Origin of the sequence: Streptomyces sp. ISL-66, from assembly GCF_018614135.1 — a bacterium.
Taxonomy (GTDB): Bacteria; Actinomycetota; Actinomycetes; order Streptomycetales; family Streptomycetaceae; genus Streptomyces.
In genome coordinates this window covers 57,168-97,538 of record NZ_JAGGOW010000072.1, presented here as the reverse complement: position 1 = coordinate 97,538, position 40,371 = coordinate 57,168, and the positions used below count along the sequence as shown (strand labels likewise).

The window sequence follows — 40,371 nt, the reverse complement described above, 5'->3', positions numbered from 1 at the left end:
GGGGCTTTTCTGCGTTTACGGGCAGGTGCGCGGCCTCCTGTAGGGTCAGGGGGCATCGTTCGACATTTCTACAGTCACAGTGGAGGCCCCCGGGTGGAGGTCCAGGAGACTCGGGTTCAGACCGACCGAATTTTCACCATTCCGAACATCCTGAGCATGGCTCGCCTCGTCGGCGTACCCGTGTTCCTGTGGCTGATCCTGGCCAAGCACGACGGTTGGGCGCTCGCCGTCCTCATGCTCAGTGGGATCAGCGACTACCTCGACGGGAAGCTCGCGCGGCGCTGGAATCAGATCAGTCGCCTCGGTCGACTGCTGGACCCGGCCGCGGACCGCCTCTACATCCTGTCCACCCTGTTCGGTCTCACCTACCGCGGGATTCTGCCGCTCTGGCTGACCGCGGCCCTTCTCGCGCGCGAGCTGATGCTGCTGGTCATGGTTTGGATCCTGCGCCGGCACGGCTATCCGCCGCCCCAGGTCAACTTCCTCGGGAAGGCCGCGACCTTCAACCTGATGTACGCGTTCCCCTTCCTGCTCGTCAGCGACGGGACGGGCTGGTTGGCCTGGACGGGGGCAGTTTTCGGATGGGCGTTCGCCGGATGGGGTACAACCCTCTATTGGTGGGCAGGAATCCTTTACGTGGTGCAAGTCCGCCGGCTCGTGAAGGCGGACATCACGGCCGATTGAGCTCGTTCGGCGCCTGACTGACGCGAAGATTTGCCCGGTCACCGTGCGCGACGGGTGATGTCGGCTAAGACGTAGTCTCTCAAGGAGGACTCTTCCGACATGAAGGCCGTCGTGATGGCCGGCGGCGAAGGCACACGCCTTCGCCCCATGACCTCAAGCATGCCCAAGCCGCTCCTGCCCGTGGCCAACCGGCCGATCATGGAGCACGTGCTCAGGCTGCTCAAGCGGCATGGACTCAACGAGACCGTGGTCACCGTGCAATTCCTGGCATCACTCGTCAGGAACTACTTCGGTGACGGCGAAGAGCTCGGTATGGAGCTCACCTATGCCAACGAGGAGAAGCCACTCGGCACAGCCGGCAGCGTGAAGAACGCCGAGGAGGCATTGAAGGACGACACCTTCCTCGTCATTTCCGGCGACGCGCTGACCGACTTCGACCTCACCGACCTGATCCGCTTCCACAAGGAGAAGGGCGGGCTCGTCACGGTATGCCTGACCCGGGTGCCCAACCCCCTGGAATTCGGCATCACCATCGTGGACGAGGAAGGCAAGGTCGAGCGCTTCCTGGAGAAGCCCACCTGGGGACAGGTGTTCTCGGACACCATCAACACCGGCATCTACGTGATGGAGCCGGAGATCTTCGACTACGTGGACGCGGACGTCTCGGTCGACTGGTCCGGTGACGTCTTCCCGCAGTTGATGAAGGAAGGCCGGCCGATCTACGGCTACGTCGCCGAGGGCTACTGGGAGGACGTGGGCACGCACGAGAGCTACGTCAAGGCCCAGGCCGACGTGCTCGAGGGCAAGGTCCAGGTCGACATGGACGGCTTCGAGATCTCGCCCGGGGTGTGGATCGCCGAAGGGGCCGAGGTGAGCCCGGAGGCGGTGCTGCGCGGGCCGCTGTACATCGGGGACTACGCCAAGGTCGAAGCCGGTGTGGAGATCCGCGAGCACACCGTCGTCGGATCGAACGTCGTCGTCAAGAGCGGCGCGTTCCTGCACAAGGCCGTCGTCCACGACAACGTGTACATCGGGCCGCACAGCAATCTCCGCGGCTGTGTCATCGGCAAGAACACCGACATCATGCGGGCCGCCCGGATCGAGGACGGGGCCGTCATCGGCGACGAGTGCCTCGTCGGCGAGGAATCGATCATCCAGGGGAACGTACGCGTCTACCCCTTCAAGACGATCGAGGCCGGTGCCTTCGTCAACACGTCGGTGATCTGGGAGTCCCGCGGGCAGGCGCATCTGTTCGGCGCCCGTGGGGTCACCGGCATCCTGAACGTGGAGATCACCCCCGAGCTGGTGGTCCGGCTCGCCGGCGCCTATGCCACGACCCTGAAGAAGGGGGCGACGGTCACCACCGCGCGTGACCACTCCCGGGGCGCGCGAGCGCTCAAGCGGGCCGTGATCTCGGCGCTCCAGGCCAGCGCCATCAATGTGCGCGACCTGGAGAACGTACCGCTCCCCGTGGCCCGGCAGCAGACCGCTCGCGGCAGCGCCGGCGGGATCGTGCTGCGGACCTCGCCGGGAATCCCCGACTCCGTCGACATCATGTTCCTCGACGAGCGCGGGGCGGACCTCTCGCTCCAGCAGCAGCGCAAGCTGGACCGGGTGTACGCGCGCCAGGAGTACCGGCGCGCCTTCCCCGGCGAGATCGGCGACCTGCAGTTCCCCGGAAGCGTCTTCGATGCCTACACCGGTTCGCTGCTGCGCCGGGTCGACATCACCGGGGTCGCGGACTCCGGGCTCAAGGTGGTCGTGGACGCCTCCAACGGCAGTGCAGGGCTCGTCCTGCCCAGCCTGCTGGGCCGGCTCGGGGTCGACGCCCTCACTGTCAATCCGGGGCTCGACGAATCCCGGCCGACGGAGACCGCCGAAACCCGGCGGGCCGGGCTGGTGCGGCTCGGGGAGATCGTGGCTTCATCGCGCGCCGCCTTCGGTGTCCGCTTCGACCCGGTGGGCGAGCGGATCTCCCTGGTGGACGAGCGCGGGCGGATCATCGAGGACGACCGGGCCCTGCTGGTGCTGCTCGACCTGGTGGCCGCCGAAAAGCGCAGCGGCAAGGTGGCGCTGCCGGTGACCACGACCCGGATCGCCGAGCAGGTGGCGGCGTACCACGGGACGCAGGTGGAGTGGACGACCACTTCGCCCGACGACCTGACCCGGGTGGGCCGCGCGGAGAACACCATCTTCGGCGGCGACGGCCGGGGCGGCTTCATCGTTCCGGAGTTCAGCAGCGTCTTCGACGGGTCGGCGGCCTTCGTGCAGTTGATCGGGCTGGTGGCACGGACGCAGCTCACGCTGAGCCAGATCGATGCCCGGATCCCCCGGGCGCACGTCCTCAAGCGGGACGTGCCGACCCCGTGGGCGGTCAAGGGGCTCGTCATGCGGCGGGTCGTGGAGGAGGCCGGGGACCGGCAGGTGGACACCACGGACGGGGTGCGGGTGGTCGAGGCCGACGGGCGGTGGGCGCTCGTGCTGCCGGACCCGGCGGAGGCGGTCACGCACCTGTGGGCCGAAGGCCCCGACGACGCGTCCGCGCAGGCGCTGCTGGACGGCTGGGCGGCGGTCGTGGACGGCGCGGGACACTGAGTTCCGGGTACGGAACGGTGTAGGTCCAAGGTCCGGTGGGACGGGCGGGGCGAAGGCCCGGCCCGTCCCACCCGACGGGCGCATTGGGTGTGTGCGGCGCCGACATGCGACGATGTGCGGCATGTCGCAGCCGCCCCACAACCGGAGTTCAGAGCCGCCCCCGGCCTTCGCCCCGGGGGATCCCCGGCCCGCGCGGCCGGACGCTTCCATGTCGCTGCTGACGCACGTGATGGATCACAGTCTCGACGAGGGCTACGCGGAAGCCTCCGCGCGCCGCGAGTCGGACGGTACGGCGGGACTGCCGCGTACGCTCAAGGCCAAGCTGGGGCTCGCCGCGGGGCTCGTCCTCGCCGCGATGGTCGTCACTCTGGGTGCCGCTCAGGCGCGGGTCGCCGCGCCCGTGCTGGCCAAGGAGCGTCAGGAACTGATCGACCGGGTCGACCGGGCGGACGCGCGCGCGGACGGCCTGGAGCGGGACATCGAGACGCTGCGGGGAGCCGTCGCCGACCGCCAGCGCGCCGCGCTCAAGCAACACGGCGGAGACCAGGGCGAGCTCGTGGCGCTGCTGTCCGGGGCCACGGAGGTGCGTGGACCCGGGATCAAGCTGATGGTGGACGACGCCAAGGGCGCGTCGACGGGCAACGGGACGAAGCCGCGCGAGAGCGCCGGATTCTCGGACACCGGGCGGCTCCGCGACCGGGACATGCAGAAGATCGTCAACGGCCTCTGGCAGTCCGGTGCGGAAGCGATCTCGATCAACGGCCAGCGGCTGACCTCCCTTTCGGCGATCCGGGCCGCGGGTGACGCGATACTGGTCGACAACAGGCCGCTGGTGCCGCCGTACGAAGTGCTGGCGATCGGTGACAAGAAGCGGCTGGGAACGACGTTCCAGGACTCCGCCGACGGCCAGTACCTGCACGTCCTGCAGGAGAGCTACGGGATCCGCTACGCCTTGTCCGCCGAGGACCAGGTGCGGCTGCCGGCCGCGTCGAGCCTGACCGTACGTACAGCCACAGCAGCAGAGCAGCAGAAGGGTGCATCGTGATCGCGGTACTGGGCCTCGTGGCCGGAGTGGTGGTCGGACTTCTGGTCCGGCCCGAAGTGCCGGCCGTGGTGGAGCCTTATCTGCCGATCGCCGTCGTCGCGGCGCTGGACGCGGTGTTCGGGGGTTTGCGCGCGATGCTGGACGGCATCTTCGTCGACAAGGTCTTCGTGGTGTCGTTCCTGTCGAACGTGGTGGTGGCCGCCCTGATCGTCTTCCTCGGCGACAAGCTGGGCGTCGGCTCGCAGCTGTCCACGGGTGTGGTCGTCGTTCTGGGCATCCGCATCTTCTCCAACGCCGCGGCCATCCGCCGGCACGTGTTCCGGGCGTGAGGCCGATGAGTACGAGCGACACCCCGCCCGAGGAACCGACGGGCGCGGAGCAGCAGTCGAAGCAAGTGCCGTCCGAGCCCGTGCAGAGCGGCCGGCAGCGGCTGGCGGCCGGGCTGTGGCCGCCGCGGGTGAGCCGGGCCCAACTGATCGTCGCCGTGCTGTTGTTCGTCCTGGGTCTCGGTCTGGCCATCCAGGTACGGTCGAACAGTGACTCCAGCGCGCTGCGCGGGGCCCGTCAGGAGGACCTCGTACGGATCCTCGACGAACTGGACGGGCGGACCAAGCGGCTGGAGGGCGAGAAGCAGACGCTCGAGGAACAGCGCAGGGAGCTGGAGAGCAGCTCCAACCAGGCCGAGGAGGCCCGGAAGCAGACCGTGGAAAAGGAACGCCAACTCGGGATCTTGGCCGGTACGGTGGCCGCCCAGGGGCCGGGGATCGTGCTGAAGATCTCGGATCCCAAGGGGCAGGTGCAGTCGGACAAGCTGCTGGACACCCTCCAGGAGCTGCGCGCGGCCGGGGCCGAGGCGATCCAGATCAACGGGGTGCGGATCGTCGCGGACTCGTACTTCTCGGACGAGGGCGGTGGCGTCGCGATCGACGGTAAGAAGATCACACAACCCTATGAATTCAGGGTGATCGGCAAGCCGCAGGACCTGGAGCCGGCGCTCAACATTCCGGGCGGCGTCGTCCAGTCGCTGGAGAAGGAGCAGGCGGTCGTCACCGTCACACGACCGGCCAAGATCGTCGTGGATGCCTTGCGGGCTGCGAAGCAGCCTGACTACGCTCGGTCGTCGGCGTCGTGAGGCGGCGGGGCGAGGAGCGGACCGGCTCACGCGGACGAATGCCTGCGGGGGGTCGACGCACCGAAGTCGCGGTGCGTGGTGGAAACTGTCTGATGGTTACGGACGTTGTCAGAATGTCCGGGTCGGCAGGTGTTGCATTCGGAGTTCGTCCTGCCCCACGGGCGGGTCTGTTTCGGTCAAGGGGAATCGCCCGTGAAGTTGTTTGAGAAGTTGTTCGGCAAGAAGAACCGCGAGGAAAGTGGTGCGGCCAGGCACCGTGCGGGACACGGAGACGTGGAAGGGCAGGGCGACCGGCCGCTCTTCCGTGACGAGGTCGTCGGCGCGGGTGATATTTCGGGCGCGCAGGGCGCGTCGGCTGTTGACCCTGCCGGTACCGGACGCATAGGTTTCGGTGAACCATCAACCTCAAGTACGGGTGGAGGGTTCGCACCCGACCCGTATGCCACCAACGCCTCCGCGGGGCAGCCGCGGCGCGAGGAGCCGTCCATGTCGGCCGAGCAGATTTGCAGCAGGTGCGGGCACCGCAGCGATGCGGCGAGCCGATTCTGCTCCAACTGCGGCGCGCCGTTGCGGGCGGGCCTGACGCCGGAGCGTGCCTCGGAGACCACGTCCACCATCTCGATCTCGGGCCTCGAGGCCTACGAGGCCGAGGTGTCGGGACAGACGCACGTGTCGTCCTCGCTGTCCCCCGAGGCCCAGGCCGCGGTGGAAGCACTGCCTCCGGGTTCCGCTCTGCTGATCGTGCGGCGCGGCCCCAACTCCGGCAGCCGCTTCCTCTTGGACGGCGAGCTCACGACGGCCGGCCGGCACCCGCAGAGCGACATCTTCCTGGATGACGTCACCGTCTCCCGTCGGCATGTCGAATTCCGCAGGAGCAACGACGGGGGCTTCACCGTTTCCGACGTCGGCAGCCTCAACGGCACGTACGTGAACCGTGAGCCGATCGACTCCGTCTCGCTCCACAACGGCGACGAAGTGCAGATCGGCAAGTACCGGCTGGTCTTCTACGCGAGCCTGCGGGGGCACTGACCCTTCAAGGGAAGGTCCCATGCTGCGAATCCCGGCAGGCGGTGCCGCCAAGAGCGGCACCGCCGGCACCGCCGCCTCGGCCAGGCGGCTGGTGAGCATCGGCACGGTGCTCACGATGCTGCGTGACGAGTTCCCCGAAGTGACGATCTCCAAGATCCGTTTCCTGGAAGCGGAGGGGCTCGTCGAGCCCAAGCGCACGCCTTCCGGATACCGCAAGTTCAGCACCGACGACGTGGAGCGCCTCGCGCGCGTCCTGCGGCTCCAGCGCGACCACTACCTTCCGTTGAAGGTCATCCGCGAGCAGCTCGACGCCCTCGATCGGGGCGAGCAGATCCGTATCCCGGCGCCCGCGGCGCACGGGGAGTCCGTCGATCCCGCGAGCCCCGTCGCCCTCTACGGCGAGGTGGGCCGGGAGCGTCCGACCGTGGCCCGGGTGGGCCGGGCCGAGCTGATCGCCGCTGCGGAGGTGGACGAGGTACAGCTCGTGGAGTGGGAGTCCTACGGGCTGCTCGCCGAGGCCCCGGGGGGTGGATTCGACGCCGAGGCCGTCACCGTCGCCCGTCTGGTGGCAGATCTCGGGCGATTCGGGCTGGAGCCGCGCCATCTGCGGGCGATGAAGGCCGCGGCCGACCGGGAGGCCGGTCTGATCGAGCAGGTCGTCTCCCCGCTGCGCCGCCACCGCAATCCGCAGACCAGGGCGCATGCGGAGGCCACCATGAAGGAGCTCGCGGGGCTTTCCGTGCGGCTGCACGAGGCCCTCGTACAAACGGCTCTCGGGGTGCGGCTGCACTGATTCGGGGGCCTCCGGAAGGGTTCCGGAGGGCTTCTGGGGGCAGCCTTGGGGGAGCCCGACTACCCAAACCGGCCGGGCAGGTCCTAGGGTTGCTGTGTGAACGAGCTCGACGTTGTGGGTGTCCGGGTGGAAATGCCCTCGAACCAACCGATCGTGCTCCTGCGTGAAGTGGGAGGCGACCGGTACCTCCCCATCTGGATCGGACCAGGGGAGGCGACCGCCATTGCCTTCGCGCAGCAGGGGATGGCCCCTGCGCGACCGCTGACGCACGACCTGTTCAAGGACGTGCTGGAGGCGGTCGGCGAGGAGCTCACCGAAGTCCGGATCACGGATCTGCGGGAGGGCGTTTTCTATGCGGAGCTCGTCTTCGCCAGCGGGGTCGAGGTGAGCGCGAGGCCGTCCGACGCCATAGCGCTCGCCCTGCGGACCGGCACGCCGATCTACGGCAGCGACGGCGTGCTGGACGACGCCGGAATCGCGATTCCGGACGAGCAGGAGGACGAGGTGGAGAAGTTCCGCGAGTTCCTCGACCAGATCTCGCCAGAGGACTTCGGTACCGGCCCGCAGTGAGGCGCGGGCCGCGTCGTCCTCCAGGGAATTACAGCCCATTCGAGTAGCCTTTCCCCGCAATGGGGTACGGGAAACCACTCTCAGGGTGATTATCACTCGGCGTGCCGAGTGTGGCGATCGTTGACGCACCCCTGGTGACTGCCTACCTTCGAGGTGGCAGGTCAAGGACGGAGGGTCGGCGTGAGAGTCACGGGCGACGGTATGACCGGGGGCATCCCCGCACGGAGTGACGGTGGGCCGTACCCGCTGCACGGTGGTGCGGTGGGGTCCGCGCGCCGTCAGCCGGAGCCCGCGCCGGTCGGTTCCATGGGGCCGGTGGTGCCCCAAGGTGGCGGACCGGCACCGGAGCAGGTGGGTTACCGCGGGCCGACGGCGTGCGCCGCGGCCGGGATCACCTACCGGCAGCTCGACTACTGGGCGCGGACGGGGCTGGTGGAGCCGAGCGTGCGGCCCGCGTACGGGTCGGGCACGCAGCGCCTGTACAGCTTCCGGGACGTGGTGGTCCTCAAGATCGTCAAGCGTTTCCTGGACACCGGGGTGGCGCTGCAGAACATCCGCACCGCCGTGCAGCACCTGCGTGACCGCGGCTTCTCCGACCTCGAGCGCATGACGCTGATGAGCGACGGCGCCACGGTGTACGAGTGCACCTCGCCGGAGCAGGTCGTCAGCCTGCTCCAGGGCGGTCAAGGAATCTTCGGCATCGCCGTGGGCGTGGTCTGGCGCGACGTCGAGAACACGCTGTCGCAGCTGCACGGCGAGCGCGTGGACACCGGTGAGACGGTGGTCGGGCACAACCCGGCCGACGAGCTGGCAGCGCGGCGGAACCGGGCCGTCTAGTGCGCCGCTCACGCGCCGCTCGCAGCTCTAGCCAGTGCTGTGAGCGGAACGAGCGGTCCGGGGGCGAGGGCGCCGGTACGGCCGGCACCGCTCGCCGTGACGGCGGGCGTGGCCGGGCCGCCCGGAGCCGATTGTCAGTGGCGTAGGGCAGCATCGGGGCTGTGAGAGCCGCGCCGACCATCCTGCATCTGGACATGGACGCCTTCTACGCCTCCGTGGAGCAGGCGTCGAAGCCGAGCCTGCGCGGCAAGGCCGTCATCGTCGGCGGGCTCGGGCCACGCGGGGTCGTGGCCACCTGCTCGTACGAGGCCAGGCGGTTCGGGGTCCATTCGGCCATGCCGACGGCCCAGGCGCGGCGGCTCTGCCCGAACGGCGCGTACCTGATCCCGCGCTTCAGCCTGTACCGGTCGGTGAGCGACATCGTCATGGCCCTCCTGCGGGAGTTGTCGCCGCTCGTCGAGCCGCTCAGCCTGGACGAGGCCTTCGTGGACCTGGAGGCGGGCGGCGTCGCCTTCGACGCGGCGGGCGCACGGGCCGCCGGGGAACGGCTGCGCGCGGACATCATGGCCGCGACCGGGCTCAGCGGATCGGTCGGACTGGCCGGGTCCAAGATGCTGGCCAAGGTGGCCTCCGAGGAGGCCAAACCGGCGGGGCTGCTGCTGATCGAGGTCGGCACGGAGCGGGCGCACCTCGCGCCGATGTCGGTACGGACGCTGCCGGGGGTGGGGCCGGCCACGGGCGAGCACCTGCGGCGGGCCGGGATCACCACGGTGGGGGAGCTGGCGGAAGCGGGCGAGGACGAGCTGGTCCGGATGGTGGGGCGCTCCCACGGGGTCGGGCTGTACCGGATGGCGCTGGGCCTGGACGAGCGGCCGGTGGTCGCCGAGCGCGACGCGAAGTCCGTGTCGGTCGAGGACACCTTCGACGTGGACCTGCACGACCGGGTGCGGATCCGGGGCGAGGTGCAGCGGCTCGCGGACCGGTGCGTGCACCGGCTGCGGGAGTCCGGGCACTCGGGGCGGACGATCGTGCTCAAGGTGCGGCGCTACGACTTCTCCACGCTCACCCGGTCCGAGACGCTGCGGGGCCCGACCGACGACCCGGCGGTGGTGCGGGAGGCGGCGGCGCGGCTGCTGGAGGCGGTGGACACCACGGGCGGCGTGCGGCTGCTCGGCGTGGGCGTGACGGGGCTGGCGGACTACACGCAGGAGGACCTCTTCGCCTTCGCGCTGGCCGCTCGGGGGGAGGGCGAGGCAGACACGACGGGAGAAGCAGGAGAGACGGGAGAGACGGGCACCGTTGGGCCGGACGGGGCCACGGGGGCCCGGGAGGCCACCGGGACGGCTGCGGTGATGGAGGCGGGCACGGAGGCGGGCACGGAGGCGGACACGGCCGCAGAGGCGGGGGATTCCGCGGAGGCCGGTGGGGCGGAGGGCTCGCCGCCGACCGGTGTAGCGGGGCCCGGGGGACAGGCCGCGACCGTGGAGGCGGGCACCGGCGGGGCGGTCGGCGGGGCCGGGGCGGCCTCCGGGAGGCTGTGGCATGCCGGGGCGGACGTGCGGCACGCCGTGTACGGGCCGGGGTGGGTCCAGGGGAGCGGTGTCGGGCGGGTGACCGTGCGGTTCGAGCGGCCCGGCTCGGAGCCGGGCCGGGTGCGGACCTTCCTGGTGGACGACCCCGCCCTGGAGCCGTCCGATCCGCTGCCGCTGGTCGGCATCCCGGCCGAACCCGGAGTGGGGCCCGGGCACGATCCGACGGGGACTGCGTAACTTCGGACCAGCCCTGGACCAGCCGCGGACTAGCTCTGACCGGCCCAGGGATCAGCCCAGGGATTAGCCCTCGTCCCCCGCGAGGTGGCCGAAGTCGCGCTGGAAGTCGCTGGGGAGGGCCACGTCGAGGCCGTAGTGGTGGTAGAGCTGCAGCTCCTGTTCGGGGGAGAGGTGCCGGCCGACGCCGAAGTCGGGGGCGTCCTTGATGAGGGAGCGCTCGAAGGGCACGTGCAGGGTGTCGCCCACCATCTCGCTGGGCTCCAGGGGGACGAAGGCGTCCCGGCTGAAGAGGCCGGTCCGTACGGCGGCCCATTCAGGGACGCCCGTGGCATCGTCGAGGTAGACCTCGTCGATGGTGCCGATCTTGGTGCCGTTGCGGTCGAACGCCTTGCGGCCGATCAGGCTGCGGGGATCGATGTCGGTCTGCACGGTCCGGTCCCTCCAGTTGGTCGCAACTCCTCCGTAATGACTACAAAAGTGCATTTCCGGAGAGGGGGCCACTCGAGGGAGGCTCCCGGATCCTCGCTGGTAGGCTGGGTGACGGCTGTTGACCCTGTGCGGGAGAGTCCTCCGAGTGAGCTCGACGGAGGCGCCGAAGGAGCAAATCCTCCCCGGAATCTCTCAGGCATACGTACCGCACGTAGGTGAGGCCACTCTGGAAAGCAGGGGCGGGTACCGGGCGCGCAGTGCCGGTTCCCCTCCTCACCGACGGTGAAAACCGGTCCTCGCGAGCGATCCTCGAGCGGCCCGGTGAAACTCTCAGGTTGTGATGACAGAGGGGGAGGCCGTCCGGGTGCCCGCGCCGAGGCACCCCTCGCAGGTCGTACGACCAGGAGGCCTCCGTACATGACCGCCAACCGCATTCCGCTCTCACAGCTGGAGCGAGGCATCCCCTTCGAGCAGCGCCACATCGGCCCGGATGCCGAGGCGCAGGCGAAGATGCTCGCCCAGGTGGGCTACGGCTCCCTGGACGAACTGACCGCCGCCGCGGTACCGGATGTGATCAAGACCACCGCCGCGCTGAACCTGCCCGAGGCGCGGACCGAGGCCGAGGTGCTGGCCGAGCTGCGCCGGCTCGCCGACCGCAACCAGGTCCTCTCCTCCATGATCGGTCTCGGCTACTACGGGACCTTCACGCCGCCGGTGATCCTGCGCAACGTCATGGAGAACCCGGCCTGGTACACGGCGTACACGCCGTACCAGCCCGAGATCTCGCAGGGCCGCCTCGAAGCCCTGCTGAACTTCCAGACGGTCGTCGCGGAGCTGACCGGCCTGCCGACCTCCGGTGCCTCCCTCCTCGACGAGGGCACCGCGGCCGCCGAGGCCATGACGCTGGCCCGCCGGGTGGGCAAGGCCAAGGGCAACGTCTTCCTGGTCGACGCCGACGCGCTGCCGCAGACCATCGCGGTGATCCAGACCCGCGCCGAGCCGATCGGCATCGAGATCGTCGTCGCCGACCTGTCCGCGGGCGTCCCGGCCGAGGTCGCCGAGCGCGGCGTCTACGGTGTCCTGGTCCAGTACCCGGGCGCCTCCGGCGCCGTGCGGGACATCAAGCCGGTCATCGACCAGGCGCACGAGCTCGGCGCGATCGTCGCCGTCTCCGCCGACCTGCTCGCCCTGACCCTGCTGACCTCCCCGGGCGAGCTGGGCGCGGACATCGCGGTCGGCACCACCCAGCGCTTCGGCGTCCCCATGGGCTTCGGCGGACCGCACGCCGGGTACATGGCCGTCCAGGCCAAGCACGCCCGCTCGCTGCCCGGCCGCCTCGTCGGCGTCTCCGTGGACGCGGACGGGAACAAGGCCTACCGCCTGGCCCTGCAGACCCGTGAGCAGCACATCCGCCGCGAGAAGGCCACCAGCAACATCTGCACCGCGCAGGTGCTGCTCGCCGTCATGGCCGGCATGTACGCCGTCTACCACGGCCCGGACGGCCTGCGGACGATCGCCCGCCGCACCCACCGCTACGCCGCCCTGCTCGCCGCGGGCCTGACGGCCGGCGGCGTCGAGATCGTGCACGGCGCCTACTTCGACACCGTCACCGCCCGGGTCCCCGGCCGGGCCGCCGAGGTCGTGGCCGCCGCCCGCGAGGGCGGGGTCAACCTGTACCAGGTGGACGCCGACCTGGTCTCCGCGTCCTGCGACGAGACCACCCTGCGCGCCGACGTCGAAGCCGTCTGGGCGGCCTTCGGGGTCGACGCCGACGTGGAGGCGCTCGACGCCACCACGGCCGACGCGCTGCCGGAGGGGCTGCTGCGCGAGGACGCGTACCTGACCCACCCGGTCTTCCACCAGCACCGCTCCGAGACCGCGATGCTGCGCTACCTGCGCAAGCTCGCGGACAAGGACTACGCGCTGGACCGCGGCATGATCCCGCTGGGCTCCTGCACCATGAAGCTCAACGCGACCACCGAGATGGAGCCGGTCACTTGGCCCGAGTTCGGTCAGCTGCACCCGTTCGCCCCGGTGGAGCAGGCGCAGGGGTACCTCACGCTCATCACCGAGCTGGAGGAACGTCTCTGCGAGGTCACCGGCTACGACAAGGTCTCCATCCAGCCGAACGCCGGCTCCCAGGGTGAGCTCGCCGGCCTGCTGGCCGTCCGCGCCTACCACCGGGCGAACGGCGACGAGCAGCGCACCGTCTGCCTGATCCCGTCCTCCGCGCACGGCACCAACGCCGCGAGCGCCGTGATGGCCGGCATGAAGGTCGTCGTCGTCAAGACGGCCGACGACGGCGAGGTGGACGCGGCCGACCTGCGCGCCAAGATCGAGCAGTACCGCGACGAGCTCGCCGTGCTGATGATCACCTACCCCTCCACGCACGGTGTGTTCGAGGAGCCCGTTGCCGACATCTGCGCGCAGGTGCACGACGCCGGCGGCCAGGTCTACGTGGACGGCGCCAACCTCAACGCCCTGGTGGGCCTGGCCAAGCCGGGTCACTTCGGCGGCGACGTCTCGCACCTGAACCTGCACAAGACCTTCTGCATCCCGCACGGCGGCGGCGGTCCGGGCGTCGGCCCGGTCGGTGTCCGGGCGCACCTGGCCCCGTACCTGCCGAACCACCCGTTGCAGCCGGCCGCCGGTCCCGAGACGGGTGTCGGCCCGATCTCGGCGGCGCCGTGGGGCTCGGCCGGCATCCTGCCGATCTCCTGGTCGTACGTGCGCCTCATGGGCGGCGAGGGCCTCAAGCGCGCCACCCAGGTCGCGGTGCTCGGCGCCAACTACATCGCCAAGCGCCTGGAGCCGCACTACCCGGTGCTGTACACCGGTCCGGGCAACTTGGTCGCGCACGAGTGCATCATCGACATGCGTCCGCTGTCGAAGGCGACGGGCGTGAGCATCGACGACATCGCCAAGCGCCTGATCGACTACGGGTTTCACGCGCCGACCATGTCCTTCCCGGTCGCCGGGACGCTCATGATCGAGCCGACGGAGTCCGAGGACCTCGCCGAGATCGACCGCTTCTGCGACGCGATGATCGCGATCCGCGGCGAGGTCGAGCGGGTCGCGGCGGGCGAGTGGCCGGTGGACGACAACCCGCTGGCCAACTCCCCGCACACGGCGGCGGCGCTGGGCGGCGAGTGGAACCACCCGTACACCCGCGACGAGGCCGTCTTCCCGGGCGGGGTATCGGCCGCGGAGAAGTACTGGCCGCCGGTGCGCCGCATCGACGGTGCCTTCGGTGACCGGAACCTGGTGTGTTCCTGCCCGCCGCTGGACGAGTACGACAACTAGGACCAACCGGTTCCAGCGATCTGGGCAAGACGAAGGGGCCGGTCCGGGAGTCGTACTCCTGGGCCGGCCCCTTCGGGTACCGACTGTCGGCGGACGGGCCTCGGTTAGGCCGCCTTCATCACGTGCGCCGCCGCGAGTGCGCGGTGGGGGGCGATGATCTGGCCGTCCGGCAGCAGCTCACCGGTGTCCTCGAAGAGCAGGACGCCGTTGCACAGCAGGCTCCAGCCCTGCTCCGGGTGCACGGCCACGGGGTGTGCGGCCTCCCGGTCGGCGGAGTCGGCGGTCGGGCATGCTGGCTTGTGCTGGCACATGGATGCGTTCTTTCGCTGCGGTGTGGTCTGTGTGCTGCGGCTCGATGCGTTGTTCATGGCCGCCCCCCCGTATCAACGACTTGGCTTGGTCAGGGCCCCCAGTGTTCCCCTACGACAGGGTGTCCGCAGGGATTTCCCGGCAGCTGTCCTCATAGATTGATGACGCATCACCCGTGCGGGCGGTTCAGGTCAACTCCCCTGTCATTTCGGATGGTTCGCAGGGGGCCCGAGTGGGCTAGGCCGAATGGGCCGGACGGGTGGGCACCCGCTTGGTCCTCGGGCCCCCTCAGGCGGCCGGGGCCGCCATCGAAGGCGGGACCGGTGGCGCCGGAGGCGTGAGCCGGTGGGTCAGCACGGGCAGCAGTTCGGACACGGTGTGCGGCCGGTAGGCGGCGATGCCCGGTGGGGCGGGCGCCAGCGGGATCAGCAGATCGGCCGCGGCCGGCAGCCCGGCGGAGGCGTCGGCCCTCACCGATCCGTGCAGCCACAGCGTCAGCATGTACAGCTCCGGCACGGACAGCAGGCGCGGCTGGTAGTTCTTGCCGAGCGACTCGGCCTGGCGCAGCGCGCGTTCGGTGGCGGCGACGTAGGGGCCCTCGAAGAAGTGGGAGAAGGCCCACCCGTCCGGGGTCAGCCGGGTATCGGCCGCGGCGACGTAGCGGTCTCCGCTGCGGATCAGGAACCGCCAGCCGGTCAGCCTCGTACGCGGCGGCCTGTCGCCGGAGGTCAGGCCCGAGATGTTCAGTCGGTCCAGGACGTGGACGGGCAGCGGCAGTTCGGCGGTCATCGGACCCTGGAGGGCCCGCAGGGCCGGGGTGTGCGCCTCATTGACGGCGGTGGGAGAACCGAGGGCCGCGAGGACGCTGCGCAGGGCGGGCGCGGGAGCCGGAGGGACATGCAGCGGCATGGTGGGTCGCCTCTCACTTGGGAGACCGGTGGATCGGGGGCGAGGTACGGGTGCGGGACGGCGCTGTCGCATTCTGGGGCCAGAGGGGGGCTGAGGGGCAATGGCCGCGCGCCAACTCTCTGCCTCGTTTGCGGAGTTTATACGACATGTGTTCACGCAGTGTTTCGGCTAGCTGTCCCGCCTATTGCCTGCAAGGCGCTTACCGGTCCCTCTGACATGGCATTCATGCCGCGTGCGCGCAAACGTGCCCCGCTGACCTCGGAGGTTACCGGACGGGGGCTCGGCTGGAAAGCATCGGTTATCCGGAACCGGCAAAACCGACGCGGTATTTGCGTACGAGGGCTTGCCAGGTGAATGTGCCAAAGCGCCTGTCGGCCAAACCGGCGCGCGCTCCTCGCCAGACACGCCCCTTCCGCGTTATCGATCACTGCGTCGGGGCATCATCGAGCGTAACGCGCGCCTGGGCCGACGGATCTCTTCCAATCCGGCCAGGCCCACTCGAGGAGGGACGCTCCGATGGGGGAGAAGGTCGTGGCGGGCGGATTCGACCTGTCCGATCGGCAACGGTACCGACGGAAGCTCCACGAGTGTCTGGAGGGACTGGAGCGGCTCCTGGCGGAGAAGAGGTTCGATCGCCCGAAGAACATGATGGGGCTGGAGATCGAGCTGAATCTCGCGGGTCCCGACGGTTTGCCGAGAATGGTGAATGCGCAGGTTCTGGAGCGCATAGCGAGCCCCGATTTCCAGACGGAACTGGGAATGTTCAACCTGGAGGTGAACGTACTCCCGCACCGGCTCGGCGGCCGGGTATTCGACCAGCTCGCCGAGGAACTGAGCGCGGGGCTCGGCTATGCCCACCGGCAGGCCGTGGAGATCGACGCCGGGGTGGTGATGATCGGAATTCTGCCGACCATCTCCCGCGCCGACCTGGTCACCGCCAACCTCTCGGCGGTGGACCGCTACTCGCTGCTGAACGAGCAGATCCTGACGATGCGCGGCGAGGACTTCACGCTCGACATCGACGGGGTGGAGCGGCTGACCTGGACTTCCGGGTCGATCGTGCCGGAGGCCGCCTGCACCTCCGTACAGCTGCACCTGCAAGTGACGCCGGCCCGGTTCGCGGACGTGTGGAACGCGGCGCAGGCGGTGGCCGCCGTACAGATAGCCGTCGGCGCCAACTCGCCTTTCCTGTTCGGGCGCGAGCTGTGGCGGGAGTCGCGGCCGCCGCTCTTCCAACAGGCCACCGACACCCGTCCGCCCGAGCTCCAGGCCCAGGGGGTGCGGCCGCGCACCTGGTTCGGCGAGCGGTGGGTGGATTCGGCGTACGAGCTCTTCGCCGAGAACGTCCGCTACTTCCCGGCCCTGCTGCCGATCTGCGACGAGGAGGAGCCGCTGAGGGTGCTCGCCGAGGGCGGGGTGCCGAGCCTGCAGGAGCTGGTGCTGCACAACGGCACCGTCTACCGGTGGAACCGGCCCGTCTACGGGGTCGCCGACGGGGTGCCGCACCTGCGCGTGGAGAACCGGGTGCTGCCCGCCGGACCGACGGTGGCCGACGTCGTCGCCAACGCCGCCTTCTACTACGGGCTCGTACGGACCCTCGCGGACGAGCCGCGCCCGGTGTGGAGCCGGCTGCCCTTCGCGGAGGCGGAGGCCAATTTCGACGCCGCCTGCCGCTACGGCATCGACGCCCGCCTGCGCTGGCCCCGCCGGGGCCGGGGCGGGGGACTGGCGAGCGGGCCGGCGGTGCGGCTGGTCCTCGACGAGCTGCTGCCGATGGCGGCCGCCGGGCTGGACGCGTGGGGCATCGAGCCCGCCGACCGGGACCACTACCTCGGCATCATCGAGGAGCGGTGCCGGCGCCGGACCAACGGAGCCACCTGGCAGGTGGACACCTACCACCGGGCGCGCGCGGCCGGGCTGGAGCGGGACGCGGCGCTCGCCGCGACCACGCGCCGCTACAGCGAACTGATGCACAAGGGCGAACCGGTGCACACCTGGCCGGTCGGGCTCGCCGAGGAGGAGGTGGGCGCCGCGGTGGCGGCCGAGGGTTGAGCGAGGGGCGTGTCCGTCTTCTGTGTCCGTCTTCCGTCCGGTGATCCGGTTCCGCCGCCGACGAGGCAGTATGGGGTGATCGAACGGGATGCCCCAGCGAGATGTCGCGGTGGGCGGCGCGACGGGAGACGGGCGTGCGGACGGAGCCGGAAGCGGTGGTCGGGGAGCCCGGCGAGGGCCCGGGCGTGGACGGGCGGCGGGCGCTCCTGCGCACCGAGACGCTGCTCGTGCTCGCGCTGTCCCTGGGCGCGAGCGGCGTCTCGGCGCTGATCAGCTTCATCGGCTCGCTGACCAAGCCGGGCGGACTGAAGGACCAGGCCGCCACGCTCAACGGCTCGTACGCGCCCGGCCGGCCCTGGCTGGACCTGGCCTGGCAGCTCTTCGGGATCGCGAGCGCGCTGGTACCCGTACTGCTCGTCGCGCACCTGCTGACCCGGGAGGGCGCGCCCGGCCTGAAGGTACTGGGCTTCGACCGTACCCGGCCCGTGGGGGACCTGGGCCGGGGCGCGCTCGTCGCGGCCGGCATCGGGAGCGCCGGACTGGCCTTCTACCTGGCGGCTCGGACCACCGGATTCAACCTGACGGTGGTGCCGGAGGCGCTGCCCGACGTGTGGTGGAAGTTCCCCGTGCTGATCCTCTCCGCGGTGCAGAACTCCGTGGTCGAGGAGGTCATCGTGCTGGCCTACCTGCTGCGCAGGCTCGACCGGCTGGGCTGGTCGCCGATGGCCGCGCTGGTCGCCAGCTCCGTGCTGCGCGGTTCGTACCACCTCTACCAGGGCATCGGCGGTTTCATCGGCAACGTGGTGATGGGCGTGGTGTTCGTGCTCGCCTACCGGCGCTGGGGCCGGGTCGGCCCGCTCGTCGTCGCGCACGCGCTGCTCGACATCGTGGCCTTCGGCGGGTACGCCCTGCTGGCGGGCAAGGTGGGCTGGCTGCCTACCCCGTAGGCCTGCGTCGGTGCCGCTGGTGCCGCTGGTGCCGCTGGTGCCGCTGTCTCGTGAGTCCTGTCGGCTCCGTCGGCGCTGTCAGCGCCGTCAGTGTCAGTCCCGTCAGGAGGAACGCGGGGCGGCGAGCAGTTCGCCGTCGATGACGGTGACGGCGCTGCCCGTCAGCAGCGTACGGTCGCCCGCGAGCCGGACCGCGACCAGCCCGGTGCGCGCTCCGCCCTGGAGGCCGACGAGCTCCGTGCGGCCCAGGCGCGCGGCCCAGAAGGGGGCCAGCGCGGTGTGGGCGCTGCCCGTGACCGGGTCCTCGTCGATGCCGATGGCCGGGAAGAAGGCGCGGGAGTGGAAGTCGTAGCCGCGGGAGGGGTCTTCGGCGGCGGCTGTGACGATGATCCCGCGGTGGGCGTAGCCGCGCAGGGCGGTCAGATCGGGCGTGAGCGAGCGCACGGCCCGCTCGTCCGCCAGTTCCACGACCAGGTCGCCGACGTGCTCAGAGGTGTCGTGGGCCGACTTGATCTCGGCGTCCAGGGCACGGCGCACCTCGGCGGGGGGCTCGACCTCGGTCAGGGAGGAGGTCGGGAAGTCCAGGGTGATCCGCCCGTCCTGGGCTGCCTCGGCGGTGAGGATGCCGCACCGCGCGGTGAAGCGGATCAGCCCGCTCGCGAGGCCGCTCGTGGCCAGGACGTGAGCGGTGGCGAGGGTAGCGTGACCGCACATGTCGACCTCGCTCGCCGGGGTGAACCAGCGCAGCGCCCAGTCGGCCTCGCCGCCGGGAGGCAGGGGGTGGGCGAAGGCGGTCTCGGAGAGGTTGACCTCGGCGGCGACCTGCTGGAGCCAGGCGTCCGGGGGGAAGCCGCCCTCGAGGAGCACAACTCCGGCGGGGTTGCCCCCGAAGGGGCGGGCGGTGAAGGCGTCCACGATTCTGATGCGCATGCGACCGACCCTAGGGAGCCGCCGGACGCGCCCGCAAAGGCCAATCCGGGATGACTGGACTGGACTGGACCGGACTGGACTGGACTGGGCCGGACTGGGCCGGACCGGCGCGGGGCGATGGCCCGCCCCGGAGCGGGCCGGTCCCCGGTTTCAGCCTCGGCCAGGAAGCGGGCCCGGCCTACGCCTGAATGCCGGGTCGGGCAGGGCGGGTTGGGGCATGCTGGGGGTGTGCTCACGCGCTCTACTCGGTGGCAGGGGGCCGGCCGGTGTTACGCATTCACTTCACGACGGAAGACCTTGCCCGGACACGGGTGGCCGCAACGATCGGCGTCGCAGCGGAGGTCTACTACAGCCTGGAGCTGCTGAGGGAGAACCGGGAGCTGCCTCACTTCCGCTCGTGGCGGTCAGCGGTCGCGGGCCGGATGGGAGCGGACACGCGCCCCCTGACGTCCCTGGTTCCGGTGCGCGGTCCCGGGCTTGATCTGCTGGCCCTGATGGGCGATGCGCCCTCTCTGGACCACGCCGTGGACAACCTGCTGCACGCCCCGGTGTCCCGGCTGCGACGCGAGTTCGAGGGTCTCGACTTCCACCCCGGACACCTACCGTGGGCCAGACGGGTGTCCGAGGGCGACCGTGACGCACGGCGGGAGCTCGCCGAGGCCGTGCGCGCCTGCCATCGGCTGACCGTGGAGCCCTACTGGCATCGAGGGCGGTCGGAACTGGTCGCACTGTCCACCCGTTGCGCGACCCTGATGCTGGAGGGAGGCATCGATCTGCTGCTGCGTTCGATCTGCGCACCACTGGTCCGCTGGCGTCCGCCGGTGCTCGAAGCCCCCTACCCGCGCCGAGTCGAGGTGCGTCTTCAGGGAAGGGGACTGATCATCACGCCCACGATCTTCTCGAAGCGTCCGGTGAACTTCCTGTGGGACCCGCTCGATACCGCCCAGCCACCCCGACTGACCGTGCCGGCTCTCCGTCGACCGCTGACCGGCACCGGACCGGCGGAGGCGGACGGCTCCGCCGTGCGGAACCTGGAGTCCCTGCTCGGCCGCACGCGAGCTGCCGCCCTCCGTGCGACAGTCGAAGGCTGCACGACGAGCGAACTGGCCCGCCGCCTCAACGTCACGGCCGCAGCGGCCAGTCAGCACGCGACAGTGCTGCGGAACACGGACCTCATCACCACCAGCCGCCGAGGCGGGTCCGTGCTGCACCTCATCACCCCCCTCGGGCTGGCCCTGCTGCGGACCGGTGTCCCGACGGAACCGTGAGGCCTTTAAGCCGTGACTTAAAAGGTGGGCCGCAGGCGGCCGACCCGCCCAGGATGTGAAGCGGCAACCGGCCCATCCCGTCCTGGAGACCGCATGAAGACTCATCTCGCCGCCGCCCTCGGTTCCGTCGTGCTGACCGCGGGCGCCTTGCTGGGCGCTCCCGCCGCCGGCGCACAGACCGCGACCGCGACCACCTATCCCACCAGCGACTTCAACATCAATTACGGCGCCACGTGGACCAGGGGAACCGTCACTTGGTACAACCGGTCGGTCCGAGTCGTCGGGCAGCACAGGTCCGCGGTGGGGGACAGTTCGGTCACGTGCCGGACCACGTGGGTCTACACCCTCCAAGGGGACCGTGCCGTGATCGGCTCGGGCGGCGGCTACCCGATCGCCTGCGGCAACATCACGGCCTACGACTTCGTCGTTCCTGCGGACCAGCCCGGCGGTGCCGCGTACGTCAGGGTCTGTCTCGATGACGGGAACCTCACGGACCTCACGTGCCAGCGCATCGCCAGGCCGCTCTAGCCCGCGCGCCGAGGCCAGCTGGAAAACCCGGTCCGAGCATCCCGTCCTGGAGACCGCATGAAGACTCATCTCGCCGCCGCCCTCGGTTCCGTCGTGCTGACCGCGGGCGCCTTGCTGGGCGCTCCGGCCGCCGGCGCGCAGACCGCCGCCTACCCGACCACCGCCGTCGACGTCACATTCGATGACAGCTACCTCCGCGGCACCGTGACTTGGTACAACCGGTCGGTCGCTTTCAACGGAACGTTCCGGGCCGTCGGCTGCCACAGGGCGTGGTTCGGCGCGCACGGCGCCTCTGGCAACGAGCTCGGCACCTGGAGCACCGGCACTCAGTGCGACGTGACGTACCCGATCAATATCGCAATCCCTGCGGATGCGCCCGGCGGGGCCGCGTACGTCAGGGTCTGTATTGACGATGCGAAAACCAATTCGTTCAAGTGCATCAGGTACACCCGTCCCTGACCCGTCCCTGACCCGTCCGACCTCTCCGTGGTGGGGCGGGCCCGCGCCTGGCAGGTGTGAGGGATGCCCGTGGGCACGGCCAGGGCGTGGTCTAGGCGACCACGGCCGCCAGTTTGCGCAGTGACTCGTTCAGGGCGGCGGTGGCGGAGTCTTTGAGTTTGCCCGCCATCAGGGACACCGCGGCGCCCGAGAATTCACCGTCGATGCGGACCGTGGTGGCCCCGCCGTCGGGGATCAGGGTGTAGCGGGTCAGTACGGCCACGCCCATCGGGCCCTTGCCGGTGATGGCGATGACGCGTTCTTCCTCCAGTTCGGAGACCGTCCAGAGGATCTCGGCAGGGAAGCCCATCATCTTCATGTTCTCGGCGAAGGTGGAGCCGATGGCGAGGGTCTCGGGACCGCCCTTGGGGAAGTTGGTGTGGGTCATGCTCCACTGGCCGTACGCGTCCCAGTCGGTCAGCTGGGACCAGAGCTTCGCGGCGGACGCCTCGATGCGTGATTCCGCGGTGACTTCAGCCATGCGACCACCCCTTCTCGTCAGGTACGTGCGGCGGAAGGTAGTCCCGGTGGACGCAACATTCAAGACTGACGACCTGTCAGATATTGGGGGCGGGCCGGCGGCGGCCGCGGCCGCCGCCGGGTGCGTCTCAACAGGCGTCACGCCCGTGTCGCTCCTGACCGGCCCTGTCATGATGTCCGAATGCAAGCGTCAGGGAAATACGCCGGACTGAGCCTCGCCCTCGTTTCGGCGATCGCGTTCGGTGGTTCGGGTGTGGCGGCGAAGCCGCTGATCGAAGCGGGTCTGGACCCGCTCCACATGGTCTGGCTCAGGGTGGCCGGGGCGGCCCTCGTGCTGTCCCCGCTGGCCTGGCGTCATCGCGATCTCGTACGCCGCAAACCCCTGCTGCTCGCCGGCTTCGGACTCGTCGCCGTGGCGGGGGTCCAGGCCTTCTACTTCGCTTCCCTGTCCCGGATCCCGGTCGGCGTGGCGCTGCTGCTGGAGTACCTGGGCCCGGCGCTGCTGCTCGGATGGATCCGCTTCGTGCAGCGCAAGCCCGTGACCCGGTCCGCCGCGGCCGGCGCGGCCGTGGCCGTCGTGGGGCTCGCCTGCGTGGTGCAGATCTGGGCCGGGCTGAGCCTCGACCTGCTCGGGGTGCTGCTCGGCCTCGCGGCCGCTTGCTGCCAGGCCTTCTACTTCGTCCTCGCCGACCAGGGCAGCGACGGGGACGACCTGCCCGACCCGATGGGCATGATCGCGTACGGCATGATCGTCGGCACCCTCGTGATGACCGCCATCGCCCGGCCGTGGCGGATGGACTGGGGGGTGCTGGGCGGCGACGCGGAGGTCGGTGACCTGATGGTGCCGGCTCCGGTGCTGCTCGCCTGGGTCGTGCTGATCGCGACCGTCTTCGCGTACCTGACCGGTGTGATCTCCGTACGCAAGCTGTCGCCGCAGGTCGCGGGCGTGGTGGCCTGCCTCGAGGCGGTCGTGGCGACCGTACTGGCCTGGGTGCTGCTCGGCGAGCACCTGGCGACCTGGCAGATCGTCGGCGGCGCGCTCGTCCTGGGCGGGGCCTTCATCGCGCAGACGTCCCGGCCGGCCGCGCTCGGGGTCGCGGAGCCGGTGGCCGCCCTGGACCGCGATCCGAGCAAGGTCTAGGATCGCGATCATGCTGATCGTGCTGTCGACCGTGCTTCCGCCTCCCGCCGCCTAGCGCGGGCGGCCGCCACCACGCAAGAGACTGCGGTCCGGGACGTGTCCCGGGCGGACCCGCGCTGCCCGCGAAGAGATGACCTGCTTCCCTCATCCTTCCCTCACGCATGCGCGGAGACCCCTCGTGTCGAACTCGTCGTACCCATCGAACCCCGTGTCCGCCACCGGGCGCAGCCTGCTGTACCTCGTCATCGCCGGAGCCGCCTGGGGAACCGCCGGGGCGGCCGCCTCGCTGATCTTCCTGGCCAGTGACCTCGGCCCCATCGCCCTGTCGTTCTGGCGGTGCGCGGGCGGGCTGGCGGTGCTGCTCGCGGTGCTCGCCGTACGCCGCCCCCGGACCGCGCCGTCGGCCGGGCCGGGGCCCTCCGTGGGATCGCTGATCGGGACCGGGCTCCTGTTCACCCTCTTCCAGTCCGCGTACTTCGCCGCCGTGCGCGAGACCGGCCTCGCCGTCGGCACGGTGGTCACCCTCGGCGCCGGGCCCGTGCTCATCGCGCTCGGCGCCCGCTACTGGATGGGGGAGCGGCTCGGCCGGGGCGGTGCGGCCGCCGTCGTCGGAGCGCTGGCGGGGCTGGCCGTGCTCGTGCTGGGCAGCGGCGCGGGAGAGGTGCGGCCGCTCGGGGTCGGCTGGGCGCTGCTGTCGGCCGCCGGGTACGGGGCGATGACCCTGCGGGCCAGGCTGCTCGGGCAGCGCGGGGTGCACGGGGACCCGCTGGTCACCACGGCCTGGTCGGTCGGCGTGGGCACGGTGTGCCTGTTGCCGCTCGCGGCCGTGGAGGGGCTCCTGCCGCACGCCGGCGAACCGGTGCGGGTGCTGTGGCTGCTCGCGTACATGGCCACCGTGCCGACCGTGCTGGCGTACGCGCTCTACTTCAGCGGGGCTGCCGTGGTGCGGGCCGCGACGGTGTCCGTGATCATGCTGATCGAGCCGGTCAGCGCGGCGGCGATCGCCGTCCTGCTGCTCGGGGAGCGGCTGACCTTCGCGGTGGTGCTGGGCACCGTACTGCTGCTGACGGCGGTGGGGGCGCTGATCGCGGCCGAGCCGCGGCGTCCCGCGCAGGAGCCGGGCGGGACGGCGGAGCCGGAGGAGGTCGAGGAGGCGCCGGAGGTGGTGGCGGCGCCGTAGGCCGCTTCGGGCGGGCCGCCGGTGCGGCCCGCCCGGCGGTCTCAGAGAGCGGCGATGTAGGCCGGGGTGGCCATGCCGGGCGTCAGGTCGGCGGCCGGGATCGGGGTCCCGTACGCCGGCGCGACCGGGACCACGCCCGACCAGAACGGCAGCCCCAGGTCCTCGAGGTCGTCGTTCGGGCCGCCCGTACGGAGCTTCGCGGACACCTCGTTCAGGTCGAGGCGGATCACGGCCGTGGCGGCGAGCTCCTTGTTGTTCGCCGGCCGGGAGTCGGCGGAGCGGCCCGGTACGACGTGGTCGACGAGGGCGTCGAGCGCCATCCGGCACTCATCCGGGTCGGTCACCTCGTAGGCGATTCCGTGCACGACCACCGAGCGGTAGTTGATCGAGTGGTGGAAGGCCGAGCGGGCCAGGACCAGGCCGTCCACGTGGGTCACGGTCAGGCAGACCGGCAGCCCCGGATCGGCCTTGCCGGCCGCGAGGAGCGGACGCGAGCCGGTGGAGCCGTGGATGTAGAGGGTCTCGCCGACCCGGCCGAAGAGGGTCGGCAGGACCACCGGGGCGCCGTCGCGGACGAAGCCGAGGTGGCAGAGGTAGGCCTGGTCGAGTATCGAGTGCACGGTCTCGCGGTCGTAACGGGCGCGGTCGCGGGACCGGGTGGGGACGGTGCGGTCGGTGGGTGCGTACCCGGCGGGCGTCTCGGCGGGAGATTCCCCGGCCCCCTCCGCGGCCGAATCCGTGATCGTCTCGGTGATCGTCTCCGGGGCGGGCGTGGCGTTCATGCTGCGGACTCCGTTGTATTAGTGCATACTGGGGTTTGTGCTAGAAGAGTATCGGATCGTTGGGCGTCGCGCATCGGACATCGCGGCCAGTGTCGAAGAGGGCGTCGCCTCGGGCGCGCTCGCGCCGGGGGCGCTGTTGCCGCCGATGCGGGAGCTCGCCGGAGTGCTGGGGGTCAACCCGAACACCGTGGCCGCGGCGTACCGCACGCTGCGCGAACGCGGGGTCATCGAGACCGACGGGCGCCGCGGCAGCCGGGTCCGGGCCCGGCCGGCGACCGCGCCCCGCGACGAGCTGCGGATGGCCGTTCCGGCGGGGGTCCGCGACCTCACCTCCGGCAACCCGGACGTACGGCTGCTGCCCACGCTGGACGATGCCCTGGCGGGCGCCGCGCGCCGGTACGCACGGGAGCCGACGCTCTACGGGCAGGACCCGGTGGTCCCCGAGCTGGCGCGGCTCGCGAGGGCAGACTTCGACGCGGACGGGGTGCCGGCCGGGGCGGTGGCGGTGACCTCGGGGGCGCTGGACGGCATCGAGCGGGTACTGGCCGCGCACCTGCGGCCCGGCGACGCGGTGGCGGTCGAGGATCCGGGCTGGGGGAGCGTCCTGGACCTGGTTCCGGCGCTCGGCCTGCGGGTGCTGCCGGTGGCCGTGGACGACGAGGGGCCGCTGCCCGAGGCGGTGGCGCGGGCCCTGGCGGCCGGCGCGCGGGCGCTGCTGGTGACGGCCCGCGCGCAGAATCCGACCGGTGCGGCGGTGAGCGCGCGGCGGGCGGCGGACCTGCGGTCGGTGCTGGCCGGGCACCCCGAAGTACTGGTCGTCGACGACGACCACGGGCACGGCATCGTGGGGCTGCCGCTGAACGTACTGGGCGGGGTGACCCGGCACTGGGCGCTGATCCGCTCCACGGCGAAGGCCTACGCGCCCGACCTGCGGCTCGCCCTGGTGACCGGCGACGACGTGACGCTCGACCGGCTGCGCGGGCGGCAGCGGCTGGGCCCCGGATGGGTCAGCCGGCTGCTGCAGTACACGGTGGTGGAGCTGTGGAACGCGGGCGCGGTCGACCGGGTGGCGGTCGCGCGGTCCTACGGGGAGCGGCGCGACGGCCTGGTCGCGGCGCTGGCGGAGCGCGGGGTGCGGGCGCACGGGCGGAGCGGGATGAACGTGTGGGTGCCCGTCGCCGACGAGACCGCGGTGGTGACGAGGCTGCTGGGCGCGGGCTGGGCGGTGGCTCCGGGAAGCCGGTTCCGGGTGGAATCCGGCCCGGGCGTGCGGATGACGGTCTCCGAGCTGTCCCTCCCGGAGGTGGCGGGACTGGCGGACGCGGTGGCCGCCGCGGTCCGGCCGGCGGCCGGGGGCCGCTTCGACTGACGCGGGTCGAGGCGGCGTCGTCTTTCGCGGGGCAGGGCAGCTTCTCCCGCGCGGCCGGCCCGGGGCTGGTCCGGGGGCTAGCGGCGGCGGGCCTGGGTGAGGGCCGCGCCGGCCAGGACGACGGCCGCGCCCACCGGGGTGTTCCAGTGGAGCTGCTCGCCCAGCAGGAGGACGCCCGCCGTCGTGGCGATGACCGGGATGAAGTAGGTGACCATCTGCGCGGTGGTCGGGCCGATCTCCGCCACGAGCCCGTACTGCATCTGCAGCGCCAGGCCCGTTCCCAGAGTGCCGAGCGCGATCACCGACAGGGTCGGCCACAGCGGGAACGAGCCGGGGGCCGAGGTGAACAGGGAGCTGGCCGCGGCCAGTTGGGCGGTGGCGACCAGCAGCTGCGCACCGGTGAGGGCGACCGGGGAGCTCGGGGTGGAGGCCAGCGTCCGGCGGACGTAGATCCAGCCGACGGGGTAGCAGAGCGAGGCCAGCAGGGCGAGCGCGGTGCCCTTGGCGTCGACGCCCGAGAAGCCCTGCCAGGCTCCGAGGACGGTGAGCACCCCGAGGAAGCCCAGGCCCAGGCCCGCGAAGCGGCGGCGCGTCGGGCGGTCCTCGGAGAGGGCGATCATCGAGAGGGCCATCCCCCACAGCGGGGAGGTGGCGTTGCAGATGCCCGCCAGGCTGGAGGGGATGCTCAGCTCCGCGTACGCGAAGAGCGAGAAGGGGACGGTGTTGAGCAGCAGCGCCGCCACCGTCAGGTGGGCCCAGGTGCGCAGACTCCGGGGGAGCGGTTCGCGGCGGACCAGGAGCACGGTGAGCAGGGCGAGCGCGCCGAAGAAGACCCGCCCCAGGGCGACGTGGAAGGGCGCGTACGCCTCCGTGCCCACCTTGATCAGGAGGAAGCTGAAGCCCCAGACCACGGAGAGGACGGCGAACCGCAGGCGCCAGTCCAGGCGCCCGGCGCCGGGGGTCCCGAGCGGCGGCGGAGCCGTCGGCGCGAGGGTCCCGGAGGTGGCCGGCGGCAGGGCCGGTGAGGAGGCCGGGCGGGAGGTGGCGGGTGCGCTCATGACAGCCACTCTGGCTGGTTCAACCTCTTAGGACAAGCGAGACTTGTTGGCCTCGAAGACGTAGCATCGCTTACATGTTGAACTTGGAGCGCCTGCGCACCCTCGACGCCCTCGCCCGCCACGGCTCCGTGAGCGGGGCCGCCGACGGTCTCCACGTCACCACCTCAGCCGTGTCCCAGCAGATGGCGAAGCTGGAGCGCGAGGTCGGCCAGCCGTTGCTGGCCAAGAACGGCCGCGGGGTCCGGCTCACCGACGCCGGCCGGCTGCTCGCCGACCACGCGGCCCGGATCATCTCCCAGGTCGAGCTCGCCCAGGCCGACGTCGAGGCCCGGCGCGGCTGCGCGGTCGGCGAACTGCGGATCGGCGCCTTCCCGACCGCCATGCGCGGACTGCTGCCCCGGACGCTGGCCGGCCTGCGCGTCGAGCATCCCCGGCTGCGGCCCCGGGTCCGCGAGCAGGAGCCGGCGGAGAGCATGGCCGCCGTCGTGCGCGGTGACCTCGATCTGGCCCTGGCGATCGACTGGCACAACAAGCGGATGCCGGTGCCGGCGGAGCTCACCCGGACGCACCTGCTCGACGACTCCGCGGACATCGCCGTGCCGGCCGGCCACCCGCTCGCCGGGCGCGCGGAGGTCTCGCTCGCCGAGCTGCGCGACGAGGACTGGATCTCCTGGAACGAGGGGCAGTTCTGCCACGAGTGGCTGGTCTACACCCTGCGCGGAGCGGGCATCGAGCCCCGCATCGCGCACATCGCCGAGGAGCACCACACCCAACTGGCCTTCGTCGAAGCCGGACTCGGGGTGTGCGTGACTCCCCGGCTCGGCCGCGGACCCGTACCTGCCGGCGTGCGGCTGCTACCGGTGAGCGACACCGTACGCCGCCACGTGTACGCGGTCTGGCGGACGGACGCCGACCGGCGGCCGTCGGTCCGCGCCGCCGTCGAGGCCCTGCGGGGGGCCGTGGCCGGGCTCCGGAGCCCCGGACCTTCCTGAAAGCCGCAGGTTTCCCGATTTCCCGATTCCCGGATCGATGGAGCCCCAGAGCCCCGGAGCCCCAGAGCCCCAGAGCCCCGGAGCCCCGGAGCCCCGGAGCCTCAAAGTCCCAGAGCCCTAGATCTTGCGGAAGTCCCACGACACGACCGACTCCGGGGTCAGCCGGATCCAGGCGTGCCGTCCGTCGTGGGGCATCTCTTCGATGCCGAAGTTCTTGACCGGGAAGATGCGCTCCGCCTCCGCCAGTTCCGCGCACGGTTCGCCCGTGCGCGGGACCTCGCCCACGAAGACGGCGCTGCCGGACAGTTCGACCCCGCGCAGCTCGTCGTAGCCCTCGCCCGCGTCGACGACCACCGAGATCCGGGGGTCCTCGCGGAGATCGGACCAGCGCCGGCTGCGGGTGATCGAGTACAGCCACATCGAGGTGCCGTCCCAGGCGAACCAGAGCGCGCCCACGTGCGGGCGGCCGTCGGGGGAGACCGTGGCCACCCGGCAGGTGCGCTGCTCGCGCAGGAAGGCGTCCACCTCCTTGTCGGTCATCATGATGCGGCGGCCCCGCCGCTGCGGCTTGTCGGCGGCTGCTCCCGTTCCGTCCGTGCCCGTTCCATCCGTGCCCGTTCCGTCCGTCTGTTCCTCGTCCATCCGCCCCTCGCCCCTTCACATCTGACTGTGTGTCAGGAATCATGCGTGCTCTTCCGTCGCCACGCCAGGGGGAGCCATGGCCGAACTGGATCCAGCCACCACCGCCTTGCTCACCGTCGAGTGCCAGAGCGGCGTCGTCGGCGAGGAGAGCGCCCTGCCCGAACTCGCCAAGGGGGCCCGGGACTCCGGGATGCTGGACCGGGTCGCCGCGCTCGTCGAAGCGGCGCGCGGGGCCGGGGTCCAAGTGCTGCACGCCATCGCCGAGCGGCGCCCGGACGGACTCGCCGCCAATACGAACGCGCGGCTGTTCCGGGCCGCCGGCAGGCTGCCGGTCCGCCAGCTGTCCGGCAGTGCGGCCGTGGAGGTCGCCGCCCCCATCACCGTCGCCGAGCAGGACCTGGTGCTGCGCCGCCTGCACGGGCTCTCCCCAATGGCCGGAACCGATCTGGACGCCCTGCTGCGCAACCTCGGCATCCGCACCCTCGTCGTCACCGGGGTCTCCTCGAACATCGCGATCCCGAACACCGTCTTCGACGCCGTGAACCTCGGCTACCAGGTCGTCGTACCCTCCGACGCCATCGCAGGCGTGCCCGCCGCCTGTACCGCCGAGGTGATCCGCAACTCCCTCTCCCTGGTCGCCGCGATCACCACGGCCCAAGCGCTCATCGATCAGTGGGCTCCCGCGCGCTGACCCCCGTAAGGCGGTCCGGTGCCGTTCCACGAACCGACCCGAACGAACCGATCCGAACGAACCGAACCGGTCCGCCGCCGGCCGCGCCGGCCCGTGCCCGTGCCTGTGAGGAGCTCTCAGGTCCCTCTCAGGCCTTCGCGCCGCCTGGGCGGATGCGCTTGTCCTCCTGCGGCTGGCGCGCGCGGCTGACGGGACCGAAGACGTCCCGGTCGTTGAGGAAGCCCTCGAGCGCGAAGGTGGCGGCCCCCAGGGTGACCGGGTTGTGCGGCAGCGCGCTTCGCCGCAGGGTCGCGGCCCGGTGCGGCACGCGCAGGGCGTGGTGGGTGACCGCCTCGTAGGTGGCCCGCAGGAGCCGCTCGCCGAGCAGGTCGACCACCTGGTTGCCGAGCACGAGCACCTGAGGGTTGACGAGGTTGATCAGGTTGGCCACGGCCGCGCCCAGGCAGCGGCCGGTGCGGTCGATCACCTCGGCGGCCACCGGGTCGTCCTGCGCCGCGGCGCGCGCGAGGGCCTCGACCGAGGCCGCGTCGTCCGCCAGTGCCGTCCGTTCGTCGCCGGGCGCCAGTTCGCGCCAGGTCTCGACGATCCCGCGGGTGCTGACGTACGCCTCCACGCAGCCCCGGTTGCCGCACGTGCACAGCCTGCCGTCCAGGGCGATGCAGGTGTGGCCCCACTCACCCGCGCTGTTGGTGAAGCCGCGGTACAGCTGTCCGCCGACGGCGATCCCGGCGCCCACACCGGCCCGCAGCGTGACCACGACCAGGTCGTCGACCTCGCGCCCCGCACCGAACCACATCTCGGCGACCGTGCTGGCCCGCAGTGGGTTGTCGAGCCACAGCGGGAGGCCGAGCCGCCCGTCGAGCAGGGACCGCAGCGGTACCTCGTGCCACGACCAGTACGGGGAGAACGACGAGACGCCGCCTTCGCGTTCGACCATGCCCGGCACGCTGACGCCGGCACCGAGCACCCGCTCCCGGGGCACCCCCGACCCCTTCAGCAGTTCGTCCACGCAGGCGGCGATCTGCTCGACCACCTCGGCGGGTTGGACATCGCCTTGCGGCAGGGGGCGTTCGACGGAGTGCCGGACGTGCAACGCCAGGTCGAACAGCTCCGCGTGGACGGAGGTTTCGGCGATGTCGATGCCGATGAGCGCGCCCCGGTCCGCGTTGACGGTCAGACGGGCGCGGGGCCGCCCCCCGCCGGAGTCCTCGTGGCCGGCCTGTACGAGGACACCGGCATCGAGCAGCTCGGCCGTCAGGTTCGCGACGGTGGCGAAGGACAGGCCGGTGGCCGCGGCGATGTCCTGCCGGCTCATCGCGCCCGGGCCCGCGTAGACGCGCCGCAAGACCTCGAACCGGTTGAGTCGGCGAATGTCCTGCGACGTGCGCGTGATCATCACTCGTGCCCTTCGTCGCCAGTGGTGGCCGGATTCCCGCCGGACTCCCCGTGGTCCTCTGCGGCCCCCCGTCCCCGCATCTTATTCAAAGGGTTGGAAGAACCAGCCCAGGGGTATTTACAACCGTTAGACGAAGCCGTAGTTTTTCGTCTCGTCGATCGAGGAGGACAGATGCTGCGACTCGGGGCCGTGCCCTGCTCACCCCCGCCCGGACGCCTTTCGGAAGGACCCGTCTGGGACGAACGCCGGGAAGAACTGCTCTGGGTGGACATCCCCGCAGGGCTGATCCACCGCGCCGCCCTCACCGCACGGCGCGCGGATTCCGGGCTGCCGGACCTCGCCCCCACCGGCACCCTGCGCCTGGACCGCCCGGTCGGCGCCGTCGTCCCGTGCGCGTCGGGCGCGCTGCTCGCCGCCGCGGGCGCCTCGTTCCTTCGCCTCGAAGACGGCCGCCCGCCCGTCGAGGTGGCCGTGCTCGACCTGCCGGGTGACGGCGTACGGCGACGCCTGAACGATGCCGCCTGCGACCCGGGAGGCCGGCTCCTCGCCGGGACGATGGCGTACGACGAGACGCCGGGCGCGGGCGCGCTCCACAGGCTGGACCGCGACGGCCCGGTCGTCACGCTGCTCGACTCCGTGACCATCTCCAACGGGCTGGGCTGGAGCCCGGACGGACGACTCCTCTACTACGCCGACAGCCCGACCGGACGCGTCGACGTCTTCGACTACGACCCCGAGTCCGGCACGCCGACCGGCCGGCGTCCGTTCGCGGTCCTCTCCCGCGGCGTCCCCGACGGCCTGGCCGTGGACGCCGACGGACGTGTCTGGGTCGCCGTGTGGGGAGGCGGCGAGGTCCGGGCCTACGCGCCCGACGGCACCCTCCACGCACGGGTGGAGGTACCGGCCTCGCACGTGACGAGCTGCGCCTTCGCCGGGCCGGACCTCGACGTCCTGGTGATCACCACGGCCGCCGAGGGCCTCGACGAGGAACGGCGGCGCGCCGAACCCGACGCGGGACGCCTCTTCGTCTGCCGTCCGGGTGTCACGGGGCTCCGCTCCACACCGTACGACGACACCTCCACCGCTCCCGCGGCGGTACGGCCGGCCCCGGCCGCCGGCCACTGACCGACCCGGCGCACCTGCGCACCGCCGCATCCTGCGCACTCCGTACACCCGTACACCCTGTGCACCCGTACCCCGCGCATCCTGCGCGCCCCGCACCGTCCGAACCGTGAGGAAGCACCCGACCATGACCACCCCGCACGCGGGTCTGCGCGCCGCCCTGGACGCCGTCCCCGTCATCGCGATCCTGCGCTCCCACTCCGCCGAGCGCTTCGCCGAAGTGACCGACACCCTGCGGACCGCGGGGATCCGCGCTGCCGAATTCACCCTCACCACGCCCGGTGCGCTCGACGCGCTGCGCGAGTACGCGGCCGACGCCCCGCCGGGGCTCGCGCTGGGCGCCGGGACGGTGATCACGCCCGCCGACGCCCAGCGGGCGGTCGAAGCCGGAGCCACCTACCTGATCACCCCGACGACCTGCACCGACGTCATCGCGGAGGCGATCCGGCTGGAGGTCCCGGTCCTCGCCGGCGCGTACTCCCCGACCGAGATCCTCACCGCCTGGCGGGCGGGCGCCACCATGGTCAAGCTCTTCCCCGCCGCCACCGGCGGACCGGAGTACCTCCGGGCGGTGCGGGCCCCGCTCCCCGACATCCCGCTGGTCCCGACCGGGGGCATCGGCCTCGCCGACGCTCCCGGTTACCTCGCCGCGGGCGCCGCCGCGCTCGGGGTCGGCGGCCCGTTGGTCGGCGACGCCTGCGAAGGCGGCGACCTCGCCGCCCTGAGCGAGCGCGCGTCCGCGTTCCTGCACGGGATCGGCCGATGACGGCCGCCGCCCCTACTCCCAAGGCCCCCACAAGTCCCACGGCCCCCGCCCTCGTCACCCTCGGCGAGGCCATGGCGGTGGTCGCCGCCACGGAACCGGGACCACTCGCCACGCATGCGCCCCTGCGCCTGGGCTACGCGGGCGCCGAGGCGACCGTCGCCATCGGTGTCAGCCGCCTGGGGCACACGGCGTCCTGGACGGGTCGCGTCGGACAGGACGCGGCGGGGGCCATGATCCTCGCCGGGCTGCGGGCCGAAGGCGTCGACGTCTCGCGCAGTCTGACCGACCCCGAGGCCCCCACCGGCCTGATGCTCCGCGAGCGCCGGACCGCCGACCGCCTCCGTGTCACCTACTACCGCGCGGGGCTCGCCGGTTCCCGGTTGTCACCCGACGACGTGGACGAGCAGCTGTTCGCTCAGGCCCGGGTGCTCCACATCACCGGCATCACCCCCGCGCTGAGCGGCACCGCCCGCGCCGCGGTCGAGCGCGCGCTCACGATCGCCCGCGCGGCCGGTGTGATGGTCTCCTTCGACGTCAACCACCGCGACCGGCTGTGGAGCCGCAGCGATGCCGCGACCACGCTCGCCGGCATCCTCCCGTACGCCGACATCGTGTTCGCCGGGCCGGAGGAGGCGTCCCTCTTCGTGGCGCAGGACGAGCCGCGGCGCATGGCGCGGGCCCTCACCCGGCTCGGCCCCGGGCAGGCCGTCCTCAAACTCGGCGCCGAGGGAGCGCTCGCGGCGGTCGGGGACGAGATCTTCGTCCAGCCGGCGATCCCCGTGACCGCCGTGGACCCCATCGGTGCGGGCGACGCCTTCGTCGCCGGGTACCTCGCGGGAGTCCTCGACGGCGCCACCACGGCCGAACGTCTCCGGCTCGCCGCCCTGTGCGGATCCTTCTGCGTCTCCGTCCGCGGCGACTGGGAGGGCCTTCCGCGCCGGGACGAACTCGGCCTGCTCGCCGCCCAGGACGTGAGCCGCTAGAGCCTCCCGGTCCACCGGTCCACCGGTCCACCGGTCCACCGGTCCACCGGTCCACCGGTCCACCGGTGCGCCGGCCCGCCGTCCCCCGCATCCGAACCCACCCCCACCCCACAGGAACACACCCATGAACCGTTTCTCCGGACAGACAGCCGTCGTCACCGGCGCGGCCTCCGGCATCGGCGCCGCCAGCGCCGTACGCCTCGCCGCCGAAGGCGCGGCCGTCGTCGTCTCCGACATCGCCGACGGGCCCGGAGAGGCCGTTGCCGCTGCCATCCGTGGCGACGGCGGCCAGGCCGTCTACGTACGCTGCGACGTCTCCTCCGAAGCGGACTGGACCGCCCTGCGCGAGCAGGTCCACGCCCACTTCGGTCCCGTGAGCATCCTCCACAGCAACGCCTTCATCCACACGCCCGCCGCCGCCCACGAACTCTCCGTCGCCACCTGGGACCGCGAGATGGCCGTCAACCTGCGGGCCCTCTACCTCGCCACCCGCACCTTCCTCGACGACCTGCGCACCGAGCGCGGCAGCCTCGTCGCCACCTCCAGCGTGCACGCCGACTTCGGACTGCCCGGATACCCGGCCTACGCCGCCGCCAAGGGCGGCATGTGCGCCCTGGTGCGCCAGTTCGCCGTCGAGTACGGGCCGGAGGTGCGTTTCAACTCCGTCCTCCCCGGCCCGATCCTCACCGACGTGTGGAACGACGTGGACGAGGAGGGGCGACGGCTCTCCGCCGCCGCCACCGCGCTGGGCCGGCTCGGCCGGCCGGAGGAAGTGGCGTCCGCCGTCGCCTTCCTCGCGTCCGCCGACGCCGCCTACATCACCGGAACGAACCTTGTCGTCGACGGCGGCTGGTCCGTGAAGAAGGAGTCGAAGTGAAGATCACCTCCCTGCGCACCCACCTGGTCGCGCCCCGCTGGTGCTTCCTGCGCATCGACACGGACGAGGGCATCACCGGCTGGGGCGAGCCGGTGGTCGAGGGCCGTGCCCACACCGTCGCCGCGGCCGTCGACGAACTGGCCGACTACCTGATCGGCAAGGACCCGATGCGGATAGAGGACCACTGGCAGGTCCTCACCAAGGGCGGCTTCTACCGCGGCGGCCCCGTCCTCTCCAGCGCGGTCGCCGGCATCGACCAGGCCCTCTGGGACATCACGGGCAAGGCCCTCGGCGTCCCCGTGTGGCAGCTCCTCGGCGGCAACGTCCGTGACCGCGCCCGCATGTACAGCTGGATCGGCGGCGATCGGCCGGACGACGTCGTCCAGGAAGCCCTGGAACGCCAGGGGCAGGGCTTCACCGCGATCAAGATGAACGCCTCGGCGCAACTGCGGCTCATCGACACGCCCGAGGCCGTGCACGGCATCGTGGAGCGTGTCGCGTCCGTCCGCCAGGCCGTCGGTGACCGTTTCGACATCGCGGTCGACTTCCACGGTCGGCTCACCGCGCCCATGGCCCGCCGGGTCCTGCCGCTCCTGGAGCCGTACCTGCCGTTCTTCGTCGAGGAGCCGGTCGTTCCCGAGATGAGCGACCACATCGGCGACATCGTCCGCTCCACCAGCATCCCCATCGCCACCGGTGAACGCCTCTACTCCCGCTGGGACTTCAAAAAGGTCCTCGCGCAGGGGATCGCCGTCGCCCAGCCGGACCTCTCGCACGCGGGCGGCATCTCCGAGGTCCGCCGGATCGCCGCCATGGCCGAGGCGTACGACGTTTCGCTCGCCCCGCACTGCCCGCTCGGCCCGATCGCACTCGCGGCCTGCCTCCAGGTCGGCTTCGCCGCGCCCAACCTGCTGATCCAGGAACAGAGCCTCGGCATCCACTACAACACCGGCTCCGACCTCCTCGACTACCTCGTAGACCCCTCGGTCTTCCGGTACGAGGACGGACACGTCGCCCTGCCGACGGGCCCGGGCCTCGGGATCGAGGTCGATGCGAAGGCGGTCGAGCGGGCCGCCGAGACCGGCCACCGCTGGCGCAACCCGGCGTGGCGCCGCGACGACGGCTCCCTCGCCGAGTGGTAGGAGAACGGACGACGGGAGGGGGCGGGCTCACGAGAGCCCGCCCCCTCCCGGGGTTCGCCGGACGAGGAATCAGCGGTGGGAGAGCCAGCCCGCGGCCGGCAGGAGCTTGCTGTCGTAGTCGAACAGGGCCTGGTTCTCCCATCCGTTGCCGGAGCCCGGATCGGCCGGGTCCCAGCCGTTGCCGGTGACGGCGGTCCAGGTCGGCTCCCAGTACACGACACCGAGGCCGCGGCCGCCGGGCACCGCCTCGACGACGTTCATCACGTCCCGCAGCCACGCGGACTGCCCGGCCGTGCTCGCCGGGTAGCCGGTGACCAGTTCGGCCGTGGTGTCGATGATGTTCTCGTGGGCGTCCTCGCTGTCCAGCCGGAAGGGGTAGGCGGTCTCGACGACGAGGACCTTCTTGCCGTAACGGGAGGAGATGTCGTCCAGGTTGGCCTGCAGCGAGGACAGCGCGCCGTGCCAGTACCCGTAGAAGGACAGCGCGATGACGTCGTAACTCACGCCCTGCGCCGTCGCGTTGTCGAACCACCAGCGGTACAGCGAGTTGTCGCCGCCGTGCGCGAGATGCAGCGCCACCTGGGTGGAGGAGGAGACCGCCTTGGCGGCCGAGGCGCCCGACTTCAACAGCCCGGCGAGCTGGGGCCAGTTGGTCGTCGACCCCTCGGGCCAGAGCATGCCGGTGTTGGTCTCGTTGCCGATCTGCACCATGTCGGCCGTGGTGCCCTGCGCCTTCAGGGCGTTCAGTACGTCGTAGGTGTGCTGGTAGACGTCCGTCGTGAGCTGCGCGTACGAGTGTCCCGACCAGGCGGCGGGCTTGGTCTGGGCGCCGGGGTCGGCCCAGATGTCGGAGTAGTGGAAGTCGACGAGGAGCTTCATGCCCTGGGCCTTGATCCGCTTGGCCGTCGCCAGGACGCGGGCCTTGTCGTTGTAGCCGTCGGCCGGGTTCACCCACACCTTGAGCCGGCCGTAGTTGGCGCCGGCGGACTTCAGGACCGTCAGGGCGTCACCGGTGGCGCCGCCGCTCGTGCGGTAGACGCCGCCGAGGTCCTCGCTCTTCTTCAGCGAGGAGACGTCGACCCCCTTGACCGCGAGCCCGGTCGAACCGGCAGTGAAGGTCAGATCGTCGACGTTGAGCCAATTGCCGGCCTTGGCATCCGAGTTGACGCTGACCGTGCACTGGCCGCCGGTCACCGTCACCGAGGTCACGAGGCGTATCCAGGCCCCGTTGGAGGTGGGCGGCAGATCGGTGCGCTGCTCGGCGGAGCCGCAGTTGCGCAGGGCCAGGTAGGCGGAGTTCTGGCCGCCGCCGGAGCGCACCCAGGCGCTGAGCGTATAGCTGCCGGCGCTCAGCCCGGACAGGTACTGGTAGGTCTCCACCTTGTACGCGGACGCCGACCAGTGGGTGAGCCGGTATCCGCCGCTGTGGCCGCCGGACTCGGTGAACGAGGCGGCGCTCTGGCCGGTCGCCGAATACGTGGTCCAGCCCGCCGGGGTGGCGGCGGCGGTGCCGTCGGCCTCGAAGCCGGTGTTGGCCAGGGTGGCTGCCGCCTGCGCCGGCTGGGCGGACAGCAGGGCCAGGAGCAGGGCGCCGAGTGCGGTGACGGCGGCGGCTCGCTGCCGGGTTCCTCTCGGCCGCGTTCTCCGCGGCGGGTTCGGCCCTCTCAGCAGGTTCCGCAGGGGTGTGCTTCGTACGGCGTGCATCGTCGATGTCCCTTCGACGGCGGCGGATGGGGGCGCCCGCGGGGCGGCCGTGAGGTGGCCGCCCCGCGGGGGATTCGGGGGATGCGGTCAGGCATCCAGTCGTACGACGCGGACCGCACCGGCCGGGACGGTGAGCTTCCCGTTGACCGGCGCGCCGCCCAGGAGCTCGGTGCCGGAACCCTCCAGCGGCACCTCGGCCTCCCGGTCGCAATGGTTGAGGGCGAAGAGGTACCGGCCGCCGTCACCGGAGCGGCGGACGACCTCCACGTCACGGGGGAGCGCGCCGCGCGCGCCGATCCCGGCGTCCTCGCAGGCGGCGGCGATGATCGTGTCCAGGGAGGCCGCGTCGAGCCGGGTGGAGACGTACCACGCGGTGCCCCGGCCCAGCCGGTGGCGGGTGACGGCGGGCCCGCCCGCGGCCGGTCCGTCGGTGTACGTCCACACGGTCTCGGCCCCGCGGGGCACGACGAACTCGGTCCACACGTCGGCGCTGAGCGAGGCTCCGCCCGGCCCGTCGATCCGGACGGTCTCGCCGTCGAGCAGCGGCGACCACTCCTCGACGGTCAGGCCGAGGACCTCGCGCAGGGCGCCCGGATAGGGCCCGGGGTGCACGGCGTCGTGCTCGTCGACGATCCCGGAGAAGTACGAGACGACGAGCGTGCCGCCGTTCTCCACGTACGCGCGCAGGTTGCGCCCGGCCGCCTCGGTGGCGAGGTAGAGCGCGGGAACGACCACCAGCGGGTAGGCGGACAGATCGGCCTCGGGGTGGGCGAAGTCGACCGTCAGGTGCCCGTCGTACAGCGACTCGTAGAAACTGTCGGCGCGCTCGCGCGCCTGGTGGGCCTCGCTCGGGCGCCACTCCAGGCTCTGCGCCCACCAGGACTGCCAGTCCCACACCATGGCGACGTCGGGAACGGTGCGTGTGCCGCGCACCTCGGCCAGCGCGCCGATGTCACCGCCCAGGCGGACCACCTCGCGCCAGACGCGGGTGTCGGTGCCCCCGTGCGGGAGCATCGAGGAGTGGAACTTCTCGGCGCCGCGCCGGGATTGACGCCACTGGAAGAACATCGCGCCTTCGGAGCCGCGGGCGACGTGGGCGAGTGAATTGCGGGCCATCTCGCCGGGGCGCTTGGCCGGGTTGCGGGGCTGCCAGCTGACGCCGCTGGTGGAGTGTTCGAGGAGCAGCCAGGGGGCGCCGCCCGCGACGGAGCGGGTGAGGTCGGCGGCCATGGCGAGGTTGACGTGGGTGCGCCGGCCGTCGGTGATGAGGTAGTGGTCGTTGGTGACGAGGTCGACCTCGCGGCCCCAGGCCCAGTAGTCGATCGCATCGCACTGGCTGAGCGCGGTCATGAAGTTGGTGGTGACGGGGGTGCCGGGCGCGAGCCGGTGCAGGATGTCCCGTTCCCTCATGAAGTTCTCGCGCAGGGTGGCATCGGCGAAGCGCCGGTGGTCGAGCTGCTGCGCCGGATTGCCGACGGTGGGCGTGGCGCTCGGCAGGCCGATCTGCTCGTACGCGGTGTAGCGCTGGCCCCAGAACGCGGTGCCCCAGGCCTCGTTGACCGCCTCGAGGGATCCGTACGCGTCCTGGAGCCAGCGGCGGAAGTGGGCGGCGCAGCCGCGGCAGTAGCAGGCGCTGATGGGGACCCCGTACTCGTTGTGGACGTGCCAGAGCGCGAGCGCGGGGTGGCTGCCGTAGCGGCGGGCGAGTTCGGTGGTGATGCGGGCGGCGGCCTCGCGATAGGCGGGGGAGCTGGGGCAGATCGCCCCGCGCGACCCGTAGGAGTAGCGCACGCCCTCGCGGCTGACCGGCAGCGCCTCGGGGTGGGCGCGGTAGAACCAGGCGGGCGGCGCCACGGTGGGCGTCCCCAGGTCGACCCGGACGCCGTTCTCGTGCAGCAGGTCGAGCAGCCGGTCGAGCCAGCCGAAGTCGTATCGGCCGGGCTCCGGTTCCAGCAGGGCCCAGGAGAAGATGCCGACGCTCACCAGGGTGACGCCGGCCTCCCGCATCAGCCGGACGTCCTCCTGCCAGACGCTTTCCGGCCACTGTTCGGGGTTGTAGTCCCCGCCGAAGGCAAGTCGGTGCAGGCCCGTGGGAGTGGTCTGCGGCATGAGTCTCTCCTGGAGTGTCAGCATCTGAAAGCCAGTCGGCTGGGAGCCTCAACTGGGAACGTGCACACATCTGATCTCGATGTTGCAACGCAAGATAACCGCAGAGGAACAAGCATTGACAAGTGTCCGGAACGTTTCTCTACTGTGAACGATCACAGATGCATGGTCGGCCTCCCCGTCTGAGGGTGAGGCCCTTTCGGTCAGGGAGAAGTACCCCATGCCCCACGCGACGTACCGCGGCCTCGCCGCCGCCATCGCCGTCCTCCTCGGTCCGCCAACGATTCCGGCCTCTTCGCCGGTCTCGCCCAGC

Annotated in this window: 37 protein-coding genes, 1 pseudogene and 1 riboswitch (1 of these 39 cut by a window edge); of the genes and pseudogenes, 27 read left to right on the top strand and 11 right to left on the bottom strand. The window is 71.5% G+C overall.

The annotated features are described in order from the left end of the window. Positions 1-93 precede the first annotated feature (93 nt). From J7E97_RS15265 to J7E97_RS15220, 10 genes are all read left to right on the top strand, one after another. Positions 94-684: a CDP-alcohol phosphatidyltransferase family protein gene (locus J7E97_RS15265; protein ID WP_215027295.1), complete on the top strand. Its 591-nt coding sequence runs from the start codon at positions 94-96 to the stop codon at positions 682-684. Between the two features lie 99 nt (positions 685-783). Beyond that, entirely contained in the window at positions 784-3,279 is a 2,496-nt protein-coding gene (locus tag J7E97_RS15260) for a mannose-1-phosphate guanyltransferase (RefSeq protein ID WP_215027293.1), read from the top strand. A gap of 112 nt (positions 3,280-3,391) precedes the next feature. Further along, positions 3,392-4,324, top strand: coding sequence for a DUF881 domain-containing protein (locus tag J7E97_RS15255; RefSeq protein ID WP_215027292.1), 933 nt, complete (start codon positions 3,392-3,394; stop codon positions 4,322-4,324). Next, a complete protein-coding gene (locus J7E97_RS15250; protein WP_030158423.1) occupies positions 4,321-4,653 on the top strand; it encodes a small basic family protein in 333 nt (110 codons plus the stop codon). Before J7E97_RS15255 ends, J7E97_RS15250 begins: the two co-directional genes overlap by 4 nt. Before the next feature lie 5 nt (positions 4,654-4,658). After that, positions 4,659-5,456 (top strand): DUF881 domain-containing protein, encoded by a 798-nt coding sequence (locus J7E97_RS15245; RefSeq protein WP_215027290.1) that lies wholly within the window; start codon positions 4,659-4,661, stop codon positions 5,454-5,456. 486 nt (positions 5,457-5,942) lie between these two features. Continuing rightward, the gene (locus J7E97_RS36630) at positions 5,943-6,485 is read left to right on the top strand and encodes an FHA domain-containing protein (protein WP_285428215.1); all 543 of its coding nucleotides are present in this window, start codon (positions 5,943-5,945) and stop codon (positions 6,483-6,485) included. A 19-nt stretch (positions 6,486-6,504) separates the two neighbouring features. Then, entirely contained in the window at positions 6,505-7,278 is a 774-nt protein-coding gene (locus J7E97_RS15235; RefSeq protein WP_215027288.1) for a MerR family transcriptional regulator, read from the top strand. A 96-nt stretch (positions 7,279-7,374) separates the two neighbouring features. Continuing rightward, positions 7,375-7,848 carry a bifunctional nuclease family protein gene (locus tag J7E97_RS15230; protein WP_007262890.1) on the top strand — a complete coding sequence of 158 codons (474 nt, stop codon included), beginning with the start codon at positions 7,375-7,377 and terminating at the stop codon, positions 7,846-7,848. Between the two features lie 180 nt (positions 7,849-8,028). Then, entirely contained in the window at positions 8,029-8,685 is a 657-nt protein-coding gene (locus J7E97_RS15225; protein WP_215027286.1) for a MerR family transcriptional regulator, read from the top strand. A gap of 161 nt (positions 8,686-8,846) precedes the next feature. Then, positions 8,847-10,454, top strand: coding sequence for a DNA polymerase IV (locus tag J7E97_RS15220; protein WP_215027285.1), 1,608 nt, complete (start codon positions 8,847-8,849; stop codon positions 10,452-10,454). Positions 10,455-10,517: 63 nt separating this feature from the next. On the opposite strand, the gene J7E97_RS15215 is transcribed toward J7E97_RS15220, so the two are convergent. After that, complete coding sequence (locus J7E97_RS15215; protein WP_215027283.1) at positions 10,518-10,883, bottom strand: PRC-barrel domain-containing protein; 366 nt, start codon at positions 10,881-10,883, stop codon at positions 10,518-10,520. A gap of 119 nt (positions 10,884-11,002) precedes the next feature. Next, positions 11,003-11,101, top strand: a riboswitch (glycine riboswitch). 199 nt (positions 11,102-11,300) lie between these two features. Here J7E97_RS15215 and gcvP point away from each other — a divergent pair. Then, positions 11,301-14,186 carry an aminomethyl-transferring glycine dehydrogenase gene (gene gcvP / locus J7E97_RS15210; protein WP_215027281.1) on the top strand — a complete coding sequence of 962 codons (2,886 nt, stop codon included), beginning with the start codon at positions 11,301-11,303 and terminating at the stop codon, positions 14,184-14,186. Between the two features lie 104 nt (positions 14,187-14,290). Here the strand turns inward: gcvP and J7E97_RS15205 are convergent, their stop codons facing one another. After that, positions 14,291-14,497, bottom strand: a complete 207-nt coding sequence (locus J7E97_RS15205; RefSeq protein ID WP_285428213.1) for a DUF5999 family protein — start codon at positions 14,495-14,497, stop codon at positions 14,291-14,293. Positions 14,498-14,783: 286 nt separating this feature from the next. Then, positions 14,784-15,404, bottom strand: a complete 621-nt coding sequence (locus tag J7E97_RS15200; RefSeq protein WP_215027277.1) for a hypothetical protein — start codon at positions 15,402-15,404, stop codon at positions 14,784-14,786. A gap of 516 nt (positions 15,405-15,920) precedes the next feature. On the opposite strand from J7E97_RS15200, the gene J7E97_RS15195 reads away from it, so the two are divergent. Further along, positions 15,921-17,456, top strand: a complete 1,536-nt coding sequence (locus J7E97_RS15195) for a glutamate-cysteine ligase family protein (protein ID WP_215027275.1) — start codon at positions 15,921-15,923, stop codon at positions 17,454-17,456. A gap of 101 nt (positions 17,457-17,557) precedes the next feature. Next, a complete protein-coding gene (locus J7E97_RS15190; RefSeq protein WP_251054545.1) occupies positions 17,558-18,403 on the top strand; it encodes a type II CAAX endopeptidase family protein in 846 nt (281 codons plus the stop codon). 102 nt (positions 18,404-18,505) lie between these two features. Here the strand turns inward: J7E97_RS15190 and J7E97_RS15185 are convergent, their stop codons facing one another. Next, positions 18,506-19,333 (bottom strand): PhzF family phenazine biosynthesis protein, encoded by an 828-nt coding sequence (locus J7E97_RS15185; RefSeq protein WP_215027273.1) that lies wholly within the window; start codon positions 19,331-19,333, stop codon positions 18,506-18,508. A 311-nt stretch (positions 19,334-19,644) separates the two neighbouring features. Between J7E97_RS15185 and J7E97_RS15180 the strand changes: the two genes are divergently transcribed. The 3 genes from J7E97_RS15180 to J7E97_RS15170 all read left to right on the top strand — a co-directional run bounded on the left by J7E97_RS15180 (position 19,645) and on the right by J7E97_RS15170 (position 21,588). Next, the gene (locus J7E97_RS15180; RefSeq protein WP_308346512.1) at positions 19,645-20,601 is read left to right on the top strand and encodes a winged helix-turn-helix domain-containing protein; all 957 of its coding nucleotides are present in this window, start codon (positions 19,645-19,647) and stop codon (positions 20,599-20,601) included. A gap of 93 nt (positions 20,602-20,694) precedes the next feature. Then, positions 20,695-21,129 carry a hypothetical protein gene (locus tag J7E97_RS15175; protein WP_215027269.1) on the top strand — a complete coding sequence of 145 codons (435 nt, stop codon included), beginning with the start codon at positions 20,695-20,697 and terminating at the stop codon, positions 21,127-21,129. Between the two features lie 57 nt (positions 21,130-21,186). Next, positions 21,187-21,588 (top strand): hypothetical protein, encoded by a 402-nt coding sequence (locus tag J7E97_RS15170; RefSeq protein ID WP_215027267.1) that lies wholly within the window; start codon positions 21,187-21,189, stop codon positions 21,586-21,588. A gap of 91 nt (positions 21,589-21,679) precedes the next feature. Here J7E97_RS15170 and J7E97_RS15165 read toward each other — a convergent pair whose 3' ends face one another. Continuing rightward, positions 21,680-22,108, bottom strand: coding sequence for an SRPBCC family protein (locus J7E97_RS15165; protein WP_215027265.1), 429 nt, complete (start codon positions 22,106-22,108; stop codon positions 21,680-21,682). Positions 22,109-22,288: 180 nt separating this feature from the next. On the opposite strand from J7E97_RS15165, the gene J7E97_RS15160 reads away from it, so the two are divergent. After that, positions 22,289-23,248 carry a DMT family transporter gene (locus J7E97_RS15160; RefSeq protein ID WP_215027264.1) on the top strand — a complete coding sequence of 320 codons (960 nt, stop codon included), beginning with the start codon at positions 22,289-22,291 and terminating at the stop codon, positions 23,246-23,248. 130 nt (positions 23,249-23,378) lie between these two features. Next, complete coding sequence (locus J7E97_RS15155; RefSeq protein WP_215027263.1) at positions 23,379-24,428, top strand: DMT family transporter; 1,050 nt, start codon at positions 23,379-23,381, stop codon at positions 24,426-24,428. A gap of 41 nt (positions 24,429-24,469) precedes the next feature. Here the strand turns inward: J7E97_RS15155 and J7E97_RS15150 are convergent, their stop codons facing one another. Then, positions 24,470-25,210, bottom strand: coding sequence for a pyridoxamine 5'-phosphate oxidase family protein (locus tag J7E97_RS15150; RefSeq protein WP_215027262.1), 741 nt, complete (start codon positions 25,208-25,210; stop codon positions 24,470-24,472). A gap of 37 nt (positions 25,211-25,247) precedes the next feature. Here J7E97_RS15150 and J7E97_RS15145 point away from each other — a divergent pair, with 37 nt between their 5' ends. Continuing rightward, a complete protein-coding gene (locus J7E97_RS15145; protein ID WP_215027261.1) occupies positions 25,248-26,579 on the top strand; it encodes an aminotransferase class I/II-fold pyridoxal phosphate-dependent enzyme in 1,332 nt (443 codons plus the stop codon). Between the two features lie 77 nt (positions 26,580-26,656). On the opposite strand, the gene J7E97_RS15140 is transcribed toward J7E97_RS15145, so the two are convergent. Further along, positions 26,657-27,637: a DMT family transporter gene (locus tag J7E97_RS15140; protein ID WP_215027260.1), complete on the bottom strand. Its 981-nt coding sequence runs from the start codon at positions 27,635-27,637 to the stop codon at positions 26,657-26,659. Positions 27,638-27,711: 74 nt separating this feature from the next. Between J7E97_RS15140 and J7E97_RS15135 the strand changes: the two genes are divergently transcribed. After that, positions 27,712-28,629, top strand: coding sequence for a LysR family transcriptional regulator (locus J7E97_RS15135; protein ID WP_215027259.1), 918 nt, complete (start codon positions 27,712-27,714; stop codon positions 28,627-28,629). 117 nt (positions 28,630-28,746) lie between these two features. Here J7E97_RS15135 and J7E97_RS15130 read toward each other — a convergent pair whose 3' ends face one another. Continuing rightward, entirely contained in the window at positions 28,747-29,172 is a 426-nt protein-coding gene (locus tag J7E97_RS15130) for a pyridoxamine 5'-phosphate oxidase family protein (RefSeq protein ID WP_215027311.1), read from the bottom strand. A 175-nt stretch (positions 29,173-29,347) separates the two neighbouring features. Between J7E97_RS15130 and J7E97_RS15125 the strand changes: the two genes are divergently transcribed. After that, positions 29,348-29,962, top strand: a complete 615-nt coding sequence (locus J7E97_RS15125; protein ID WP_215027257.1) for a cysteine hydrolase — start codon at positions 29,348-29,350, stop codon at positions 29,960-29,962. Positions 29,963-30,089: 127 nt separating this feature from the next. Here J7E97_RS15125 and J7E97_RS15120 read toward each other — a convergent pair whose 3' ends face one another. Beyond that, the gene (locus J7E97_RS15120) at positions 30,090-31,358 is read right to left on the bottom strand and encodes an ROK family protein (RefSeq protein ID WP_215027255.1); all 1,269 of its coding nucleotides are present in this window, start codon (positions 31,356-31,358) and stop codon (positions 30,090-30,092) included. 171 nt (positions 31,359-31,529) lie between these two features. On the opposite strand from J7E97_RS15120, the gene J7E97_RS15115 reads away from it, so the two are divergent. The 5 genes from J7E97_RS15115 (at position 31,530) to dgoD (ending at position 36,248) form a co-directional block, all read left to right on the top strand. Then, positions 31,530-32,483, top strand: coding sequence for an SMP-30/gluconolactonase/LRE family protein (locus J7E97_RS15115; RefSeq protein WP_215027252.1), 954 nt, complete (start codon positions 31,530-31,532; stop codon positions 32,481-32,483). 106 nt (positions 32,484-32,589) lie between these two features. Then, positions 32,590-33,246, top strand: coding sequence for a bifunctional 4-hydroxy-2-oxoglutarate aldolase/2-dehydro-3-deoxy-phosphogluconate aldolase (locus J7E97_RS15110; RefSeq protein WP_308346510.1), 657 nt, complete (start codon positions 32,590-32,592; stop codon positions 33,244-33,246). After that, entirely contained in the window at positions 33,243-34,229 is a 987-nt protein-coding gene (locus J7E97_RS15105) for a sugar kinase (protein WP_215027248.1), read from the top strand. The genes J7E97_RS15110 and J7E97_RS15105 overlap by 4 nt, the downstream gene beginning before the upstream one ends. Before the next feature lie 124 nt (positions 34,230-34,353). After that, the gene (locus tag J7E97_RS15100) at positions 34,354-35,106 is read left to right on the top strand and encodes an SDR family NAD(P)-dependent oxidoreductase (protein WP_215027246.1); all 753 of its coding nucleotides are present in this window, start codon (positions 34,354-34,356) and stop codon (positions 35,104-35,106) included. After that, positions 35,103-36,248, top strand: coding sequence for a galactonate dehydratase (dgoD, locus tag J7E97_RS15095; RefSeq protein ID WP_215027243.1), 1,146 nt, complete (start codon positions 35,103-35,105; stop codon positions 36,246-36,248). Before J7E97_RS15100 ends, dgoD begins: the two co-directional genes overlap by 4 nt. A gap of 69 nt (positions 36,249-36,317) precedes the next feature. On the opposite strand, the gene J7E97_RS15090 is transcribed toward dgoD, so the two are convergent. Together J7E97_RS15090 and J7E97_RS15085 are read right to left on the bottom strand one after the other, a co-directional pair. Then, the gene (locus J7E97_RS15090) at positions 36,318-37,952 is read right to left on the bottom strand and encodes an arabinogalactan endo-1,4-beta-galactosidase (protein WP_215027239.1); all 1,635 of its coding nucleotides are present in this window, start codon (positions 37,950-37,952) and stop codon (positions 36,318-36,320) included. An 87-nt stretch (positions 37,953-38,039) separates the two neighbouring features. Next, positions 38,040-40,061 carry a beta-galactosidase gene (locus tag J7E97_RS15085; RefSeq protein WP_215027237.1) on the bottom strand — a complete coding sequence of 674 codons (2,022 nt, stop codon included), beginning with the start codon at positions 40,059-40,061 and terminating at the stop codon, positions 38,040-38,042. Positions 40,062-40,331: 270 nt separating this feature from the next. On the opposite strand from J7E97_RS15085, the pseudogene J7E97_RS15080 reads away from it, so the two are divergent. Beyond that, positions 40,332-40,371, top strand: a pseudogene (locus J7E97_RS15080) (sugar ABC transporter substrate-binding protein); its annotated part runs 695 nt beyond the window's last position; the annotation flags it as partial.

What these genes read in the sequence shown, in the direction of transcription:
- J7E97_RS15165 (WP_215027265.1), bottom strand. Translation starts at nt 22,108, where the DNA reads ATGGCTGAAGTCACCGCGGAATCACGCATCGAGGCGTCCGCCGCGAAG.
- J7E97_RS15260 (WP_215027293.1), top strand. Translation starts at nt 784, where the DNA reads ATGAAGGCCGTCGTGATGGCCGGCGGCGAAGGCACACGCCTTCGCCCC.
- J7E97_RS15160 (WP_215027264.1), top strand. Translation starts at nt 22,289, where the DNA reads ATGCAAGCGTCAGGGAAATACGCCGGACTGAGCCTCGCCCTCGTTTCG.
- J7E97_RS15235 (WP_215027288.1), top strand. Translation starts at nt 6,505, where the DNA reads ATGCTGCGAATCCCGGCAGGCGGTGCCGCCAAGAGCGGCACCGCCGGC.
- J7E97_RS15135 (WP_215027259.1), top strand. Translation starts at nt 27,712, where the DNA reads ATGTTGAACTTGGAGCGCCTGCGCACCCTCGACGCCCTCGCCCGCCAC.
- J7E97_RS15245 (WP_215027290.1), top strand. Translation starts at nt 4,659, where the DNA reads ATGAGTACGAGCGACACCCCGCCCGAGGAACCGACGGGCGCGGAGCAG.
- J7E97_RS15255 (WP_215027292.1), top strand. Translation starts at nt 3,392, where the DNA reads ATGTGCGGCATGTCGCAGCCGCCCCACAACCGGAGTTCAGAGCCGCCC.
- J7E97_RS15155 (WP_215027263.1), top strand. Translation starts at nt 23,379, where the DNA reads ATGACCTGCTTCCCTCATCCTTCCCTCACGCATGCGCGGAGACCCCTC.
- gcvP (WP_215027281.1), top strand. Translation starts at nt 11,301, where the DNA reads ATGACCGCCAACCGCATTCCGCTCTCACAGCTGGAGCGAGGCATCCCC.
- J7E97_RS15150 (WP_215027262.1), bottom strand. Translation starts at nt 25,210, where the DNA reads ATGAACGCCACGCCCGCCCCGGAGACGATCACCGAGACGATCACGGAT.
- J7E97_RS15115 (WP_215027252.1), top strand. Translation starts at nt 31,530, where the DNA reads ATGCTGCGACTCGGGGCCGTGCCCTGCTCACCCCCGCCCGGACGCCTT.
- J7E97_RS15085 (WP_215027237.1), bottom strand. Translation starts at nt 40,061, where the DNA reads ATGCCGCAGACCACTCCCACGGGCCTGCACCGACTTGCCTTCGGCGGG.
- J7E97_RS15090 (WP_215027239.1), bottom strand. Translation starts at nt 37,952, where the DNA reads ATGCACGCCGTACGAAGCACACCCCTGCGGAACCTGCTGAGAGGGCCG.
- J7E97_RS15125 (WP_215027257.1), top strand. Translation starts at nt 29,348, where the DNA reads ATGGCCGAACTGGATCCAGCCACCACCGCCTTGCTCACCGTCGAGTGC.
- J7E97_RS15100 (WP_215027246.1), top strand. Translation starts at nt 34,354, where the DNA reads ATGAACCGTTTCTCCGGACAGACAGCCGTCGTCACCGGCGCGGCCTCC.
- J7E97_RS15205 (WP_285428213.1), bottom strand. Translation starts at nt 14,497, where the DNA reads ATGTGCCAGCACAAGCCAGCATGCCCGACCGCCGACTCCGCCGACCGG.
- J7E97_RS15195 (WP_215027275.1), top strand. Translation starts at nt 15,921, where the DNA reads ATGGGGGAGAAGGTCGTGGCGGGCGGATTCGACCTGTCCGATCGGCAA.
- J7E97_RS15170 (WP_215027267.1), top strand. Translation starts at nt 21,187, where the DNA reads ATGAAGACTCATCTCGCCGCCGCCCTCGGTTCCGTCGTGCTGACCGCG.
- J7E97_RS36630 (WP_285428215.1), top strand. Translation starts at nt 5,943, where the DNA reads ATGTCGGCCGAGCAGATTTGCAGCAGGTGCGGGCACCGCAGCGATGCG.
- J7E97_RS15200 (WP_215027277.1), bottom strand. Translation starts at nt 15,404, where the DNA reads ATGCCGCTGCATGTCCCTCCGGCTCCCGCGCCCGCCCTGCGCAGCGTC.
- J7E97_RS15120 (WP_215027255.1), bottom strand. Translation starts at nt 31,358, where the DNA reads ATGATCACGCGCACGTCGCAGGACATTCGCCGACTCAACCGGTTCGAG.
- J7E97_RS15175 (WP_215027269.1), top strand. Translation starts at nt 20,695, where the DNA reads ATGAAGACTCATCTCGCCGCCGCCCTCGGTTCCGTCGTGCTGACCGCG.
- J7E97_RS15105 (WP_215027248.1), top strand. Translation starts at nt 33,243, where the DNA reads ATGACGGCCGCCGCCCCTACTCCCAAGGCCCCCACAAGTCCCACGGCC.
- J7E97_RS15185 (WP_215027273.1), bottom strand. Translation starts at nt 19,333, where the DNA reads ATGCGCATCAGAATCGTGGACGCCTTCACCGCCCGCCCCTTCGGGGGC.
- J7E97_RS15190 (WP_251054545.1), top strand. Translation starts at nt 17,558, where the DNA reads ATGTCGCGGTGGGCGGCGCGACGGGAGACGGGCGTGCGGACGGAGCCG.
- J7E97_RS15130 (WP_215027311.1), bottom strand. Translation starts at nt 29,172, where the DNA reads ATGATGACCGACAAGGAGGTGGACGCCTTCCTGCGCGAGCAGCGCACC.
- J7E97_RS15140 (WP_215027260.1), bottom strand. Translation starts at nt 27,637, where the DNA reads ATGAGCGCACCCGCCACCTCCCGCCCGGCCTCCTCACCGGCCCTGCCG.